Raw genomic sequence first — 57671 nt, 5'->3', positions numbered from 1 at the left:
ACATCCGCTCGCGCTTCCACTGAGCCACACCTTTTCCCGCACGACAAGGACCGTCGCATGCGCTTGCTGACCCTTCTCCCCGCACTGCTGCTGTCGGCCGCGTTGCCTGCTGCCGCCGACGCGCTGCAGTGTGGCGAATACCGCAGCACCGATGGCGGCATGGCGCTGGTGTTCGAATCATCCACCACCGGCTATCGGGCTCTGGACGGTCAGGAACGCGCACCTCTGCGCATCGATCGCAGCGCCGGCGATCTGCACCTGGTGTTTCTCGACGACGGTGCATCCACCGCCATCAGCGTGGCTGCTGACGGGGCGCATATCAACGACGGTATGAACGACTTCGAGCTGCATCGACCCCAGGCTTGCCAGCGCGCCCCCGCGCCCGGCGCCTGCCTGGGCCAACCTGCGCTGTGCATTGCGCGGCTCGCGGATGCGCCACCGCAACAGGCGCAACGCGCGTGCGAGGAAGGCGTCGGCGCTGGATGCTCGGCGCTGCTGCGCCACTTTCTCGCTGCACCGGCCGCCGCGGCCGGTCAGCAGGACGCACCATTGCCTGCCGCGCAGCGCACCACGCTGCAGCGGCTCTGCCTGCACCAGCGCGGTGGGCGCTTCTGCACCGAGGTGGCCGAACAGCAGTTGATCGCGCTGGAACCTGCGCTGGCGGTGCAGGCGCTGCAGGTGGTCTGTGATGCTGGACGCGTCAGTGCCTGCGAACGCACCGCGCCGTTGCGCGGACTCGGCGCCGATCTGCGCCTGGTGCCATTGCAGAAGGTGCCATGTGGTCGTTACCAGGCCGATGCTGACGTGATCGACTTCGGTGCGGGCACGCAGGCCCGCCTGCACGAGGGTGCTGTCCACCTGCAGCAGAACGGTGAAACGCTTGTGCTGCGACAACTGGGCAACGGCGATCTGCTCGGCATGGACACGCAGACCGGCTACCAGCGATATCGGCCCCTTCCCAACGCACGCTGCCGGGCCGCGCTCGGCCATGATCACTGACCTTTACGCTGCCGTTCTGCCAGGAGTTACCGGATGCCTTCCGCCACCGACATCCGCCACCGCCTGTCACGGGGGTGGGGTGGGGTGCTGCGCTTCTGTTGCTGCTGAGTCCGGTCGTGTCCGCACAGGCGCTGCTGTGCGGCACCTTCAAGGACGCCGACAGCGGTACCCGCCTGCAGGTGGAAAGCCCTGTGCAGGGCCGCCTGCTCGCGCCTGGCGTGGCGCCGGAACCGTACAACCTGGAGCGACTGGGCGAGTTGCTGGTGATGGCCAGCCTGGTCACCGGCAACGTCAGCGCACTGAAAATCGCCAGCGCCGGCCGCGTCCTGGCCGGCGATGACCACCGCTACAGCTTGGAGAGCGCGACCGAGTGCCGCGCAGCACCGGCGTTTGCGGCCGGGAGTTGCCGCGCGGACATCGCGCAGTGCATCGATGACATGGCACTCGCCGGTCCCGAACGCTGGCGACAATGGTGCCGCGAGGATGTTCCCGTCGCCTGCAATCTGCTGATCGAGGACTACCGCAGCGATGCCCGCAACGACCTGCTGGTGGAAATGGCCCTTGCCAGCGATCGCGAAGAGCCGGCCACGCCAGCGTCCTGTGAACAGGGCACCGCGAGCTACGACCGGGACGCGTGCGAGCAAGCCGAGACAGCCAGCCGTGCACGCGATATCGGTTGGGCGTTCTCACTGGCGGGCAGCACACCGCACCAGGTGTCACTGCCTGCTGAGCAGCTGGACGAGGTCAGCACGCTGTGCCGCGAACATCCCAGCGCCAGCTTCTGCCATGCGACCGCCGTTGCGTTGTGGGCTTCCAAGCGCCTGCTGCCTGCACGCGATGCGCTGCAGCTGGCGTGCAGGGTCGGCGAGGATCCACAGGCCTGCAGCACGGCCACGCCGCTGGCGTCGCTGTCACCGGCGGATCTGGCCATAGCGCCTCTGGACGCACTGCCCTGTGGCCGCTACCAGGCGCAGGCCGGCGACCTGGTGTTCGGCGAGGATGGCCAGGTCCGGATGGCAGGGCTGGAGGCGCAACCTGCCGTGCTGCGCGAGGGAGCCGTCCACGTGCGCAGCGGGAGAGGCGAGGACCGGGTGTTCTGGCAGCTGGCCAATGGCGACCTGGTGGCGAACGACCGCGACAACCGCTTCACCCGCTACCAGCGCGATGGGTCGGCCCCCCGCTGCGTCGCGCGCGCGGGTACCGGCACAGGCCCTGCGGTAAAGTAGGCGCCATGAACGAATTCGAGCGCGTTCGCGCCTACCTCACCGACCTGCAGGACCGCATCTGTGCAGCGATCGAGGCCGCCGATGGCCAGGCCCGCTTCCAGGAAGACCTGTGGCAGCGGGCCGAGGGCGGTGGCGGGCGTACCCGCGTGCTGCGGGACGGCGCGGTGTTCGAGCAGGCCGGCATCGGCTTCTCCGACGTGGCCGGCAGCCGCCTGCCGCCGTCGGCCTCGGCCAACCGCCCGGAACTGGCCGGCGCTTCCTGGCGCGCCACTGGCGTGTCGCTGGTGTTCCACCCGCTCAATCCCTACGTGCCGACCACCCATGCCAACGTGCGCTTCTTCCAGGCCCAGCGCGACGGTGAGGTGGTGGCCAGCTGGTTCGGTGGCGGCTTCGACCTGACCCCGTTCTATCCGTTCGACGAGGACGTGCAGCACTGGCACCGGGTCGCACGCGATCTGTGCGCGCCGTTCGGCGACGAACGCTACAGCGCGCACAAGCGCTGGTGCGATGAATACTTCTTCCTGCGCCACCGCAACGAGACGCGCGGCATCGGCGGTTTGTTCTTCGACGACCTGCACGGCGACTTCGAGCGCGATTTCGACTACCTGCGCGCGGTGGGCGATGGCTTCCTCGACGCTTACCTGCCGATCGTGCAGCAGCGAAAAGACACCGCCCATGGCGAACGCGAGCGCGAATTCCAGCTGTACCGCCGCGGCCGTTACGTGGAATTCAACCTGGTCTATGACCGCGGCACCCTGTTCGGGCTGCAGAGCGGCGGCCGCAGCGAGAGCATCCTGATGAGCCTGCCGCCGCGGGTGCGTTGGGAGTACGGCTTCAGTCCGGAAGCGGGCAGCGCCGAAGCGCGCCTGGCCGACTACCTGGTGCCGCGCGACTGGCTCTGAAGTTCCGGTGCCACGGCTGAGCGTGGTGCCTTCGTTACCTGCGGTGCGCGACGCACCGGACAGGACCTGTTCCATCTCCTTCAAGGACGAACCGATGTCTGCTGCTGTTTCCCTTCGCCCGCGCGTTGCGGGCTGGCGCTCCCTGCTGTTGCTCGCGCTGGCCTCGGCCAGCCTGCCGGCTGCCGCGCAATCGATGGCCTGCGGCACCTACAAGGACAGCGGCGGCAACACCACGCTGACCCTGGAGAGCGAAGGACACGGCTTCCTGTCCGGCCCCTACCAGGCCACCGAGGAACTGCGCGTTGCCCGCCAGGAAGACGTGCTCGGTACCGGCAACCTGTCCACCGGCCAGCTGGAAAACTGGTACTTCTCGGACAACGACCGCACGATCAGCACGCCCTATCGCGAGTTCACCCGTGAGCACGCCGCCGCCTGCAAGACGATGCCGGAACCCATCGAGGGCGGTTGCGTGATGAACACCTCCGACTGCCTGGAAGCGCTGCCGGAGGCCGCTCCCCAGAAGCTTCATGCATGGTGCGTTGAAGGCGTGGGCGCAGCCTGCATGCGTCTGCTGGAGACCTACCAGCAGCAGGCCAAGGACGCCGCGCCCAAAACGGAGGAACCGCCGATTCCCGAGATCTGCAGGAAGGAGCTGCCGTCGTTCGACGCCGAGGGTTGCATGACGGCAGCCAAGGAGATTGCCTCGGAAATGATGGGCAAGGCCCTGCTCGGCCTGCAGCATTCCGTGGATGCGCCCCTGCCGCCCGCGCAGCTTGATGAACTGATCGACCTTTGCCGCGTGCAGCAGGGCGAAACGTTCTGCGCCGACACCGCTGAAACCTTGTGGAGCAGTGGCCGCCTGCAGCAGGCCCGCGATGCGCTGCAGCGATCCTGTGCCCAGCGCGCCGATGCCCCGGCCTGCGGTCCGGCCAAGGACCTTGCCGTTCTCGCCAGCGCCTCCACCTCCGCGCTCACGCCGGTGCCGGCCACCGCACTGCCCTGTGGCAGCTTTGAAGCCGAGCGCAGCGTGTTGTCGCAGCTGCGCTTCCTCGAGGGGGGTGTAGTTGAGGCCGGTGGCCGCGAACAGCCACTGCGGGCGAGCCTGCGCGACGGCCGCATCCTCATCCATCGCGATATCGGCAGCGACTTCGTGCTGCAGCTGCTGCAGAACGGCAACCTGGTCGGCATCGACAGCGGCAACCGTTTCGCCTACTACGAGCGCAAACCGGCGGCCGGCACTACCCGCTGCACACCATGAATGATGCCGTGCAGCGCCGAGCCCATGCTCGGCGCTACACGATCAGGTGCTCTTCCGCGGAATGATGGTGATGTGTCCGGTCGTCTCCAGCAGGGCGATCTGCACGTCTTCGATCTGCAGCCCGCCCTGCTGGCGCAGCGCGGCGTCGAAATCAGCGCGACTGATCAGTTCGCGGCGGAGAACACCCTCCAAAAGCCGGCCATCGCGCGCGATCACGGTGGGTTCTCCTTCGATCATCCGCTCCATCCGGCGATTCCGGGTGGTCAGCCAGCCCACCCCGTAATTGAGCAGGATGAGGGTGGCGGCCAGCAGCAGGCCTCCACCCAGCGAAGTGTCCGTGCCCAGCAGCGCGTTCTGCACCGCATTGCCCAGCAGCACGATCAACAGCACGTCGAACGGCGTGATCTGGCCCAGCGCGCGTTTTCCGCCGAGGCGGACCATGCCCAGCACCACGACATAGACCACCACCGCGCGCAGGATGAATTCCCACCAGGGCATTGCCAGTGCGAACAGGTCGGGCATGGTCTTCCCCTGTGGAACGGTCGCCCAGCCTAGCATCTGGGGTCCGAAGTGCCGGCGGCGCAAATAAAAAGCCCCGCTGACCAGGGGGAGGTCAACGGGGCCGGGGAACGGGCACTTGGGGAGGAGTCCCCGTTCCGAGATCTGCTCCAGGGGATGGGAGAGATCCACAACAGGCATTGCGCCTGTCGAGAGTTATAGAAGCACTCCGAACACTAACGGTTCGTGAAGGGGCCCAATTTAATGAACATCGATCGGGGAAACATTCATGATCGAGTCAGAAACCTCTGACGAATGAACGAATTCACGTCGTTTTCCGCCTGAAACACCTTCAGTGCGCTTCGTCCCAGTTGTTGCCGATGCCGGTATCGACCACCAGCGGCACCCGCAACTTGGCCGCTTGCGACATGCGCTCCACCACCTGCAAACGCAAGTCTTCGACGAAACTGCTTTCGGTTTCGAACACCAGTTCATCGTGCACCTGCAGGATCATCCGTGCCGGTGCGCCGCTGTCACGCAGCCACTGGTCCACGTCCACCATCGCGCGTTTGATGATGTCGGCGGCGGTGCCCTGCATCGGCGCGTTGATCGCCGCGCGTTCGGCACCGGCGCGCAGGCCTTGGTTACGTGCATGAATGTCGTTCAGGTACAGGCGACGACCAAACAGGGTTTCCACATAGCCCTGGTCGCGGGCCTGCTGGCGCATCCGCTCCATGAAGTCGCGCACGCCCGGGTAGCGGCTGAAGTACAGCGCCACGTAATCCTGCGCCTGGCCACGGTCGATGCCCAGGTTGCGGGCCAGGCCGAAGGCGCTCATGCCGTACATCAGGCCGAAGTTGATCGCCTTGGCAGCGCGGCGCTCGTTCGGGGTCACTTCCTCCAGCGTACGCCCGAACACCTCGGCAGCGGTGGCACGGTGCACGTCGGCGCCCTGCTCGAAGGCACGCACCAGGCCCGGGTCCTCGGACAGGTGAGCCATGATCCGCAACTCGATCTGCGAGTAGTCGGCCGCCAGCAGCTGGAAGCCCTCCGGAGCGATGAATGCGCGTCGGATGCGGCGGCCATCCTCGGTGCGGATCGGGATGTTCTGCAGGTTCGGGTCCGATGAGGACAGGCGGCCGGTAGCGGCACCGGACTGGTGGTAGCTGGTATGCACGCGGCCGGTATCCGGGTTGACCATCTCCGGCAGCTTGTCGGTGTAGGTGCTGCGCAGCTTGGCCAGCCCGCGATACTCCAGGATCACCCGCGGCAGCTCGTGCTGGTCGGCAATCGCCTCCAGTGCCTCTTCGTTGGTGCTGGGCTGGCCTTTCGGGGTCTTCACCACCGCCGGCAGCTTCAGCTCGTCGAACAGTACCGCCTGCAACTGCTTGGGCGAATCCAGGTTGAAGCTGCGTCCGGCCAGTTCGGTGGCCTTCTGCTGCGCCGCCAACATGCGTGAGGACAGGTCCTGGCTCTGCCGGCGCAGTTCGTCGGTGTCGATCCGCACGCCGTTGGCTTCGATGCTGGTCAGCACCGGCACCAGCGGCATCTCGATGTCGCGGTACACGCTGTCCAACGCCCGTTCAGCCAACAGTTGCGGCTGCAGCGCACGGTGCAGCCGCAGGGTGATGTCGGCGTCCTCGGCCGCATAGCGGCTGGCTTCATCGATGCCCACCTGCGAGAACGGAATCTGCTTGGCACCCTTGCCGGCCACGTCCTCGAACTTGATGGTGCTGTAGCCCAGGTAACGCAGCGCCAGCGAATCCATGTCGTGGCGGGTGGCAGTGGAGTTGAGCACGAAGCTCTCGAGCATGGTGTCGTCGTGGTAACCCTGCACCTCCACGCCGTGACGGCGCAGCACATGCAGGTCGTACTTGCCGTGCTGGCCCAGTTTCTTCTTCGCAGGGTCCTGCAGCACCGGGCGCAGTGCATCCAGCACCTGCTGCATCGGCAGCTGGGCCGGCGCACCCGGGTAATCATGGCCAACCGGAATGTAGGCGGCCTTGCCCGGCTCGACCGCCAGGCTGATACCCACCAGGCGCGCACGCATCGCGTCCAGCGCATCGGTTTCGGTATCGAAGCTGATCAGGTCGGCCTGCTGCAGGCGTTCGACCCAGGCCTGCAGCTGCTCGGCGGTCAGCACGGTCTCGTATTCACCCGGCGCCGCCAGCGCCGGATCCAGCGTACCCGCGGCCGGTGCCTCGGCGCTGCCGCGGGCAAAGCCGGCGGCGGTGCCGCGCAGGCTTGGGGTGGCCTCACTGGCAGCGGCGGGCGCCGGCAGCGGTGCCCCCAGCTCCTTCAGCGCCTGGGTGAAGCCATAGCGCGCATACAGCTCGGTCAGCTCCGGCACGTCCTGCTCGCGCAGGGCAAGCGTGGTCGGGCGGGCGTCCAGCTCGACGTCGGTGCGGATGGTCACCAGTTCGCGGTTCAGCGGCAGGCGCTCCAGCGCCGCGCGCAGGTTCTCGCCGATCTTGCCCTTCATGGTCGGGGCGGCCGCCATCACCCCATCCAGGTGCTGGTACTCGGCCAGCCACTTGGCGGCGGTCTTCGGCCCGCACTTCTCCACGCCCGGCACGTTGTCGACGGTGTCGCCCATCAACGCCAGCAGGTCGACGATCTGGTCGGCGCGCACGCCGAACTTCTCCATCACCGCGGCATCGGAATCCATGCGGCTGCCGGTCATGGTGTTGACCAGTTCGATGCCTGGCCGCACCAGCTGGGCGAAGTCCTTGTCGCCGCTGGAAATGGTCACCTTCAGGTCCTGCGCCACGCCCTGCAGGGCCAGCGTGCCGATCACATCGTCGGCTTCCACGCCGGGGATGCGCAGAATGCTGATGCCCAGCGCTTCAACGATGCGGCACATCGGCTCGACCTGGCTGCGCAGCTCATCGGGCATCGGTGGGCGGTTGGCCTTGTACTGGTCGTACAGGTCGTCGCGGAAGGTCTTGCCCGGCGCATCGACCACGAACGCCACGTAAGCCGGGCGCTCCTTCAGTGTCGAGCGCAGCATGTTGACCACGCCGAACAGCGCGCCGGTGGGTTCGCCCTGTGCATTGGACAGGGGCGGCAGCGCGTGGAACGCGCGGTACAGGTAACTGGACCCGTCGATCAGGACTAATCTGCTCATGGGTCGATTCTACGCGCCCGTGCCTGCATCGCGGCGACACGGCAGGCGCCCGGCGATGGGGCATAATCAAGGCTCATTCCAGGCAAAGGCCCCCGCCGATGAAGACCCTGATGCTGGCTTCCCTGCTCCTGCTCGCTGGCTGCGCCAGCATGGGTGGCGCGGGCGCTCCCCCGGTGGACGTCAAGGGCGCGGATGTGTCCAGGCGCACCATGGACAACGGCGATGTCATCGAGGAATACCGCGTGTCCGGACAGCTGCGCATGGTCAAGGTGACCCCGTCGCGCGGTGCGCCGTTCTACATGTACGACAAGAACGGCGACGGCCGTTTCGACAACGACAAGGATGGCGTGTCGCCGGTGTACTGGAAGCTGTACAGCTGGTGATGTAGCCGGGGTCGGATCCCTGCAATTCAGTAGATCCACGCCATGCGTGGATACGCCCTGCCGGCCCCACAAGAAAAACAACGCCGGCGCGCATCCTGCGGCCGGCGTCGGGTCCCCTCCCCGGGAACGCTTGAATCAGCGGATGACCAGCACCGGCAGCGTGCTGCGTGCCAGCACCTCGGCGGTCTGGCTGCCCAGCAGCACACGGGTCACGCCACGGCGGCCGTGCGAGGTCATCACGATCAGGTCACTGTTGCGCTCGCCCGCCGTCTCGATGATGCCGTCGGCCGCATAGCGGTCCAGCACATGCACCGGATTGGCGGTGATGCCCTGCTCGGCGGCCTTGGCCAGCGCCGGCTGCAGCACTTTCTGCGCGCCTTCCTCGCGGTCGGCCTTGTACTCAGGGCTGTTCATGTAGCCCACGCTCCAGCCCATGGCGTCGTACATGCCGACGGCCCACGGCTCGGAAACGGTCACGATATCGACCTCGGCATTGAGGTCCTTGGCCAGCTCCAGGCCCTTGGCCAGGCCCTTGTCGGCCAGCTCGGAACCGTCGGTGGCAATCAGGATGCGCTTGTACATGGTGGGGCTCCGTGGCGGTCTGCCAGATGGGAACGACACCATTGCACACCGGATGTGGAGGCCGCGCCTTGAGCAGGATCAATCCGGCGCCGCGCATTGGCGTGTGCGCATCGTCCGCTTGCCCGCCCCCTTGCCGCAGCGCATGCTGGACCAGCGGCACCGCGCCGCCCCGCGAGAACGCACATGCAGGACAGCAAGCCAACACCACGAAGCCCCCTCAGGATCATCCTTTGGAGCCTCATTGCCGCCTTCGTGCTGTTCTACGGCGGCTATCATCTGGGCAAGGATCTTGCCCAGCGCGACAACGCCCGGCAGTCAGCCGGCCGATAACCTGCTGCCGTAGAGTCGAGCTTGCTCGACTGCTTCTGCTCATAAAAGGCAGTCGAGCAAGCTCGACTCTACAGCGCCCCCACCTTCAGGCGATCTGCACCACGCGTGCGTTCTGGCACAGCGGATAACTGGCCACGAATCCGGCAATCGCATCACGCATCGCCTCGAACGATTCGCCGTACATGTACAGCGCGGTCTCGGTCGGGCCCTGCCACCAGCTGCAGATCTCGCCCAGGCCGTCGATGTTCTCCGACAGCTGTTCGAACACGTGGTTGGAATCGCACTGTTCGTAGACTTCGTCCGGCAGATTCAGGCCATCCAGGTAGATGCCCAGGCCTTCGGTCACGCCGAAGCTGCGGTCGGCTTCACCCGCGCCCTGCAGCTGCGAACCCTTCGGAGCACCCAGCTGTTCCAGCAGGTCGATCAGCTTCGGCACGCCGGCCGCATCGACCAGGGCAACTTCGATATCACCGTATTCGACCTCGCCGAGATCGGACATCGCGGTGCCGCCGCCAGTCAGCTCGCCCACCTGGGCCGCCTGCAGCAGCGCGTCGAGCGGATCCTCGAACAGTTCGTGGCGATGCTCCGGCTGCAGCCGGGCGTTCAACTTCACGGTGACGTGCAGCGTGGGTTCGGTCATGGGGGCGGTCCTGGAAGAAGTGCCGCCTATTGTAGAGCCGAGCCCATGCTCGGCTGCTTCTGGCGCGAAAAGCAGCCGAGCATGGGCTCGGCTCTACAACACCGCGGTCAACGCAGGAACGGTGCCACCTTGCGCTTCAGCAGCTCCACCAGCAGCGGGTCCATGTAATCGTAGTCATCCGGAATATCCAGGCAGATCACCCGCTTGCCGTTCAACCAGGCCTTGTAGCGGCTGGAGAGCCGGTTACGATGCGCCCGCTCCATCACGAACACCAGGTCCGCCCACTGCAGCAGCTCGGGGCTGAGCACTTCCTCGGCGTCGGCCAGCAGCCCGGCCGAGGCAGTCTCTATGCCCGGCCAATCGGCGAATACCTGCTCGGCCGTAGGGCTGCGCAGGCGGTTCTGGCTGCAGAGGAAGAGCACGTTACGGGTCATGGGTACTCGCCTTTGTAGAGCCGAGCCCATGCTCGGCTGCTCTTTCCCGCCAGAAGCAGCCGAGCATGGCTCGGCTCTACCGGAATTCCCGCCCCCTGACGGTGATCAGATCACCGTCAGGTTGGCGTACGCCATCACCAGCCACTTGCTGCCGGCATCGGCAAACTCGACCTGCACGCGGGCGTGGGCGCCGCTGCCTTCGTAGTCGGTCACCATGCCCTCGCCGAACTTGGGATGGGTGACCAGCGCGCCGAGCTTGACCGGCGGCGCCTCGATCGAGGCATGGCCCATTACTCGGCTGGCACCCATTGAGGCCGGCCGCGAGACCTGTACCTTCGGGCGCACTTCGTGCAGCAGCTCGCGCGGAATCTCGCGCAGGAAGCGCGACGGCAGGCTGTAGTTGTCCTGCCCATGGATGCGGCGCGATTCGGCGTAGCTCAGCACCAGCTTCTGGCGCGCGCGGGTGATGCCGACGTAGGCCAGGCGGCGCTCTTCTTCCAGCCGCCCGCTTTCTTCCAGCGAACGTGCGCTGGGGAACAGGCCGTCTTCCATGCCCGCCAGGAACACCAGCGGGAATTCCAGGCCCTTGGCCGAGTGCAGGGTCATCAGCTGCACGCCGTCCTCGCCGGCCTGCGCCTGGCCCTCACCGGCCTCCAGCGCGGCGTAGGCCAGGAACGCGACCAGCTCGTCCATGTCCTCGCCCACTTCCTCGATGTCGTCGGCGCGGCGCACGAAGCGCGAGGCGACCGAGACCAGTTCGTCGAGGTTGTCCGTGCGCGATTCTGAATCCAGCGAATTGCGGCTTTCCTTGCTCCAGTGCTCGCGCAGCTGCGAGCGGGCCAGCACGTGGTCCACGCGCTCGGCCAGGGTCATGTGCACGGTCTGCGCCTGCAGCTCGTTGACCAGCCCCAGGAAGCCGGCCAGCGCATTGCGCGCGCGTGCGGCCAGCGCGTTGCCCTGGGTGACCAGCATCGTTGCCTCCCACAGCGAGATACCCTGCGCGCGCGCCTCGCGGCGCACTTCGTCCAGCGTGCGGTCGCCGATGCCACGGGTGGGCGTGTTGACCGCGCGCTCGAACGCGGCGTCATCGTTGCGGTTGGACAGCAGGCGCAGGTAGGCCAGCGCGTCCTTGATTTCGGCACGCTCGAAGAAGCGCATGCCGCCATACACGCGGTACGGCACCTGCTCGCTCAGCAGCGCTTCTTCCAGCGCGCGCGACTGCGCGTTGCTGCGGTAGAGCACGGCCACTTCGGTGTAGCTTCCACCGTCGCGCACCCACTGGCGGGCACGCTCGACGATGTAGCGCGCCTCGTCCATCTCGTTGTACGCGGCGTACAGGTCGATCGGCTCGCCGTCGCCACTGTCGGTCCACAGTTCCTTGCCGATGCGGTCCGGGTTGTGCGCGATCACCGCGTTGGCGGCGCCTAGGATGTTGGCGGTGGAGCGGTAGTTCTGTTCCAGGCGGATGGTCTGCGCGCCTGGGAAATCGCGCAGGAAGCCCTGCACGTTCTCGACCTTGGCACCGCGCCAGCCGTAGATGGCCTGGTCATCGTCGCCGACCACGAACACGTGGCCGGAATCGCCGGCCAGCACGCGCACGAAGGCGTACTGGATGGCGTTGGTGTCCTGGAACTCGTCCACCAGGATCTCGCGGAAGCGCGCGCGGTAGTGCGACAGCAACGCCGGGTTGTCACGCAGCAGTTCGTGCGCGCGCAGCAGTAGTTCGGCGAAGTCGACCAGGCCGGCGCGGTCGCAACGCGCCTGGTACTCGATGTAGGCCTGACGCATGGTTTCCAGCCATGCATCGTGCGGTTCCGGCTGGATGTGCTGTGGGCGGCGGCCTTCGTCCTTCTGCGCGTTGATCCACCACGCGATCTGCTTGGCCGGGTACTTGCCGTCATCCAGTTCCAGCGCCTGCACCACGCGCTTGACCAGCCGCAGCTGGTCGTCCGAATCCATCACCTGGAAGCCTTCCGGCAGCTTCGCGTCCTGCCAGTGCAGGCGCAGCAGGCGGTTGGCCAGGCCGTGGAAGGTGCCGATCCACATGCCGCGGCTGCCGTTGGGCAACTGTGCGTCGATGCGGTGGCGCATTTCGCCGGCCGCCTTGTTGGTGAAGGTCACCGCGAAAATGCCGTGGGTCGGCACGCCATCGACTTCATGCAGCCAGGCGATGCGGTGGGTAAGTACGCGGGTCTTGCCGGAACCGGCACCGGCCAGCACCAGGTGGTGGCCGGGGGGAGCGGAGACGGCTTCGCGCTGGGCCGGGTTCAGGCCATCAAGCAGGTGGGAGACATCCATGCCCCCATTTTACGGCATCGCCGTCGCGGCTCCTGCGACCACCTGGGTGGCCAGTGCCTGCGCCTGCTGACGCAGTTCAGGCACCGCCAGGCTTTCCCACAGGCTGCCGATGCGCAGGCTGCCGAGCACGCCCAGCCGTGCCTGCGGCTGGCCCCCGGCAGCACGCAGGCGGTCGCCCGGCACCGTGCTGTCCAGGCCCAACCCATGCGGGCCGGGGCGGGCCAGCCCATCGGCCTGCAGCTGCTGCAGCAGCGGATTGCGCAACGCGCTGGCGCGGGTTTCCACGCCAGTGGCGTTGATCACCCCGCCAATCGTCCACCGCTGTTCATTGCCGGTGGCATCGCGACCAGAGAGCCGCAGGGCATCGCCTTCGCGGCCGATGCGTTGCAGGCGGGACCGGTGAATACGCAGTTGGCCGCTTTCGATCAGCGCCTGCAGCTGTGCGTCGGCCTCTTCGGCGATGCGGTGGCGATGCACATCCCAGTAGCGCACCACATGGCGCAGGAAGCGGCGCTGGTCGGCCGCGTCGAGGCTGCACCACAGCGCCTGCCCGTGCGGACGGATACGGTCCATCACGCCCTGCCACGGCAGGCCGTCGGCCTGCGCCTGACGAGCGAACCCGCGCAATGCGCGCAGGCGCTGGCGCAGGTTCATCGGCAGCAGCGTGGCCGGGTCGAACGTGGGCAGGCCGCCATGCGCATGCGGCAACGGCAGCAGGCCATGGCGCGAGATCACATGCAGCGGGCCGGTGTGACCAGCGGCAACCAGGGCCAGCACGGTATCGGCCATGCTCAGGCCGGAACCGACGATGGCCACGGCCCGCTCACCGGCCAGAGTACGTACACCGTCGTAGTCCCAGGCCTCGATCACGTCATCGGCGGGCAGTGCCTCGGCACCGGCCACCGGCAGCGGCCGCATGCTGTTGCCGGTGGCGAGCACCGCCTGCGCGGCGTGCAGCGTGCTGCCATCGCCGAGTGTCAGCTGGTAGCCGTGGTCATCCGGCTGCAGGCCCAGCACCGGCTGCGCGATCACCTGCAGCTGCGCCGGGCTGGCCGCAGCGGCCTCCTGCAGGCGCTGCTGCAGGTAGGCCGCAAAGTGGTGGCGGCATACATAGCGCTCGCCCAGCACCTCGCGCGCCTCGCCCGGGTAGGCGTTGGCGGCCATCAGGTAGTCGAGGAAATCGCCGGGCTGATCGGCAAACGCACTCATCTTCGCCGCCGGCACGTTCAGCAGGTGCTCCGGCCACGGCGTGGCGTAGGCGATGCCCTGGGCCAGCTGCGAGGCGGGTTCAAAAATGGCCAGCGCCAGCGGCGCCTGGGCCTGGCGCAACACCTGGATCGCCACCAGCACCCCGGCCGCACCACCGCCGATGATTGCCAGGTCCAGTTCGCCATTACGCGGTGAATCAGTCATGTGCCGATTGTAGGCCATCGGCGATGACGGGAATGACGGGGTAGAGTCGACTGTCAGTCGACTGCTCTTGCAGAAAATCCCGCGCTGCGCGCGATAGTCGACTAACAGTCGACTCTACCCCTCCGGTTGCACCCATCCCGCCGGTTGTGCGCGCCACTCACATCAACGCATCGGCCAGCCGTGCGATGCCCTCGCGGCTGCGCCGCCACGTGGGGCGGCTGCGCCATTGCTGCAGATCCAGCTGCCGCGCTTCACGCAGGTAGCCATCCTCGATCGCGCACAGTTGCTCCACCAGCGCGCGGTCGTAGCAGATCAGGCCGATCTCGGCATTCAGCGCGAACGAGCGGATATCCATGTTGATCGAGCCGAGCACGGCGATGTCCTCGTCCACGCTCATGTGCTTGGCGTGCAGGAACTGCGGTTCGTACAGGGCAATGCGCACGCCACAGCGCAGCAGCTCGTCGTAGTACGCCTCCTGCGCCCACGAGGTCAGCCGCTGGTTGTTGCTGGCCGACAGGATCAGCTGCACCTGCACGCCGGACAACGCCGCAATGCGCAAGGCGCTGAGCGTGGCTTCGTCCGGCACGAAGTACGGGGTGACCATCACCAGGCGGCGTCGCGCCAGATGAATCAACGCCGCAACCGCATCACGCGCGTTGCTGTACGGGTAGGCCGGGCCACTGGGCAGCAGCTGGGTGGCGATGTCGTCGCTGCACTCGGGCACATCGGCGATGACGTCCAGCCGCTGGCCGGTTTCCATGTACCAGTCGCTGGCGAACACCGCTTCCAGATGTGCCACTGCCGGGCCGCGCACGCGCGCCACCAGCTCGCGGTTCGGGTGGCCGGGCACGAACTGCGGACCCGCCAGGTTCTGTGAACCGACATAGGCCACTTCATTATCGATCACCGCGATCTTGCGGTGGTTGCGCAGGTCCATGCGGCCGCTGCGGCGCCAACGCAGGCCGCCGGGCAGCATCGCGCGTACTTCAACGTCACGTGACCGCAGTCGCTTGCTGTACGCGCGCAGTCCCCGTTTGGCGCCCACCGCGTCAAGCAGCACGCGGCACTGCACGCCACGTGCGGCGGCACGCTGCAGTGCTTCGACAACGGCCTCGCCGACCGCGTCATCGAACATCAGGTAGTACAGCAGGTGCACGCGGTCTTCGGCCTGATCGATGTCGGCAATCAGCGTGTGCAGCGATTCGTCGTAGTCGGTCAGCAGGTCGACCGCGTTGCCGTGCACCGGCATGAAATCGCCCTGGCGCTGCACCAGCGGCACGATCTCAGCGCTGGCGGTGTCCGGCTGCGGGGTCCAGCGCAGGCGATGCTGCAGCGCCTGTTCCTCGCGGATGACCTGGGAGGCCTCGGCCTGGCGGCGGATGCGCTCGCGCGACAGCCATGGGTGGCCGAACAGCAGGTACAGCGGAGGCCCAGCAGCGGCACGAAGCCGACCAGCAGCAGCCAGCTGCGCGCCGCACCCGGCGTGGTGCGGGTGGGAATCCAGCACAGCGCGACCAGCCGGATCAGCCAGTCGATCAGCAGCAGGTACGAACCCAGCAACCACTCGAACAGCATCGCGTCGCCCGTCGGGAGGTGATGGGCCATTCTGCCCAGCAGGGTGTGTAGAGTCGAGCCGCGCTCGACTGCGTTGAACCAGCGTGTCGACCAAGGTCGACACCTACCGGGGGCGGGACAAGTGTGCCAACCAAGGTTGGCACCTACCGGGTGTGGAGGGAGTGTGCCGACCAACGGTCGGCACCCACAGGCACCCACCGGCCCCACCGTCGGGCATGAAAAAACCCGCCACGAGGGCGGGTTTCTTCGGAAGCGACCAGCAATCCTTGCGGATTACTTGATCTTGCCTTCCTTGTACGGGACGTGCTTGCGCACGACCGGATCGTACTTGGAGAATTCCATCTTCCCCGGGGTGTTCTTCTTGTTCTTGTCGGTCGTGTAGAAGTGACCGGTACCAGCGGTCGAAATCATACGGACCTTATCGCGCTTGCCTGCCATGATCGTCTACTCCTCAGACCTTTTCGCCGCGCGCACGCAGCTCAGCCAGAACGGAATCGATACCGTTCTTGTCGATGGTGCGCAGTGCATGCGCGGAAACACGAAGCTTCACCCAGCGGTTTTCGCTGGCAACCCAGAAGCGGCGCTCGTGCAGATTCGGCAGGAAACGACGACGGGTCTTGTTGTTGGCGTGCGAGACGTTGTTACCCGTCTGCACTCGCTTGCCGGAAACCTGGCATACGCGGGACATTGCGCACCTCGATAGTAAGTTGTGTCAGCCCGTAGCCCGGGAGACGGCGGCCTCGATGGTTGCCCACCACACGTCAAGAGAATCAAAGGGTTACGCTGGCGTTGGGCGGCCGGGGACGTGCTCCCGGGGGCGCCGCCCGATAGAAAACCGGACACAGCGAGCCGCGCATTATGCACGGGTTCAAGCACTTGCGCAAGTTACCCACAGGCTGAGGCTGAATGCGACGGCCGCCTTCCTGTAGAGCCGAGCCCATGCTCGGCTGCTTCGGCCCGTAAGACCGAGCCGAGCATGGGCTCGGCTCTACAGCTACCAGGCCAGCTCAGCGCAGGTAAGGAATCACCTGAGCCAGCAGATGGGCATCCTTCAACGCGCCATGCAGACCACGGTTGCCCGGGATGCGCAGGCGCTGCAGCACATCGTCCAGCTTGTTGCCCTGGCCGGGCCAGCGCCCCCGCGCCAGCTTCAGGCTGCAGGTGATGCGGCAATGCTGGGCCAGCGTGCCGGGGATGCCGCACAGACGCAGCTCGTTGTCCAGGAAGCCCACATCGAAGGTGGCGTTGTGCGCGACCATCTCGCTGCCGCGCAGGAAGTCGAGCAGTTCGGCGGCCTTGCTGGAGAACAGCGGCTTGCCCACCAGCATTGCATCGCTGATGCCATGCACGCGCTGTGCGCCCCAATCGACCCTGCGCTGCGGCTGCAGGTAGGTGTGGAACTGGCGACCGGTGAGCTGGCCATCGATCAGCTCGACGGCACCGATTTCGATCACCCGGTGCCCCAGGCGGTGGGAGATGCCGGTGGTTTCGGTATCCAGTGCAACGATGCGGCTCATCAGGGTGTGCGTTCTCCAGTACGTGCACGCCGATTTTCGCACGCGACCGGTGCACTCACCCCAACGCTTCCACCACCCAATCGATGAACACGCGCAACCGCTGGCTCATGTGCCGGTTCGGCGGGAACATCACGTGCATCGGCATCGACGGCAGTTGCCAGTCCTCCAGTACCGGCAGCAACTCGCCACGCGCCACGTGCGGTTCGGCCATGTAGCTGGGCAGCGCCACCACGCCCAGCCCCGCAAGCGCAGCCGCCAGATAGGCGTTACCGTCGTCGAAGCCGACCGTATAGCGGCCCTGCACCTCAACGCGCTCATCGCCGCGCTGGGCGCTGAACACCCGCGCCCGGCCACTACGAGGACTGAGGAAGCCGACCATGTGGTGATCGGGCCCTTCCAGCGCGCGTGGGTCTGTCGGCAGGCCGAAGCGCTGCGCATAGCCGGGGCTGGCGTGGAAACCGATCGGCAGCGCTGCCAGCGGCCGCGCCACCAGTGCCGGGTCGGCCGGGGTGCCACCACGGATCACGCAGTCGACGTTGTCGGCGATGACATCGACCTCGCGGTCGCTGACGCCGATGTCCAGCTGGATCTCCGGGTAACGCGCCTGGAAATCCGGCAGCGCCGGTACCAGCTGCAACCGCGCGTAGGGCCCGGGCACATCCACGCGCAGACGCCCGCGCGGCTGGGTAGCGGCGTCGCCCAGCCCGCCTTCCACCTCTTCCAGCTCGGCCAGCAGGCGGGCGATGCGCGGGTAGTAGGCCGCGCCATCGGCGGTGACGCTGACCCGGCGCGTGGTGCGGTTGAGCAGGCGCAGCCGCAGGTGCGCCTCCAGCTGCTGCACCAGCTGGGTCACCGTGGTGCGGCTGATCTGCAGGGTCTGCGCGGCGCGGGTGAAGCTGCCGGTTTCCACCACGCGGGCAAAGGCCCGCATCGCCTCGAAACGGTCCATGGTGGGCCATGATTGTTTGGAATTAACAATCAATCTAGGCCGATCATCGCGGTTTATCCAGACAGCACTGGCGCGGAGGATGGCGTTCTCTCCCACGGGATCTTCCCCATGTCTCAGCGTGATGTCGTTTTTCTCGCCGGTCGCCAGGCCCTGTACGAGCGCAACCGCTACTCGCCGGCGATCCGTTCCAACGGCTTCCTGTTCGTCTCCGGCCAGGTCGGCAGCCGCGAGGACGGTTCGCCCGAGCCGGACTTCGAAGCGCAGGTGCGCCGTGCCTTCGAGAATCTCAATGCGGTGCTGGCCGCTGCCGGCTGCACCTTCGATGACGTGGTCGACGTGACGGTGTTCCTGGTCGATCCGGAAACGAACTTCGAGAAGGCTTGGGCGATCGTGCCCGAGTACTGGGGCGAGGCGCCGCACCCGACCCTGACCGGCATCGGCGTGACCTGGCTGTATGGGTTCCAGTTCGAGATCAAGGTGATCGCGAAGCTGCCGTGACACGGGTAGTGCCGGCCGCTGGCCGGCAATGTGTCGGGGGTCGAAAAGCGTGTCGACCAAGGTCGACACCTACCAAGGCAGGAGGTCCGCACCAGGCAGGAGGTCGACACCTACCAAAGCAGGCGGCGCCGCCCACCTGAACGGGAGGTTCCGACGAATTCCCGAGGTGACCATTGATATTGTATCCGGCGAAAACCGCTTGCTAGCCTCCCTTCCATGCGCCGGATCACCCGCCAACTGCGTACGTACCTGATGATGCTGCTGATGGCGGCATTCGTGGTCGTTCCGGTGGCCGACGCACTGGTGTGTGCGGTGGAACCGCATGCCAGCAGCGCCCATGTCGAGTCCCTTGCGGACGATGCAGGCGGTGACAGCGACAGCAAGCACACGGGTGCCTGCACGCATAACCACTGCCATCACTCCACGCTGAGCCTGCCAGCGAACGATTTCGCCGCCTTCGGTACGCCACTGCCGGCGCGCTGGATGAATGCCGGCGACGTGGCGACCTATGCGGTCGCCCAGGATGAATTGACGCGTCCCCCCCGGGCGTGAGTTGAGCGCGTCCCGCAATCGCGGGCTCCCGTTTCACTCACAACCGGAATCCCCCTATGTCGATCCTGACACCTCGGTCGCCGCGCGCGGCCGGGCTGGTCGTCGCCGTGTTGCTGGGCCTGGCCCCGGCGGCATCGGTGATGGCGCAAGCCGCCCCCTCCTACGACACCCTGCTTGAACGCCTGGACCAGCTGCCCGGTACCCGCGTGGGTACGGCACTGGCCGAGGCCGCCGACGCGCGCGCCGACCAGGCGCGTGCGTTGCCCAACCCTTCCCTTTCCTACTCCGCCGAAAACGCCTGGGGCACCGGCTCCTATGGCGGCATGGGCAAGGCCGATACCGTGCTCACCCTGTCCCAGCCGCTGGAGGTCTGGGGCCAACGTGGCGCGCGTGTCCGTGCCGCCCGCGCCGAGGCACAGGCGGCCAACCTGCGTGGCGCGCAGAGTCGCAGCGATGTGGCCAGCCAGCTCGCGGTGGTCTACGCACAGGCGGAAAGTGCACTGCGCCGCTACACCCTGGCCGAAGAAGCGCTGAGCCTCACCCGCGATGATGCCAACGCCGTCAACGCGATGGTCAAGCAGGGCCGCGAACCGCAGCTGCGTGCGGTGCAGGCGCAGAGCGAAGTGGCCAACGCCAGCGCCTCGCTGGATGAGGCGCAGGCCTTCCGCGATGCCGCGCTGGCCCGCCTGGCCGGTACCGCGCTGCTGGATGCGCCGGTGCAGTCGATCGACGACAGCCTGCTCGACCGCGCGCCGCCGCCGCCGCGCGGCGCCACCGACGTGGCGCTGGCGGTGCGCATCGCCGAAGCCGAAGCCGATGCGGCGGGCAAGCTGGTCGACGTGGAGCGCAAGCGCGCCCTGCCCGACCTCAGCGTCACCGCCGCGCAGACCCGCTTCCGCGAAGGCGGCGAGCGCGCCTACAACCTCGGGGTCAGCCTCAGCATCCCGCTGTTCGACCGCAACCGCGGTGGCATCCGCGCCGCCAATGCCGACCAGCGCGCGGCCGAAGCACGCCTGGACCAGCAACGCCGCGACAGCGAGGCCGCACGTCTCTCCGCCGTGGCCGGACTGAAGGCGGCCGGCAGCCGTACCCGCGCCGCCGATGAAAGCGTGGTCGCCGCTGAAGAGGCATATCGCCTGGCCCGCGTCGGCTTCGAGGCTGGACGCATCTCGCAGCTGGAACTGCGCAGCACGCGCAGCGCCCTCATCGCCGCCCGCGGCACCGCCGTGGATGCGCGCCTGTCGCGCGTCGGTGCGGAAATCGATCTTGCCCGCCTTGAAGGGCGCGCACCTTTTGTGGAGGCCCCATGACTCTCTCCCGTACTTTCCCGCTGATCGGCGGCGTGCTGCTGGCCGTGCTGCTGGCTGGCTGCGCTGGCAATGCGCAGACGCCTGCAAATGAAGACCCGGCTGCGGCCAAGGCCGGCACCGACGACGGCCATGGCCACGCGTCCGACAGCAAGGAAGCCAAGGCCGAATCCGCAAAGGCGCCCGCCGATGCGGATGAGGGTGTCGTGCAGTTGACCCCTGAGCAGATCAAGGCGTCCGGTATCGAAGTGGTCGCGATCGGTCGCGGTGGCGGTGGCTCCACGCGCCTGTCCGGCCGGGTCGAACCGTCGGTGGGTGCACGCGCCTCGGTGGCTTCGACCGTCACCGGCCGCGTCGAGCGCGTGCTGGTCGCGCCGGGCACGGCGGTGAAGCAGAACCAGGCGCTGGCCATCGTGGTCAGTGGCGAGGCGGCAGTGTTCCGCGCCAATGCGCTGGCCGCATCGGCCGAAGCCGAGGCCGCACGCCTGGCCTACGGCCGCGACAAGGCGCTGGTCGACCAGGGTGTGGTTGCGCGCCAGGAGCTGGAAGCCTCACGCGCGCGTTCGCTGGCGGCACAGGCCCAGGCGGCCGCCGCGCAGGCCCAGGCCGCCGCCAACGGTGCGCCCGATGCCAGTGGCCGCGTGCGCATCACCAGCCCGGTGGCCGGCATCGTCGGCAACGTGCAGGTCACCCCGGGCGGCGTGGTCGCCGCCGGTAGTGCGGTGGCCGACGTCGCCGATCCGAGCATGAACGAACTGGTGTTCACCGCGCCGCCGGCGCTGGCCGCGCAGGTCACGCCCGGCATGAAGCTGGAAGTGAGCGTGCCGGGTGGCAGCTTCACCGCCACCGTTACCGGTTCGGCCGCCGATGTCCGCCAGCAGGGCGGCGTCGCGGTGATCCGTGCCACGCCGGTGGACGCCTCCTTGCCGCCGGCCGGTTCACCGGTATCCGCCGTGGTGGTCACCGAAGGCCAGGATGGTTCGCTCAGCGTGCCGGCCGATGCGGTGCAGAACGTCGATGGCAGCAGTGCGGTGTTCATCGCCGTCGAAGGCGGCTTCAAGGCGCAGCCGGTCCTGGCCGGACGCCGTGCCGGTGACCGCATCGAGATCCTCGGTGGGCTGACCGGCAGCGAGCGCATCGTTGGCAGCAACGCCTTCCTGCTCAAGGCCGAACTGGCCAAGGGCGAAGCCGAGCACGGCCACTGAGGAGGCGACCATGTTCAAGCTGATCATTGAAACAGCGGTTCGGCACCGCTGGCTGGTGGTGTTCATGGCGGCACTGATCGCCGCGGTGGGCCTGTTCCAGCTGGGCAAGCTGCCGATCGACGCGGTGCCGGACATCACCAACCGCCAGGTGCAGATCAACACGGTGGCACCGGCGCTGACGCCCGAACAGATTGAGCGGCAGGTGACCTATCCGCTGGAAACCGCGCTGGCCGGCATTCCTGGCCTCACCACCACGCGTTCGCTGTCGCGTAATGGCTTCTCGCAAGTCACCGCCATCTTCACCGATGCGACCGACATCTACTTCGCCCGCCAGCAGGTGGCCGAACGGATGCGCGAGGCATCGGAAGACCTCCCCGATGGCGCGTCGCCGATGCTGTCGCCGGTCACCACCGGCCTCGGCGAAGTGCTGATGTGGACCGTGGATTTCACCGCGTTCGATCCGGCCAAGCTGGCCAAGCCAGGTGAAGCCGGCTGGCAGGCCGGTGAGGTCTACCGCACGCCCGAAGGCAACCTGCTGCGCACGCCGGAAGAACGTGCGACCTACCTGCGCACCGTGCAGGACTGGATCATCGCGCCGCAGATGCGCTCCAGCCCCGGTCTGGCCGGCGTCGATACAGTCGGCGGCTACGTCAAGGAATACGGCGTACATCCGGACAGTGCAAGGCTGGCCGCGCACGGGCTCGGCCTGGCCGACCTGGTCACTGCCCTGCAACGTTCCAACGTGCAGGCCGGTGCCGGTTTCGTACAGCGTGCCGGCGAAGGCCTGGTGGTACGTGCCGATGGCCTGGCGCTGACCACCGACGATCTGGCGCAGGCCCCGGTGGCCACCCGCAATGGCGTGGTGGTGCGCGTGACCGATGTGGCCGACGTTGACCTGAGCCGCGCACCGCGCCTGGGTGCGGCCAGCCGCAACGGCCACGAAGCCGTGCTCGGCACCGCGCTGATGATCGCCGGCGGCAACAGCCGCACCGTGGCGCAGGCAGCTGCGGCGCGCCTGGAACAGGTCAACAAGTCGCTGCCGGCGGACATCGTGGCAGCACCGGTGCTGGACCGCAGCGTGCTGGTCAATTCCACCATCAAGACCGTGGCCAAGAACCTCACCGAGGGTGCGCTGCTGGTGGTGGTGGTGCTGTTCCTGCTGCTGGGCAACCTGCGTGCAGCGACGATCACCGCGCTGGTGATTCCGCTGTCGTTCCTGTTTGCAGTGATCGGCATGAACCGCTTCGGCATCAGTGGCAACCTGATGAGCCTGGGTGCGCTGGACTTCGGCATCCTGGTGGATGGTGCGGTGATCGTGATCGAATCGACGCTGCTGATGCTGGGCCAGCGCCGCGCCGAACTGGGCCGTGCATTGACCGCGATGGAACGCCTGCGCGTGGCCGCTGATTCGGCGCGCAAGATGGCACGCCCGGCGGCCTTCGGCCAGCTGATCATCCTGCTGGTGTTCGCGCCGATCCTTACCCTGGAAGGCGTGGAGGGCAAGACGTTCCACCCGATGGCGGCCACTTTCATGCTGGCCCTGATCGGTGCTTTCATCTTCTCCTTCACCTTCGTGCCGGCGATGGCCGCACTGCTGGTGCGCGAGCCGAAGGTGAAGGACGGCGATGCGCATGCCGATGATGGCGAGCACGAGACCAAGCTGATCCGCGTGCTGCGCGCGCGCATCGAACCGGTGATCCGCAAGGCCGTGGACCATCCGCGCACGGTGGTGGTAGGCGCGGTGATGATGGTGGTGGTGGGCATCGGTTCGTTCTCGCTGCTGGGCCGCGAGTTCATGCCGACGCTGGACGAAGGCAACGTGGCGATGCAGGCCCTGCGCGTGCCGTCGACGTCGCTGGAGCAGTCGCTGGCGATGCAACTGGCGCTGGAAAAGGCGATTGCCAAGCAGCCGGAAGTGGAAACCGTGTTCTCGCGCACCGGTACCGCCGAGGCGGCGATCGATCCGATGCCGACCAACATCTCCGACAGCGTGATCGTGCTCAAGCCACGCAAGGACTGGCCGGATCCGAAGCTGGGCAAGGATGCACTGGTGGCACGCTTCGAAAAGCTGGCCGGGCAGCAACTGGGCAACAGCTTCGAGTTCAGCCAGCCGATCGAGCTGCGCTTCAACGAGCTGATCTCCGGCGTGCGTACCGACCTGGCGGTGATGATCTTCGGCGATGATTTCAGCCAGCTGCAGAAGGTGGCCGACCAGGTGGCGCTGAAGCTGCGTGCGGTGAACGGCGCGGCCGACGTGCGGGTGGAACAGATCTCCGGCCTGCCCACGCTCAACGTGGCCATCGACCACGTGGCGGCGGCGCAGTACGGCCTGACCGCGGCCGATGTGAGTGACGCGCTGGCCACCGGCATCGGTGGTACCGCCGCCGGCAAGATCTTCGAAGGCGATCGTCGTTTCAACGTGGTGGTGCGCCTGGACGATGCCTCGCGCAACGATCCAGACCAGCTGGCCTCGCTGCCGATCGCCACGCCCGCGGGGCTGGTGATTCCGCTGTCGTCGGTCGCGCGCATCACAGTCAGCGAAGGACCCAACCAGATCAGCCGCAACAACGGTAGCCGCCGCGTGGTGGTGCAGGCCAACGTGCGTGGGCGTGACCTCGGCGGCTTCGTCGGCGAGGCGCAGGCAGCAGTGGCCGACGTGGCGCTGCCACCGGGTGCCTACCTGACCTGGGGTGGCCAGTTCGAGAACCTGCAGCGCGCGGAGAAGCGGCTGGCAACGGTGGTGCCGGTGGTGTTCCTGCTGATCGGCAGCCTGCTGTTCATGGCCCTGCGCAGCGGCAAGGAAGCCGTGCTGGTGTTCAGCTGCGTACCGTTGGCGCTGGTCGGCGGCATTCTCGCGCTGCTGCTGCGAGGCATGCCGTTCTCGGTGTCAGCGGCGGTCGGCTTCATCGCCGTCTCCGGCGTGGCCACGTTGAACGGCCTGGTGCTGATGCAGGCGATCCGCGAGCGCCTGGACGCCGGTGACCTGCCGCTGCAGGCGGCGATCAACGGTGCCTCCAGCCGCATCCGCGCAGTGCTGACCACGGCGCTGGTGGCGATCGTCGGTTTCATTCCGATGGCGATTGCCAGCGGTTCGGGTGCGGAGGTGCAGAAGCCGCTGGCGACGGTGGTGATCGGTGGCCTGATCACCGCCACCGTGCTGACCCTGCTGGTGCTGCCGACCTTCGCAGCGCGGGTGGCCAAGCCACGAGCGGTGGGGTGAAACATGACGGGGTCGGATCCTGCGATCCGACCCCGTTTCCGATCCCTGGTAGTGCGGTCAGGCCTTCTTGCGCTCGGCGATGTAGGCCTGGATCTGCTGTTCCAGCACCGGCAATGGCACCGAGCCCTGCTTGAGCAGGGTGTCGTGGAAGCCCTTGATGTCGAACTTGTCGCCCAGCTCCTTCTCGGCCTGCGCACGCAGGCGCACGATGGCGATCTCGCCCAGCTTGTAGCTCAGCGCCTGGCCCGGCCAGGATATGTAGCGGTCCACTTCGGTGGTCACTTCATGCTCGCTCAGCGCGGTGTGGTCACGCAGGTAGGCCAGCGCCTGCTCGCGGGTCCAGCCCTTGCTGTGCACGCCGGTGTCGATCACCAGGCGCGCGGCGCGCCACATCTCGTAGGTCAGGCGGCCGAAATCCTCGTACGGGGTCTCGTAGATGCCCATCTCCACGCCCAGCTTCTCGCAGTACAGCGCCCAGCCTTCGCCATAGGCGGAGATGTAGGCGTTGCGGCGGAACTCGGGAAGGTTCTTCTGCTCGGCGGCGATGGCGCCCTGCAGCGCGTGGCCCGGATCCGACTCATGCAGCGTCAGTGCCGGCAGGTTGTACAGCGGGCGCGACGGCAGGTTGTAGGTGTTGAGCCAGTAGGTGCCCATGCCACCGCGGCCAGCGGTCCAGAACGGCGCGATATCCGGCGGCACCGGCACGATGGTGAAGCGCGCACGCGGCAATGTCATGTACTTGCCGAGCTGGCCATCGGCCCGCTTGGAAATCCACGCCGCGCGCGAAAGCAGCTCCTGCGGCGTCTTTGCATAGAACTGCGGATCGGTACGCAGGAAGGTCAGGAACTCGGCGAAGCTGCCCTTGAACTTCACCTGCTTGATGATGTCGTTCATTTCCTTCTGGATGCGTGCGACTTCATCCAGGCCGATGCGATGGATCTCGTCCGGCGACAGGTCCAGCGTGGTGTATTCGTGGATCTGCTGCTTGTAGTACGCCTTGCCGTCCGGCATCGCTTCGGCGGCCAGGGTGGTACGCGCCTGCGGCACGTATTCGTTGACGAAGAAGGTCCGCAGCTGCTGGAACGCCGGCACCACCTTGCCGTTGATCGCTTCACGCGCCTGCGCCTGCAGCCTGGCCTGTTCGGCGGCCGGGATGCTGTTGGGAAGCTTCTTGAATGGCGCGTACAGTGGCGACTCGGTCGGGTCCTTCAACTCGGCGACGGTGGCGATGGACACCTCGCGGCCATCGAGCACCGCGCGCGGCACGCTGAAGCCACGCTTCAGGCCGGCGCGCATGTTCTCTGTCTGCTGCCCGAAATAGCGCGGCACATCGTTCAGCCGTGCGATGTAGTTCTGGTAGTCCTGCACGGTCTTCATCTCGCGCCGGGCCATGAAGGAGAGGTTGGACCAGAACGAGGAGTCGGCGTTGAACGGCATCTCGTAGCCGCGCAGGCGCACCTCTTCGGCGAGGTTGAACACCTGGTCGCGGTAGATCGCGTAGTTGACCTGGTTGTCGGGCGACAGGGTCTTCGGGTCGATCTTCTTCAGCGCGGCGAGAGTCTCGTCCCACACCTTCAAGCGCGCCTGCTGCGCGGCCGGGCCGACGTCGGGCATGCGGGTGGCGTTGGCGGGCGCGTCTTCATCCTCGCTGGCCTCGCCGCCGCCATCCTGGCGCCACTTCCATTCCTTCTCGTACACCGCACGGAAGGCGGCGTCGGCGGGCGATTCGGTGGCCACGCTGGCCGGCGCGGCGGTGGCGGGCGGTGCAGCCAGGGCCACAGCGGGGGCGGACAGGGCGATCAACAGGGCAACGGCAAGACGGGTTTTCACGAGCACAGGTTCCCGGGAAGGCAGACCCCGATCATGGCACCGCTCACCGCCCATGGCATGGGACGAAGGTCCTGCCTGAGCCGTGTCCTGGTAGCTGCCAACCTTGGTTGGCAGACGGGGAGACCCAGCGCCGAAGGCGCGTGGTAGCGCGGGGCCATGCCCCGCGAGCGCGCAGCGCGGCCGACGGATACAGCCGCCGGGCATGGCCCGGCGCTACCGATGCACGGCCGCTCTGGTAGCTGCCAACCTTGGTTGGCACCCGGAGAATCCCAGCGCCAACCAAGGTTGGCATCTACCGAAGACCTAGTGGCTGGCCCTGTCCCGCTTCCAGCCCCGGTGCTTGATGTCCAGCTGCAGGCTGTACAGCGCGGTGAATGCCGGGAACAGGTTCTGCAGCACGCCCACCGAGTCCTGCTTGGCCGAGAACAGGAAGTAGCTCAGCGTCATCAGACTGCCGACCACGCTCATGTACCAGAACAGGCGCGGGATCACCGGCTTGCCCGCACGCTTGGAGGCGACGAACTGGACCAGCCAGCGGCCGCCGAACATCAGCGCGCCGGTATAGCCGATCAGCTTCCAGCCGGTCACGTGCAGGCCGGTCCAGTACAGCCAGGTCAGCGGCTGGTCGAGCCAGTGCAGTTCCAGGCCCATCACCGCTCTTCCACCGCGGTGCGCTTGCTGCGGGTGATCAGCCAGGCCACGCCGCGCAGGTCACGGATGCCGACCAGCGCACGGCCCAGGTTGTTGTACTTGGAGACGCCGGCGGTACGGTGGCGGTGGTTGACCGGCACGCTGGTGGTCTTCCAGCCGGCGCGCTGCATCAGCGCCGGCAGGTACCGGTGCATGTGGTCGAAGTACGGCAGGTCGAGGAACGCACTGCGTTCGAACAGCTTGATGCCGCAGCCGGTATCGGGCGTATCGTCGCGCAGCATGCGTGCACGGATGGCGTTGGCCCAGCGGCTGGCCCAGCGCTTGCTGCCACTGTCCTGGCGGTTGACGCGCCAGCCGGCGAACAGCTTCACCTGCGCCTCGGCAGCGTCGCGCGCGGCGAGCAGCTTGGGAATGTCGGCCGGATCGTTCTGGCCATCGCCATCCAGGGTGGCGATCCACGGCGCCCGCGCATGCTTGACACCGGTGCGCACGGCGGTGCTCTGCCCGCTCTGGTTCACGTGGTGCAGCACCCGCAGTTCCGGTGTGGTCGCCTTCAGGCCCTGCAGCACCGCCAGGGTGTCATCGCGCGAGTGATCATCGATGTAGACGATCTCGAACGGCAGCCGGCCACGCAGCGCAGCGGTGATTTCGGCAACCAGCGGGGCGACGTTGTCGCGCTCGTTGAACACCGGGACGACAACGGAAAGCTCGGGTTGGCTCATAAGGCACTCGGCCAAGGGGGGACAAAGACCGCGCATTCTCCGAAACCGAGGTTATCCGAAGATGAACCCGGTGGCGTGAGGATCCGTCCTCAGGCGCGGTCGCCAAAGTACTCGCGGCACCACTGCACGACAGGCGGCAGCCCTTCTTCGATCGGGGTCACCGCGTCGAAGCCGAATGCGTCATGGGCGCGCCGGGTATCGGCCATCGTGCGCACCATGTCACCGGGCTGCATGGGCTTGTAGACCTTCTGCGCGGGGCGGCCGGCAGCCTGCTCGATCACGCTGATGAAGCGCTCCAGCTCGACCGGCGTATGGTTGCCGAGGTTGAACACCCGGTGCGGCACCGGACCGTCGGCCGGATGCGCGAGCGCGCCGAGGATACCCGACACGATGTCGGAAACATGTGTGAAGTCGCGCTGCATGCGGCCTTCGTTGAACACGTCGATCGGCCGCCCGGCCAGCACCGCGCGCGAGAACAGCAGTGGTGCCATGTCCGGCCGGCCCCACGGGCCATACACGGTGAAGAAACGCAGGCCGGTGGCATGCAGTCCGTACAGCTGTGCGTAGGTGTAGGCCATCAGCTCGTTGGCCGCCTTGGTCGCTGCATACAGCGAACGCGGCTGGTCCACGCGCTGGTCCTCGGAGAACGGCGGCGTGGCCGAATCACCGTAGACCGAGCTGCTGGAGGCATACACCAGGTGCTGCACGCCGCGGTGACGGCACAGTTCGAGCATGTTGACGAAGCCGACCAGGTTGCTGTCGACGTAGGCGTGCGGGTTTTCCAGCGAATAGCGCACGCCGGCCTGCGCGGCCAGGTGGATCACCGCAGTCGGCTGCACTTCATCGAACAGCGCGGCCAGGCCCTCGCGGTCGGTCAGGTCCAATACGCGCAGGTCCAGCGTCGGGCACAGCGCGGCCACGCGGTCGCGCTTGATCTGCGGGTCGTAGTAATCGTTGAAGTTGTCCAGGCCGACCACCGGCTGGCCCGCCTCCAGCAGCGCGCGGGCGGTGTAGGCACCGATGAAGCCGGCAGCGCCGGTTAGCAGGATGGTCATTGCAGTGGCCTGGAAATCAATGAGTACAGGTGCAGAGGATACGCTGCGGGCTCAGAAGAGCCCGAAACGCTTCTTGGCCACATTGGTGCGGCCGGGTTCGATTACATCCTTGATCTTCTTCGCATCGAAGCGGTCGAGCAGCGCCTCGGCGCCCTTCTTCAGCTTCAGGTCCATCTCTTCCGGATACAGCGGGACCAGGGTCATGAAGCTGATGGTCTTGCCGTCGTCCAGTTCCAGCGTGGCGAAGTCCTCCGGGGTAGTCACCGGCGGCAGCACGATGGCACCGTCGAAGCCCACGCCCGGCGCGTAGGGCTCGCTGGGATGGCCGTTGGGAATGGTGTGGCCGAAGCCCAGCCAGGTGTCGTACTCGTGCGGCAGCCGCGCCATGCCCTTCAGCAGACGCACCGGCCAGTAATTGCGTTCGTCCTCGAAGGCATCCTGCGAAATCGGCCAGTCAGCCGGCAGGGTCACCATCAGTTCCATGTAGCGGGGCGCGTCCGCGTCCACCTCGGCGGGCACGGTCATCGGCAGGTCGCTCATGCCGGAGGTCACCAGCCGCAGGTACGGGAACTGGTCATTGGCCGGCACCACGTGCACGTCGATGTGCACCAGGTCGGAGATGATCTCGTGGAAGACGCCGGACACAGGACCCAGATGGCGCTCGATGTGCGCGCCGATCGCCTCGATGTGTTCTTCGCCCTGCGGCGGGGTGAAGTCCTTCTGGCGGCTGTGCACCATGATCGGGCTGCCGCCCGGGCTGACGTCGTCGAATGTGTTGCTCATGTCCTGCTCCCTGGATGAGGCCACGGACCGGAGAGCAGTGCATCCCCCGGCGCGCGCGGCGGTGCGTTCCCTGTCATCTACAGGACGCGGCAGGAACAGGCCGCATCCCCTGGCGCTGCGCCGGGCTCAGCCCTGGCGCGTGCGCAGTTTTTCCAGCACGCCGTCCAGGGTATCCAGATCGGTGTAGTGGATGATCAGCTTGCCCTTGCCGCCCCGGCCGTGGCTGATCGCCACCTTGGCACCCAGCGCTTCGGACAGCTCGGTCTCCAGCGAGGCGATGTCGGCCTGCTGCACCTTCGGCGTGGCCGCCGGGCGGTTGCTCGGCACCTTGCCGGCCGCGAAGGCCTGCGCACGGCGCTCGACCTCGCGCACCGACCAGCCTTCATCGGCTGCTTCCTGGGCCAGCTTGCCGGCCAGCTCGGGAGCCAGGGTCAGCAGCGCGCGGGCGTGACCCATTTCCAGGCGGCGGGTTTCCAGCAGCAGGCGGATCGCCACCGGCAGCTCCAGCAGGCGCAGCAGGTTGGACACCGCCGCGCGCGAGCGGCCCACGGCCTCGGCGGCCTCGGCATGGGTCAGGGTGAACTCGCTGATCAGGCGCTGCAGCGCCTCGGCTTCTTCCAGCGGGTTGAGGTCTTCGCGCTGGATGTTCTCGATCAGCGCCATCGCGATGACGGTGCGGTCTTCCAGCTCGCGCACCACCACCGGCACTTCGTCCAGGCCGGCCAGCTGCGATGCGCGCCAGCGCCGTTCACCGGCGACGATTTCGTAGTTGCCCGCCGGCAGCTGGCGCACCAGGATCGGCTGGATCACGCCCTGCGACTTGATCGAGTCGGCCAGCTCGGACAGCTTGCCCTCGTCCATTTCACGGCGCGGCTGGTACTTGCCCGGCTGCAGCTGACCCACGGCCAGCTTGCGCAGCACTTCACCCGGCAGCGGCTCGATCACCGCGGTGGTGGCCTGCACCTGGCTGACCGCCCCCTTGGGACCCAGCAGCGCATCCAGGCCACGGCCGAGGCCTCGCTTCTTGGCTGCCGGCTTGCTGCTGGTCATCAGACGATCTCCACGGCCTTGGCGGCCTTGTTGCGTTCGTTGTTGCGGCGGATGATCTCGCCGGCCAGGCCCAGGTAGGCGACGCCACCGCGCGAGGCGCGGTCGTAGCCGACGATGCTCTGGCCATGGCTGGGCGCCTCGGCCAGGCGCACGTTGCGCGGCACGATGGTGCGGAACACGCGGTCGCCGAAGTGCTCGGTGAGCTCGGCCGAGACCGCGTTGGCCAGGTTGTTGCGCACATCGAACATGGTGCGCAGCACGCCTTCGATCTCCAGCGCCGGGTTGAGGTTGGCACGCAGCGCCTCGATGGTTTCCACCAGCGCGCTCAGGCCTTCCAGTGCGTAGTACTCGCACTGCATCGGCACGATCACCGAGTCGGCGGCGGCCAGCGCGTTGAGCGTCAGCAGCGACAGCGCCGGCGGGCAGTCGATCAGGATGTAGTCGTACTCGTCGCGGATTGGCGCCAGCGCACGCTTCAGCCGTTGCTCGCGCTCGCTCTGCGCCATCAGCTGGATCTCGGCGGCGGTCAGGTCGATGTTGCCGGGCAGCAGGTCGTAGCCTTCGGCGGTCTGCACGCGCACATCGGCGGCGCTGGACTCGCCCAGCAGCAGATCGTAGGTGGAGGAGACCAGCTCACGCTTGTCCACGCCACTGCCCATGGTCGCGTTGCCCTGCGAATCCAGGTCGACCAACAGCACGCGCTTGGGTGCGTTGGCCAGGGAAGCGGCCAGGTTGACGGCGGTCGTGGTCTTGCCGACGCCACCCTTCTGGTTGGCGATGGCGATGATGCGGGCCATGCGGGTGTGCCTCGTCGACGTGTGCTGGGACCGGTCATTATGCGTACAACCGGCCCCTTGCGGAAATCGTGGATCGCCAACCCGTTGTTCCACAAGGGGCTGGCGGCGGGAATCAGGGGCCTGTAACAGTGACCAGGTGGCGTTCGCCGGCCAGGCCGGGCACGCTCAACGGGGTCACCTCGCGCACCTGCCAACCGGCCGGCAGCGCTGCGATCTCTTCATGTGGGTAGACGCCTTTCATGGCCAGCAACACGCCGCCGGGGCGCAGCAGGTGGCCACCAACGCGGACGATGCCGGCCAGGGTGTCCATCGCGCGCGCGGTCAGCTGGTCGTAGCGGCCGGCCTCGTCCAGCGCCTCGGCGCGCGATTCGGCCACGCGGGCATTGTCCAGACCCAGCTGGCGCACGGCCTCGCGCATGAAGCGCGCCTTCTTGCCGTTGCTCTCGACCAGGGTGACCTGCAGGCCCGGGCAGGCGATCGCCAGCGGGATGCCGGGCAGCCCGGGGCCGGTGCCGAGGTCGGCCAGGCTGCCATCGGCCACGAACGGCTGCATCGCCAGCGAGTCGAGCAAATGACGGGTGACCATCTCCTGCGGGTCGCGGATGGCGGTGAGGTTGTAGGTGCCGTTCCAGCGGTGCAGCAGGGCCAGGTAGCGCAGCAGCGGCGGCGCCAGCGCGGCGTCCAGGCCCATGCTGGCCAGGCCCTGTTCCAGCGTGGCAGCCACGCTGGCGGGAAGTGGGTGTTCGCTCATGCCGACATTATCGCCGGTTTTGCGCGCTGATTCCCCGCTTCAGTGCGGATACCAGGCCAACGCCGCACGGAACTGGCCGGTGGCCTGCCATTCGTGCAGGTGCCACCGCGCGGCCTCGCCCAGTTCCGGGTCGCACCAGCGCAGATGCAGGGCACCATCGGCCCCCGGCGCCAGCTGCAGCCGGTGCAGGCCGAACGAGATGCCCTGCCCGTGCGCCTTAAGGATGGCTTCCTTGACGCACCACACGCGGAAGAACCAGTGCTCGCGCCCGGCCTCATCCAGGCTCTGCAGCCAGGCCACCTCCTCGGCATGGAAGAAGCGCTGCACGATCTCCAGCAGGCGCGGCCGCGGCCGCAGCAGCTCCAGGTCCACGCCCAGCCGCACGCCTTCGCCCAGCGCCACCAGCAGCACCTCGCCGCTGTGGCTCCAGCCGGTGCCGTAATGGGCCAGCGCGCCGCTCAGTTCCGGCCGACCCTTGTCGTCGCGGACCAGCGGCAGCGTCTCCGGGTCGGCGCCCAATGCCTGCGCCAGCACCTGCCGTGCCTGCGGTTCACCGCGGTGGCCCGGCACGTGCGGGCGGCGCCAGACCGTCACCGGACCGAAGCGCCACGGGCCGTCGAGGGTGGCTGGCAGGCTCATCCGCACGCGCCCATCACGCAATTGCACGACGGGTTCACGGCCATGCGCGTCAACTGGTCACAGTTCCCCACCGGAGGTTCGATCATGGGCATCATCATCTGGCTGATCGTCGGCGGCATCGTAGGCTGGCTGGCCAGCATCATCATGAAGCGCGATGCCCAGCAGGGCATCATCCTCAACATCGTGGTGGGCATCGTCGGCGCGCTGATTTCCGGCTGGCTGTTCGGCGGCGGCATCAACGAAGCGATCACCATCCGCACGTTCCTGTTCTCGCTGATCGGTGCGGTGATCCTGCTGGCGATCGTCAACCTGTTCACCCGCAAGAGCATACGGTGATCTGAGGGTAGTGCCGGCCACGGGCCGGCAGATGTTCCAGAACGGGCCCGGCAATTGTCGGGCCCCGTTCTGTAGAGTCGAGCTTGCTCGACTGCATGGGAGATCAGTCGAGCAAGCTCGACTCTACTTCCACCCACGCCGGCGCATGGTCGCTCGGGCGTTCCCAGGTGCGCGGCTCGCGGTCGATGCCCGAGGCCACCGCACTGCCCTTCAGCGCGTCGGAAACCAGGGTCAGGTCGATGCGCAGGCCCAGGTTGCGGCGGAAGCCCGCCGCACGGTAATCCCACCAGCTGAAGGTGCCCGCCTCGTCGTTATGCAGGCGGAAGCCATCGTGCAGCCCCAGCTGCAACAGCTTGTTCAATGCGCCACGCTCGGCGGTGGAGGTCAGGATGTGGTTGTCGTTCCAGACCTCCGGGTCGTGCACATCGCGCGCGTCCGGGGCGATGTTGAAGTCACCCATCACGATCAGCTTCGGGTGCCGCTGCAGTTCTTCGGCGATCCAGGCATGCACCGCTTCCAGCCAGCGCAGCTTGTATTCGTACTTGTCGGTGCCGATGTCCTGGCCGTTGACCACGTACAGGTTGATCACACGCAGGTCGCCGAAGGTACCGGCGATGACACGCTTCTGTTCGTCCTCGAAGCCGGGAATGCCGATCTGCACGTCCTGCGCAGGCTCACGCGACAGCAGCGCCACGCCGTTGTAGGTCTTCTGGCCGGCGAACACGCTGCGGTAACCCGCGGCGATCAGCGCCGAATCGGGGAACTTGTGGTCCTCCAGCTTGGTTTCCTGGATACCGACGATGTCCGGGCCGAACTCCTTGAGCCACTGCTCCAGGTGCGGCAGACGGACATTGAGCGAATTGACGTTCCACGAGGCGATCTTCATGCGGGCATTCTACCCGGATGGGCCTTGATGGGCGCCCTTATACCCCGGTAGACGCCAACCTTGGTTGGCGCCGGCAATCACCCTGTGCCAACCAAGGTTGGCACCTACCGGAACCCGATCACCGCACCAGCAGCTTCAACAACCCCGCAATCTTCGAGTACGGCGGACGCAGCCGGTCGCTGGCGGCCCAGCGCGACTGCCACAGCACCGGCAGCCGCTTGCTCATTGCATCGAACCCGGCCCGGCCGTGGTACGCGCCCATGCCGCTGGCCCCCACCCCACCAAACGGCAGGCCATCGGCGGCGAAGTGCAGCAGCGTGTCATTCACCGTCACCCCGCCGGCCACCACCTGGCCCAGGATGCGCTCCACCGTCGCCGTGTCGTGGCTGAAGGGATACAGCGCCAGCGGCCGGTCGCGGGACAGCACGTCGGCCAGCGCCGCCTCCAGGTCCGGGTAGGCCCGCACCGGCAGGATCGGCCCGAAGATCTCCTCGCGCATCAGGTCCAGGTCGTCCGGCGGGTCCAGCACCACGGTCGGCACCAGCAGGCGCTCGCGGTCGGCGCGCGCCTCATCCACCTGCGCCAGCGGAATCACCGGCACGCCGCGTTCGCGCGCCTGCGTCAGATAGCCCTGCAGGCGCCGGTACTGGCCTTCGTTGATGATGCGCGTGTAGTCGTCGGCGCTGCTGAAATCACCGTAGCGCTGCTGCACCTGCTGCTGGAGTGCCTGCACGAACTCGCGCTGGCGGACGCTATCGATCAGCACATAATCCGGCGCGATGCAGGTCTGGCCCGCGTTGAACCACTTGCCGGTGGCCAGCCGCGCGGCGGCTTTGTCCAGCGGGAAATCGCGGCAGACAATCGCCGGCGACTTGCCGCCCAGCTCCAGTGTGACCGGTACCAGATGCTCAGCCGCGGCGGCCATCACCTTGCGGCCAACCGCCGTCGAGCCGGTGAACAGCAGATGGTCCAGCGGCAGCGAGGACACCGCTGCGGCCACGTCCGCCCCACCCTGCACCACCGCCACCCGATCGGGCGGGAACACACTGTCCAGCAGATCGGCCAGGAACGCGCTGGTGCGCGGCGTGTGCTCCGAAGGCTTCAGCAGCACGTGGTTGCCGGCGGCGATGGCGGTGGCCAGCGGCACCAATGCCAGCGTGACCGGGTAGTTCCAGGGCGAGATCACCCCGACCACGCCCAGCGGCGTCGGCCGCAGCTGCGCACGCGCCGGCCACAGTCGCCAACCGGCACCGACCCGCTGCGGCTTCGACCAGCGTCGCAGATGGCGGCGCAGGTGGTCGATGGCCGACAGCACGCTCATGCCATCGGCCAGTTTCGATTCGACGTGGGCACGGTGGCCGAAGTCTTCGGCGATGGCCTGGGCCATCTCGTCCAGACGCGGCTTCAGCGCTTCACGCAGGCGGCGCAGGTCGGCTTCGCGCTGGTCGAGCGTGGGGCGCTGCGACTGCCAGGCGCTACGCAGGGTGTGCAGGATGTCGGCTGGGGCGGTGGTGGTCATGGGCCGACTATACGGGGTGCTGCACGTCTCGATGGGGTCAGATACGGGCTGTGGCTTCGGATGCCTGTCAACCGCGATTACGGCATTGAGTGCTGTCTGTTCGCGTCTGCGGAATTTTGTGCCGCGCGTTGCGCGGTCGCCGAGCATGGCTCGGCGCTACAGGGAAACGAAAAGGCCGTGGTCTGCACCACGGCCTCTCCTTCATCCGATGAATATCATTCTTACTTGGTGATATCCACGTCCTTGGTCTCGCGCAGGAACAGACCACCGATCACCACCGACATCAGCGCGATGATGATGGGGTACCACAGGCCGTAGTAGAGGTTGCCGGTACCGGCCACCAGCGCGAACGAGATCGCCGGCAGGAAGCCACCGAACCAGCCGTTGCCGATGTGGTACGGCAGCGACATCGAGGTGTAGCGGATGCGGGTCGGGAACAGTTCGACCAGGTAAGCGGCGATCGGGCCGTAGACCATGGTCACATACAGCACCAGCAGCCACAGCATGAAGATGGTGCCGGCGATGTTGATGCGGGCGCCATCAGCCTTGGCCGGATACCCGGCAGTGGTCAGGGCGGTCTTCAGTTCCGCACCGAACGCATCGGCCTTGGCCTTGCCGTCTTCCTTGGTCAGGCCGGCGGCCTCATACGAGGTGACGCTGGCGCTGCCCACGTTCACCATCGCCAGCGAACCGGCGGCGGCGGGCTGCACGTCGTACGGCACACCGGCCTTGGTCAGCGCGGCGGTGGCCACGTCACAGGAGCTGGTGAACTTGCGCAGGCCCACCGGATCGAACTGGAACGAGCAGGTGTTCGGATCGGCCACGACCAGGGCCGGCGAGCTGCTGCGAGCTTCTTCGATGGCCGGGTTGGCGAAGTGGGTCAGGCCCTTGAAGATCGGGATGTAGGTAACAGCCGCCAGCAGGCAGCCAGCCAGGATGATCTTCTTGCGGCCGATACGGTCGGACAGCCAGCCGAAGAAGATGAAGAACGGCACGCCCAACGCCAGCGCCGCCGCGATCAGCAGGTAGGAGGTGGTGGCATCGACCTTCAGCATGCTGCTGAGGAAGAACAACGCGTAGAACTGGCCGCCGTACCAGACCACGGCCTGGCCGGCTGCAGCGCCGAGCAGGACCAGCAGCATCAGCTTCAGGTTGCCGCCCTTCAGGCTGTCACGGAACGGCGTCTTGGAGCCCTTGCCCTCGGACTTCATCTGCTGGAACAACGGCGATTCGCTCAGCTGCAGGCGGATCCACACGGACACGCCCAGCAGCAGGATCGAGACCAGGAACGGGATACGCCAGCCCCAGGCTTCGAAGGCTTCATTGCCCAGGAAGTAGCGGCAGGCCAGGATGATCAGCAGCGACATGAACAGGCCGAGCGTGGCGGTGCACTGGATGAAGCTGGTGTACAGGCCACGCTTGTCGTCCGGCGCATGCTCGGCCACGTAGGTGGCAGCACCGCCGTACTCGCCGCCCATCGCCAGGCCCTGGGCCAGGCGCAGGATGATCAGGATCACCGGCGCGGCGAAACCGATTGAAGCGTAGTTGGGCAGTACGCCGACCAGGAAGGTCGAGATGCCCATGATCAGGATGGTGACCAGGAAGGTGTACTTGCGGCCGATGCGGTCGCCGAGGCTGCCGAAGAAGGCCGCGCCGAACGGACGCACGAAGAAGCCGGCGGCGAACGCCAGCAGGGCGAAGATCATGCCCGTGGTTTCATTGACACCGCTGAAGAACTGCTTGGCGATGATGGCGGCTAGCGAGCCGTACAGGAAGAAGTCATACCACTCGAAGACCGTACCGAGGCTCGAGGCGAAGATGACCTTCTTGTGGCCCTGGGTCAGGGTGCCCGCTTTGTGTGCGGTGCTGGGTGTACTGGACATGGGACGCTTCCCCTCCGAAGCAATCGTTGTTGGTGAGTGCCGACCGTTGGTCGGCACACAATCTCTGTAGGTGCCGACCTTGGTCGGCACTCCTTTAGAAGCTGTACTTGGTGGTGAACTGCAATCGGGTGATGTCACCCTTGTTGCCGTTCTCCACTTCGCGACGGCCGTACATCAGCTCGGCACCGATATCGACCTTGGGCAGCGGCGAGTAGAAGATGTTGCCGCGGATGCTCTGCACGCTCTTGGTCACCAGCGGGCCGAGGATGCTGTCGTTGTCGTAGTCGCTGCGCGCGTAGATCAGGTTGGTGCGCAGCTTCGGCGAGAACGCATGCCGCCAGCCCACGTAGCCAGCAAGCACGCCGGTCGGGTTGAGCTCGTCGCGGGCCACGTCGTAGGCGCTGTCGGCAGTGATGCCCAGGCCGATGTAGCGGGCGATGCCTTCGCCGCCGGTCAGCTGGTAGTGCAGCGAATCGCTGTCACCCATCACCCACTTGCCGCCCAGTGTCAGGCCGCCAGCCACCTTGTCGGCCTTGGCGCCGGTGGCCTGGTTGTCGACCTTCAGCTGACGGACGATGCCGCCGACACCGAAGGTGCCCCAGTTGCCCTTCCAGCCATAGCGCAGGGTCAGGTCGGGCAGGCTGCCACGGTCGGAGTTGGCACTGGCGTTGGTCCAGGCCCCGGTGACCGGATTGCGGGTTCCGGTGAGGGTGGTGGTTTCCGGGTTTTCCAGTGCGACGCTGAAGCCGCCCTGGGTGTAGCGCACCTGGGCCTGTCGCACGAAGATCACGCCATCGGTGGGGCCGACGAAGTCGACCGCTTCCGGCAGCGACGCCGCATCCATGAAGTTGGACCAGGTCTGGCCGGCCATCCAGTTGTTCCAGTACATGTAGGCGTGGCGCAGGGTCACACCGTAGGTATTGGTGGCGGTCTGGTTGCCCAGCGAGTTGCCGAAGAAGTCCATCTCGAAGAACGCACCGGCCTTGTTGCCCGATTCGCTCACGTTGTCGATGCCCAGGTTGAAGCGCGAGAACTTGGCGTGGGCGTTGAAATCGGTGCCCGAACGCTTGCCGCTGCCGCCGGCGCCTTCCACCGGGGTCTGGCCCGGCAGGTACAGCGAGCGGCCGGTGGCGTCGTCGGCCAGCTGGCCATCGCTGGTCTGGGTGGCCAGGAAGTCGGCCTTGATGAAGCCACCGATCTTGACCGTGGTGCCCGGCGCCGCGCCCGGGGTGATGGTGGTGACCTGGATCGGCTGCTTGCCCGCCGGCACCGAAGCGACCGGCTTCTGCTCGGCCTGCACCGTGCGGACTTCGGTCACCGCCTGCTGGGTCTGGCTGATCTGGGTCTGTTGTTGTTGCTGCGAAGACAGCAGCAGCTGGACCTGGCGTTCCAGTTCGGCAACGCGTGCTTCCAGCGCTTTCTCTTTGGCGGTCTCTGCGAACGCCATGCCCGGTGCGACCAGGGCGACCAACAGGCAGGCCGCCAAAGGTGTGCGCACGGCTTTCAACGTACGGTGGCTCATGTTGCCCTCTCTCCCAAGTGGCAAGGTGATGCCGCGCGTGGGGCACGGTCGAGCCGAGACTGCGGGGCGTTCACGCACAGCGGCTATTGGCCATTGGTCGAACCCGGCCCTGCAGGACGCTCACTTTCGACCATGGTCTAACCAAGGTGGTGACGCGGCCGGGGGTGGATGGGGCAAACTGAGGGGGATCGGTCGTTGCGATGCTGCGACCGCACATACAAAGTCAACGTGCAAGTGAGGGTGCCATGGCTGATATCTACCCCGTCGATCCGCAGTTCGCCGCCAAGGCACGCATCGACAAGACGTCGTACGAACAGCAGTACCAGGCGTCGGTGACCGACCCGGATGGTTTCTGGGGCAAGGCCGCCGAGCGCCTGCAATGGATGCGCAAGCCGACCAAGATCAAGAACGTCAGCTACGACCTGTCCGACTTCCACATCAAGTGGTTCGAAGATGGCGAGCTCAATGCCAGCGTGAACTGCCTGGACCGCCAGCTGGAAACGCGCGGCGACAAGACCGCCCTGCTGTTCGAGCCGGACGGCCCGGATGCACCGGCCCAGCACGTGACCTATCGCGAGCTGTACGAGCGCACCTGCCGCCTCGGCAACGCGCTGCGCAACCTCGGGGTCAAGAAGGGCGACCGCGTCACCATCTACCTGCCGATGATCGTCGACGCCGCGGTGGCCATGCTGGCCTGCGCGCGCATCGGTGCGATCCACTCGGTGGTGTTCGGTGGCTTCGCACCGAACTCGATCGCCGACCGCGTCAGCGACTGCCAGAGCAAGCTGATCATCACCGCCGACGAGGGCCTGCGTGGTGGTCGAAAGATTCCGCTGAAGGCCAACGTCGATGCCGCGCTGAAACTGCCGGGCACGAACACGGTGGAAACCGTGCTGGTGGTGCGCCACACCGGCGGCGCGGTGGACATGCAGGCCCCGCGCGACCGCTGGTTCCACGATGTGGTGGACAGCCAGCCGTCCACCTGCGAACCGGAACGCATGAACGCGGAAGACCCGCTGTTCATCCTCTACACCTCCGGTTCCACCGGCAAGCCGAAGGGCGTGCTGCACACCACCGGCGGTTACCTGCTGTACGCGGCCTACACCCATGAAGCGGTGTTCGACCTGCGCGAGGACGACATCTACTGGTGCACCGCCGACGTCGGCTGGGTTACCGGCCACAGCTACATCGTGTACGGGCCGCTGGCCAACGGCGCGACCTCGCTGATGTTCGAAGGCGTACCGAACTACCCGGACACCTCGCGTTTCTGGAACGTCATCGACAAGCACAAGGTGACGATCTTCTACACCGCCCCGACCGCCATCCGCGCATTGATGCGCGAAGGCGAGGAGCCGGTGAAGAAGACCTCGCGCGCGACGCTGCGCCTGCTCGGCAGCGTCGGCGAGCCGATCAATCCGGAAGCCTGGCGCTGGTACTACGAGGTGGTCGGCGACAGCCGCTGCCCTATCGTCGATACCTGGTGGCAGACCGAGACCGGCGGTATCCTCATCTCGCCGCTGGCCGGCGCGATGGACCTCAAGCCGGGGTCGGCCACCCTGCCCTTCTTCGGCGTGCAGCCGGCGCTGGTCAATGCCGATGGCGAGATCCAGGACGGCCCGACCGAGGGCAACCTGATCATCCGTGATTCCTGGCCGGGCCAGATGCGCACGGTGTACGGCGACCACCAGCGCTTCATCGATACCTATTTCCGCACCTACCCGGGCAGCTACTTCACCGGCGACGGTTGCCGCCGCGACGAAGACGGCTACTACTGGATCACCGGCCGCGTCGACGATGTGATCAACGTGTCCGGCCACCGCATCGGCACCGCCGAAGTGGAAAGCGCGCTGGTCTCGCACCCGAAGGTGGCCGAAGCGGCCGTGGTCGGCTTCCCGCATGACGTGAAGGGCCAGGGCATCTACGCCTACGTCACCTTGGTGGCCGAAGAGACCCCCAACGACGAACTGCAGAAGGAACTGGTCGCCTGGGTGCGCAAGGAGATCGGCCCGATCGCCACGCCGGACCACCTGCAGTGGGCACCGGGCCTGCCGAAGACCCGCTCGGGCAAGATCATGCGCCGCATCCTGCGCAAGATCGCCGAGAACGCGCCGGACCAGCTCGGCGACACCTCGACCCTGGCCGATCCGTCGGTGGTGGCGTCGCTGGTGGACGAGCGCAAGGTGCGCTGATGGCGTGACTGCAGGCGCAGGACGCGCCAGGGACGTGGCCGGGAGGAGGGACCCGGCCGTGTCCGACCCGTCCTGTACCTGCCATCACGTCGCTCTTTCTCCTGATCGATAAGCTCGACCCATGACCACCCTCCTGATTGCCGATGACCACCCGCTGTTCCGCGAAGCCCTGCGTGGGGCCGTGCAGCGGGTCATCCCCGGCGTGCAGCTGTTCGAGGCCGACAGCGTGGAAGCGCTGTACGCGCTGGCCGACCAGCACAACGACGCCGACCTGGTCCTGATGGATCTCAACATGCCCGGTGCGCAGGGTTTCAACGCACTGGTGCACATGCGCTCGCTGCATCCGCACCTGCCGGTGGTGGTGGTGTCCGCGCGCGAAGAGGCGACGGTGATGCGCCGCGCGCTCGACCACGGCGCGCTGGGCTTCATTCCGAAGTCTGCGGATTCGGACACCATCGGTCATGCACTGGGCACCATCCTCGATGGCGAGACCTGGGCACCGCCGGAAGCGCACAACGTGCCGCCCACCGGCAGCGAAGAGCGCGAAGTCGGCCAGCGCCTGCGCGAGCTGACCCCGCAGCAGTTCCGCGTACTGCAGATGCTGGGCGCAGGTCGCTTGAACAAGCAGATCGCCTACGACCTCAACGTCTCCGAAGCAACGATCAAGGCCCACGTCACCGCCATCCTGCGCAAGCTGGGCGTGACCAACCGTACCCAGGCCGTGCTGATGGCGGGCAAGCTGGCGATCGACGACGACGCCATCGTGCTGCCGCCGGAAGAAGACTGAGACCTCCGCTGTAGAGCCGAGCCCATGCTCGGCTGCTGTTCGCCTGAAGCCCGCGCTACGCGCGTGAGCCGAGCGCAGGCTCGGCTCTACAGGACCCCACAGCACCTGCCTTTGTAGAGCCGAGCCTGCCCATGCTCGTTTGCTCTTCGCCAGGTTCCAGATCACGCTTCAAGCGGCCATCGACTCCACACATAGGGGTATTCCCCGATGCGCGTGGCCAGCCCAGCACGCACGGGATTGGCCGCGATGTACATCGCCTGCGTGCGCAGGCACTCATCGCTGCGCAGCGCATGATCGTAGTATCCCGGCTGCCAGATCGGCGCGTTGGCATCAGCGCGCCTGCCGATGGAACGCCCGCTCCGTGATTTGAGGATCTGCATGCAGCCGGCAAGCGTGCCGGTACGGAGTTCGAACAGCCAATGTAGATGATCCGGCATCACCACCCAGGCGAGGGAGGAGGTCCGCCCCGTTCGCTCTACGGTGCGCAGCGCTTCGATCAGCAGATCGACGTTGGCCTTGTCGTCGAACCAAGGACGGCGTGCGCGTGTCACAGCCGTGATCGCGTAGACATTGCCGGTCTGCGACCAGCGACCAAGGCGGAGTGCGGGACTGGCCATGCGAAGAGGCTATGGCACGCATGACAGCCCTTCCATCAGTTCAACACCGCAATGCTTGTCAGCCAATACCCTGAGGTAGAGCCGAGCCCATGCTCGGCTGCCGCTCGAAGCAGCCGAGCATGGGCTCGGCTCTACAGGGGCAGGTGTTACCCCACGCCGTGCAGGTGCTCGTACAGGATCGTCGCACCGATGATCACCAGGATCACGCCACCGATGATCTCGGCACGCTTGCCGACCATGCTGCCCAGCACGCGGCCGAGCATGATACCGGCGGTGACCATGGTCAGCGTGCACAGGCCGATGACCGCGGCCATCACGCCGATATGCACGTCCATGAAGGCCAGGCCGATGCCTACCGCCATCGCGTCGATGCTGGTGGCAAAACCGGTCAACGCCAGCTTCCAGAAGCCATGGTGCTGGGAGGGGTCTTCGTTCTCGTCGGCACTTTCCGGGCGCAGGCCGTTGTAGATCATGTGGATGCCCAGTGCGCCGAGCAGGCCGAAGGCGATCCAGTGGTCGAAGGCTTCGACGTACTGCAGCGCGGCGCGGCCGAGCAGCCAGCCGATGATGGGCGTGATCGCCTCGATGACGCCGAAGATGATGCCGGCCCGCAGTGCATCGCGGAACACCGGCTTGCGCATGGCCGCACCCTTGCCGATCGCCGCAGCGAAGGCATCGGTGGACATGGCAAAGCCGATCAGGAGGATCGAAATGGGGGACATGGGCAGCTGCTGAGGTCGGGCTAGGACGGACGCACGGCCTGCGCTCGCGCCCAACCTGACGTTGCGCGCGCGGGCCGCTGGTCTCGCCAACCATCATGGTTGTCCACGCCACGGCGCACCGGCCGAGTATGTTGACGTGGACGATTCCTGCGAAGGAATCCGGCTACTCCCCAAGGGGACGCGAAGCTTAGCATCGCGATTCGCGCGTGGCGCATTTCCAGCGAAACACGCAGGCAGGGCTGGTTTGTATAGCGATGGCTATATCAGCACCGTGCAGCGCGCGGAAGCCGAGCATGGGCTCGGCGCTACAGAGGGCCCGCGCAACTGGATTTCTGTAGAGCCGAGCCAATGCTCGGCTGCTGTTCGACCGAACCACGGAACACCATGCCTCGCGCAGGAGCCGAGCGTTGGATCGGCTCTACACTTGCTATCAGGCATCGCTGTTGCCTGCATCGCGCAACGCGCCCAGGAAGGCGCGCAGCGAAGCCGGTTTGATCGGCTTGGTCAGCACGCGGTAGCCACGCTCGCGTGCCATCCGCTTCAGCTCATCGCGGCCATCGGCGGTCAACAACGCACCCGGCAGCGGGTAACCGGCAGCTTCACGCAGCGCCACCAACGCATCCAGGCCGTCCATGCGGTCGTGCAGGTGGTAGTCCACCAGCATCACCTGCGGCCGCTCGGCCACTTTCTCCAGCGCCTGATCCACCGTCGATGCCGTAATCACCTGCACCTGCCAGCGGCCGAGCAACGCGCGCATGCCGTCGAGGATCTCTTCGTCGTTGTCCACGCACAGCACGCGCAGGCCGGCCAGCGAATCGCTCCGCACCGGCGCGGCGACGGGCTGTACCGGCGCGGCCAGTTCGGTGTAGCCCGGTAGCGGCGCCACCCGCGGCAGGATGATCGAGAACATCGACCCTTTGCCGACCCGGCTGCGCGCATTGAGGCGATGATCGAGCAGGCGCGAGATGCGCTGGCAGATCGACAGGCCCAGGCCCAAGCCCTGCTCGCCCCAGTCGAAGGGCTGCTGGTAGCGGTGGAACTCGTCGAAGATCTGCCGCATGTGGTGCTCGGGAATACCGGGACCGGTATCCCACACCTGCAGCTCCACTTCGTCGCCGCGCTGGCGTACCGCCAGCACGATGCGCCCCTGCCGTGTGTAGCGCAGCGCGTTGGCCAGGAAGTTCTGCAGCACGCGGCGCAGCAGGCGGCGGTCACTGCGCACCCATGCCGGGCGTGCGAACAGGTCCAGGCGCAGGCCACGGCCGGCGGCGACCGGGGTGTACTGCGCGGCCAGTTCGCGCATCAACGCACTCACGTCGAACTCGCCGATCACCGGGTGCAGGCCACCGGCATCCAGCCGCGACACGTCCAGCAGGCCATCAAGCAGTTCTTCGGCCGCACGCAGCGACGCATCCACGCGTTCGGCCAGATGCTTCTGCTCGTCGCTCACGTGATCACTGTCGCGCAGCGCGGAAGCAAACAGCCGCGCTGCGTTCAGCGGCTGCAGCACGTCATGGCTGATCGCCGCCAGGAAACGGGTCTTCGACTGCTGCGCGACCTCAGCCTCATGCGAGCGCTCGGCCACGCGCTGTTCCAGCGTCTCGTTGGCCTCCAGCAGTGCTTTTTCCGCGTGCTTGTAATCGGTGATGTCGTTGTAGCTGGTTACGTAGCCGCCACCGGGCAGCGCCTGGCCACGCATCTCGATCACCTTGCCATCGCTGCGGGTGCGCTCGAACACATGTGGTGACCCCGCGCGCATGTAACCGATGCGGCGATTGATCTGCACCTCGATATCGCCTTCGCCCAGCTCGCCGCGTTCGGCGTTGTAGCGGATCAGGTCGGCCACCGGGCGGCCCACGTAGAGCATGCCGTCGGGGTAGCCGAACATGTCCTGGTAGCGGCGGTTCCATGCGGTCAGGCGCATGTCCGGATCAACCACGCTGACGCCGGCGCTGATGTTCTCCAGCGTGGTCGACAGGATCTCGCGGTTGAAACGCAGTTCCTGCCCGGCTTCGTCCAGCACCGCCACCACTTCGCCCAGGTCCATGCCCGAACCACGCAACAGGCTGGTCAGCAGCAGGCGCGCCGAGGCCGCACCGATCGAGGCCGCCAACAGGCGCTCGGTGAACTGTACCCAGGGGCGGTCCGCAGGCGCCGAAGATTGCAGCTCACGGCCCAGCGACTGTGCCTGCTCGAAGAACGAACGCCGCGCGTGGCGCTCGCCGACCACGCGCGAAGCCAGCGCCAGCAGATCACCCACATGCACGTGGCCCGGCCAGCCACCCGCCACCGACGGACGTTCGGCATACGGATCGAGGAAGGGTACGGCACGCAGTCGCTCGTCGACGCCGGGCCGCCAGCGCGCGGACACCAGCATCATCGTCGCCGCATTGACCAGCAGTGACCAGAACGTGCCATGGGTCAGCGGATCCCAACCGGTCATGCCGAACAGCTGTTGCGGGCGCAGCCACTCGATGCCGAACGGGCCGTGCTGCACCCAGCCAGCATCGACCCAGCCGGCCATGGTCATCGCCGGAAGCAGCAGGGTGTACAGCCAGGTGGTAAAGCCCAGCAGCATGCCCACCTCGACGCCGCGCCGGCTGGCGCCGCGCCAGTACAGGCCGCCGATCAGGCCGGGCGCGAACTGCGCCACCGCTGCGAACGCCATCAGGCCGTACGAGGCCAGCGTGCTGTCGTTGCTGCTGGTGCGGTAGTAGCTGTAGGCCATCAGCGCCAGCAGCAGGATTGCCAGGCGGCGGATCCACAGCACGCGCGAAGCGACGTCGGCCGCTTCCTGGTGGTCACCGCTCCGACGCAGCAGCACCGGCATCACCAGGTCGTTGCTGACCATGGTGGCCAGCGCGATCGAAGACACAATGACCATGCCGGTGGCCGCCGAGAAGCCGCCCACATAGGCGATCAGCGCCAGCGCATTGCGGCCTTCGGCCAGCGGCAGGGCCAGCACCATCGAATCGTCGGCGACGCTGCCACCGGTGCCGAACAGGGTCACGCCGGCGGTGGCGATCGGCAACACCATGCCCGAGATCAGCACCAGGTAGCCACCGAACATCCAGCGCGCGCGGCGCACGTCACGCACGTCACCGCATTCGACCACGGCCACGTGGAACTGGCGCGGCAGGCAGATGATCGCGAGGAAACTGAGCAGGGTCTGCGAGATGAATCCCACCGGCGGCAGGCCGGTGAACAGCGTGTGCACCGACTCGACCACCGCGTCGCTGCGGTTGCTCAGCCACAGGTAGGCAAACACGCCCACGGCCAGCATCGCCAGCAACTTGATCACCGATTCGAAGGCGATCGCCAGCATCATGCCGTGGTGGTGCTCGGTGGCATCAACCTGGCGGGTACCGAACAGGGTGGCGAACAACGCCATCAGCAGCGCCACGTACAGCGCCGGATCAGTGAAGAAGCCGGTCGGGCCGGTGTTGCCGGTCAACACCTGCAGGCTCATCGCCACCGCTTTGTACTGCAGGGCCAGGTACGGAATGATGCCGATCAGCGCGATGATCGCCACCAGCGCCGCCAGCCGCCGCGAGCGGCCGAAGCGCGAGGAGATGAAATCGGCGATGGAGACTACGTTCTGGCTGCGTGCGATCAGCGCCAGGCGCTCGATGATGCGCCAGCCGAACAACAGCAGCAGCAGCGGGCCGATGTAGATGGGCAGGTAGCCCACGCCGTTGCGCACGGCGGTGCCGACCGCGCCGTAGAAGGTCCACGACGAGCAGTACACGGCCAGCGCCAGGCTGTAGACCACCGGCCGCAGCCACGGCCGGTCGGGATACATCGGCCGACGGTCACCCCACCACGCCACGCCGAACAGCAGCGCGGCATAGGCAACCGAGACCAGCAGCAGGATCCAGCTGGAGACCACGCGCGCGTTTCCATCGGAAGAACCCGCAGTGTAGGCCAGGCGTGGCCAGGGGTGCGGGCGCGTTGGGGGCAACCACCCCCACCAAGGTGGGGGCCTACGCGGTGCGGGCCACGACCGTGGGTCGTGGCCGGCGTCTTACTGGGCCGGCACGCCCATTTCCTTCAGCAGCTCGGGCGCCGGGTAGACCTTGGCCAGCAGCCAGCGCAGGTAGCGCATGTCCACGTGCACGGCGCGCTTGTAGCGCGGGTCGAACCACCAGCTGGCGCTGACCGACTCCCAGTTGCTGTCGAAGTTCAGGCCGATCAGTTCGCCCTTGGCATTGAGCACCGGCGAGCCGGAGTTGCCGCCGGTGGTATCCAGGTTGGTCAGGAAGTTGACCGTCTGGGTCTTCAGGGCCGGGTCGGCGGTGCTGCCGAAGTCACCCTTGGCGATCGCTGCCAGCAGCGGCTTGGGTGCATCGAACGGATAGGCGTTGGTGTGCTTCTCGACGATACCGGCCACAGTGGTCACCGGCGAGTAGGTCACGCCATCGCGCGGGTGCAGCGCCTCGACCTTGCCGTAGCTGATGCGCAGGGTGCGGTTGGCATCCGGATACACCGCGCGGCCCTGCTTGGCACGCCAGGCGAACAGCGCCTGCATGTACGCCGGACGCAGGCGCAGCTGCTCGCCTTCGCGGGTCTTGCTCTCGTTCTCGATGCGCAGCTGCGCGGCCACCAGCGGGCCGGCCACGGCGATCAGCGGATCGGCGGCCAGGGCCTTGCCTTCGCGTGCGGCGGCGAAGCGCGACAGGCGCTGCGCCTCGTCACCCAGCTGGGTGCCGGCATACAGGGTATCCAGCGCCGTGGCCAGCTGCTGCGGGGTACGGCCGAAGGCCGCGTCGAACTCGGCCACGCGCTGCGCGTCCGGCAGCTGCTGGTAGCGGGTCAGCAGGGTGGTCAGCAGCGCCTTCTCGACCTCCGGCGCGTAGCGGCGCTGGACCTGCTTGAGCACGCCTTCGATCATCGCCTGGTCGCGTTGCTGGAAACCGCTCTCACGCTGCGCGTCCGGCTTGGCCGATTCGATACGCAGGCGTTCCAGCAGCAATGCCGAGCGCAGAAGCTGGCTCTGCGCGGCCATCTGGTCCAGCAGCAGGTCGCGCTCGCCCACCGCCGCGCCCTGCGACAGGTTGGCCAGCAGCGCCTTGATATCGCCCTGGTACTTGCGGTCGGTGGCAGCCAGCATCGCCGTTTCGTCGGCGGCACGCTGGGCCTTGGCGTCGCTGCGCAGCAAGCCTTCCAGCTCACCGGCGGCGCGCTTGCGGTTGTTCTTCAGCGACTGCAGCTGCGAGGCGTAGCGGGTGCGCGCCTGCGCGTCCTTGGCACTGGCGGCCTCGATGGTGTCGATCATCTGCTGGAACACCGACACGCGGCGCGGCAGCACGGTATCGATCTGACCGGCGAACTCGGCCGCGGTGCGGTGGCGGTAGGTGATGCCCGGGTAACCGGCCAGCATCGCGTAGTCGCCCTCCTTCGGGCCTTCCACCGACATCTGCAGGTGTGCCGGCGCCTGGTAGGGCACGTTGTCCTTGCTGTAGGCGGCCGGCTTGCCGTCCTTGCCCACGTAGGCGCGCAGCAAAGTGAAGTCGCCGGTGTGGCGCGGCCACATGAAGTTGTCGATCTCATCGCCGTAGTTGCCGATCGCACGCGGCGGCGCATACACCAGGCGCACGTCGCTCAGCTCCAGCTGGGCGATGCGGTAGAAGTCGGTGCCGTAGTACATGTTGGCCACCGAGCAGCGCACGCTGCCGTCCTTCTCGCACTCGGCCACGATCTGCTTGCTGGCCGCATCGACGGCATCGAAGTAGGCACGGCCGGTCTTGCCACGGGCCTGTGCCAGCACCTGGTCGGTCACCTTGTCGAAGCCGACGGTGACCAGCACGCGGAAGTCCGGGTTGGCCGGGCGCTCGTCGGCACGGTCCCTGGCGATGAAGCCGCCATTGATCAGGTCGTGCTCGGGCGAGCTGTTGTACTGGATCACGCCCATCGCCACGTGGTGGTTGGTCAGCAGCAGGCCGTCGGCAGACACGAACGAGCCGGTGCCACCACCGGCACGGACCACCGCGCTCAGCGGCGGCGCGGTGACATTGGCCAGGTCGGCCGGATTGCCCTTGAAGCCAGCGGCCTGCAGCGGCTTGGCCAGGTCCGGCAGCTGGGTCGGCATCCACATGCCTTCATCGGCGTGGGCACCGGCGGCCAGGGTCAGGCCCAGGGCCAGGGCGGTGGGAAGGGCTTTGCGGGCAGACATCGGCGTTTCCGGCAATACAGAACAGCCGGGGACCATAGCCGCTGGGGGCCGATGGGGCAACGGCCGATGGTTGGGGGCACCGATGCTGGCTAGAATCAGGCACGGATACCAGGGAAGGACCGATGATCGCAGGAATCGATCTGGGCACCACGCATTCGACAGGGCCATCTGCCGCCGAGGCGCTTGCCGACCGCATCGTCCGCAACGGTCAGCAACGCGATCCGGCAGACTTCGCAGCCTGGCTGCAGCAGTCCCCGGAACTGCAGCCCCCTGCGGATGCTGGCGCGGTGAACCTGGCAATCTGGCAACGGCTGATGAAGGGCACTACGCCGTTCCCTCAAGCGAACTTCGAGCAGCTGGCCGACCGCTTCCAGTGGTATGACCGGGACAGTATCCGCGAGTGCTACGACATGGCCGCCCTCGGCCACAGCATGCACCTGTGCTGGTTGCTGGTGCCAGGCAACGAGACCGCGCTCGCCCGTTACATGCATCTCGAGAATGCGCCGGTTTCGGTGGTGCAGGCCCGCACCCGTGTCGCCCGGCTCAGTGGCCCCTGGCACCCACTGCGCGCGCGCATCCAGGCGCTGTCCGCGCGCACGCGACAAGAAATGCGTGAAACGCTGCATTACCTTGTCGGCGTGCCTGTGATGGCGCACGTGGCGCTCCCACCGCCATTGCAGCGCAGGCAGGTCATGTTCTGGGCGGCCGCATGCGACGCCCTGCACCATTCCGTGCCGTCACGCAGACGCTTCACGCGGCGAACGGTCGCTTTGGCACTGCTTCTGACGTGCGCCCTGCTGGCCACCATCGCAATCCTCCGCGGGGCATTTTCCAGCTCCCCCGGCAATGCAGACAGTGATCGTTCAAGCCTGCAGCCCCCACACGAGGCAAACCCATGAGCAACTGGATGGACCTGCTGGAGCGCGCCAAATCCACCGACCCGCAGCCTTTCGCGGTGTACCTGCAGGGCCTGCGCAGCCAGTGGTCCCTGGACGAGCGCGCTGAAGCCAGTGCCAGGGTGCTGCAGGCGCTGCGCGCGCGGCAGGCGCCCATGAACCTGTCCGAAGCCGCGGCGCTTTACCAGGCCTTCGGCTGGGACGACGCGGGCTGCGGCCTGGCACCAGGCGAACTGCGCGAGCTGGCCGAACACGCCTGGCAGGACTGGCTGCAACTGCCCGCGCAGACCGATCTGCTGGCCCAGCAGATGGAGGCGCGTGGCGGACGCTGGACCAGCCACGATGACGCTGCCAGCCGCCTTCAGCAGCTGCGCGAACCGCGTTCGCACCTGCGCAACCTGATGTCCGCGCTGCCGCTGCGCGTGCCGCGCCAGGCCGCAGCGTTGATGGACGTACTGGGCTGCCAGGAGGACCGTCCTCTACCGCCCGGCATCGATGCGGGCCAAGCCCGCTTCTGGGCCGGCGCCAGCGATGTCACCCGCCTCACCGCGGCACAGTTGTCATTGCTGCGTGCACTGCTGGCAAGCGTGGCGCTGACGTTGATGGCCTTCATCGCGTTGGCCACCACCCAGATCGCCAACACGCTGCTGCCCTACCAGTCGGAAGAGCAGCGCAGGGCGATCGTGCTGGGCACGGCAGCGCTGGCGCCACTGCTCGGCACGCTGCTGGCCATTGGCCTGCGTCATCTGTTCGTCTGGCAGAGCGCCCCTGAAGACCCGTCCGTGCCGCCTTCCCGGCTGCGTTGGCTGACCCTGCCGGTCGCCTGCGCAGCCATCGCAGCGGTCGGTACCGCCGTCTACCTGTGGGTGCCCTCGCCTTCGCTGTGGTTGGCACCGCTGTGCTGGCTGCTGGCCTGGACCGTGCTGGCCACGGCATGGATCCGCTACCAGCTGCGCCGGGGCAAGCCCGTCCGCATGGAATTGCCAGTGTCATTCCTGGTGATGCTGTCCGTGCTCAGCGTGCTGCCGGCGCTGCTGGGTGCGCTGCTGCTGTGGAGCATGGACCTGTCCGGGCACCGCCAGCGGCTGCGCCGCAGCTGAAGAAGCCGGGGGTCGGACCCTCTCAACGAAAGGGCACCGCCCCCGACCCGGTCATTTCTCCCGCCGCCAGTTGATCGACCCACGGTTTTCCACCGTGCTCGACTCCACTTCCACGTCGAAGCCACGACGCAGCAGGTACTTCAGCGTAATCACCGAACCGGCACCGACCAGCGACACGCCGTAGCCGACGTACAGCTTGGGCGAGATGTACTTGCCGACACCGATCACCGAGCCGCCCAGCGCGCGCGACTGGCTTACGCCGGCATCGTCCAGGCCCAGCTTGGCACCCAGCTGCGAGGCCAGCAGCCCGCTGCCCGCCGACAACGCAGCCGACGCCGCGTTCACCTGCTGTGCCTGGTCGCTGCTGGCGCCGGTCAGGCTGCGGCCCAGCACCAGGTAGGCCAGTGCTTCGGACTGCGACATCGCCGGATCGGACCACACGTCCGCACGCGGTTGCTGCGCACGCCCGGTCACGTCGATGCCGGCGGTGACATCACCGATCCGGCGCTCGGCGCGGATGTTGACGCGCGGGTCGGACACCGCGTTGTAGTTCCAGGTGAGGTTGCCACGGGTGATGGTCAGGTCCTGCCCGTACGCCTTGTAGCGACCACTTACTTCCAGGCCACCATTGGCGGTCATTTCGCGGCCAGGCTTGGCCCAGACCTGCATCTTGCCGGTCAGCGCGCCCTTCAGGCCGAAACCGGTCATCTTCACCTTGTCACCAAGGCTGACCACCAGGTCCATATCCAGCGGCGAAGTGCGCGACTCTTCCGGATCGGCCGGGTCCAGCACCACCACGTCTTCGGACACCGAGGTGCCGCGGTCAAGCCGCTCGATGTCGATGTCCGCTTCGGGCACGTGCACGGTGCCACGCAGCTCCATCGCCGCCTTGGCCAGGGTGAAGTCGAGGTTGGGATTGGCGACGATGCGCAGCTCGCTGGTGTTGGACAGCAGCACGTTCTCGCCATGGATCTTCAGCTGCAGCGGCTGTGCATCACCGAACCACGACAGGCCACCGTCGACATAGAGCGTGCCCTGACCCGAGTTGGCCTGCGCAGTGATCTTGGCCGAACCATCGGGCTGGGCGACGAAGCTGCCCTTGCCCTGGTCAAAGGTCAGGCCCAGCGCCGGGAACTCGCCCTTGAAGTTGCTCAGCTGCGCATCACCGCCCAGCGACGGCTGGCCGCGCGTGCCGCGCAGGCTGACGTGGCCTTCGATCAGGCCGGTCGGGCGCACGATGTCCGGCGAGAACAGCTCCAGCCAGTACAGCCGTGACATGTTGAGGTAGAGCTCGCCGTTCAGCGGCGCACTCGCTTCCCAGCCGGTCTGCATCTTCGCGTCGACGAAGCCGTTGCCCTGGAAGCCCATGCCCAGATAGCCCTTGATGCTCGCCGGGGTCATGTCGAGCTTCAGCGAGAACTGGTCATAGCGTACCAGTTCGCCACGGGTGGTATCGCCCACGGTGTTGCGGTTCTCGCCCAGGCGCACGCCGCCTTCCTTCGAGCGCACTTCCACATGGCCTTCCCAGGCATTGCCGCGCGGGCGGATCTGGGCGTCCAGGCTGACATCGCCACGCAGATAGATGCGACGGCCGGACTGCGGCGGCAACCACGGCTGCACCAGCGCCAGCGGCAGCGCATCACTGCGCACCACCAAGCCCTCGCGTGGCCAGTTGGCCTGTGCACACAGCGCACCGCTGCTGGCGGCGGCCAGGCAGGCTTCGGACAGCGTGTAAGTGCTGCCGTTGATCGCGAACGCCGCCGGTGCACGCAGCGACCAGGCATCGCCCTTCACCGGTGCGATGCGCAGCGCAGCCAGCTCGCCGCGCCACTGCGCGCCCTGCTGGCGGACGCTGCCCTGCAGCTCGATCGCGCCCATCTCGTTGCGGGTCTGCGCCGCCAGGCGCAGGTTGGACACACTGCCCTGCGCATCCACGTTCAAGCGTTCCAGCAGCATGCCGGCGTTGACCTGCTGGCCCTGGATCGCCAGCGTGCCACTGTCGCCGCGCCACGGCAGGTGGCCCTTGATGCTCACGCTCTCGGCGCCGTAGCCGTCCCAGTTGAGGTTGCTGCCGACCAGGTCGGCGGTGATGTCCGGCGCATCGCGCGGTCCCTTCACCTGTACCTGGCCACGCAGGCCGCCATCGGCGCCCGGCAGCAGATCGCTCAGCTGCAGCGGCTCGAAACGCGCATCGATGTCGAGGCGATCACCGACCTTGCCCGAAGCGGTCACCCGGCTGCTGCCCAGCGACAGTTTCAGATTGCCCTCGCCCTGCGCGCCCTGCAGTGCGAACTTGCCCTGCGCGTCGAGATTGCGCTGGCGCAGCACACCCTTCAGCGACGGCAGATCGACGGTGGCTTCCAGCGTGCCGGCGGTACCCGGCGGCGCGTTTGCCGGCGGCGGCAGCTGGCGTCCCTTGGAGGCCAGGTTGCCGGACAGACGACCGTTCCAGCCCGGCACGAAATAGCCGGGGTCGAAATCTTTCAGCGTGGCCTTGGCATCCCAGTCCAGCTGCGGTGCCCAGGCCACCTGGCCTTCCACCTGCAGCTGGCCACCCGGCGTCTGCGCCTGCAGCTGGTGAATCGACGCGGCCTGATCGTTGCCGCGCACGTCGAAGTGCAGCTGCGCCTTCTGTGCGTCGCGCTCGACCTCGGCGCGGCCGATCGCCGCCCAGGCCTTCAGGGTACCGGCCAGACCGAAGCGTGCTTCCTTCAGGGTGACCGGCACCGGCGCGCTGCCGGCGGTGTTCGGATCAGGTGCCGGTACGTAGGTCAGATCATGGGCGACCACCGAGAAGTTGAGCTTCTGCTGGTCTTCCTGACTGAAATCGGCGGTGCCCTCCAGCCGGGCTTCGCCACCAAGGCCCTTCACCAGCAGCGGCGAGACCTTCAGTACCTGGTCCTGCAACGACACCACCGACGGTGCCAGCTCCAGTTCCTGATCGCCCTGCTTCACTTTGCCTCGCAGGTTGGCGTTGCCGCCCTTGCCGGCAGCGGTGAAGTCCAGCGCCAGCGGCGCGATCGCCGAGCTGGCCAATGCCGGCGACAACAGCGAAAGATCCAGTTCGTCACTGCGGATGCTGGCATTCCAGCTCGGATCGGTGCGGCCGTCGAACACCAGCATGGCATGCAGCGGCTTCGGCGCACGCCCGGCCACCGCCACTTCCATGTGCGACAGGTCACCGCGCGCGACCAGACCCAGAGTGGCGGCGGTACGCCCACGTGGAGCAGGCAGCACCGCGGTGACGGTCACATCGGTGTCGTAGTCCTTGGCCGGGATGTAGCGGCCCTGGGCGGTGAAGTTGCCCATGTCGCTGTCCACCACCAGCTTGTGCGCCTGGAACTCACCATTGGCGATCTCGATGCCACCACGCACGCGGCTGATGTCGATCACAGGCTCGTTGGCCTGGCTGATGCGGAAGCCATCAATGGCGATGACGTCGGCCTGGATGGCCAACGGCATCTCGATCTGCGGCAGCGAATCGGGCCACGACGGCAGCTTGAACGGCTCGTCACTCTTGGCCAGGTTCAGCGTCGCGTTGGTCAGCTCCAGCTTGTCCAGCAGCAGCTTGCGACCCAGCAGCGGGCGCAGGTCCGGCTCCAGGTGCGCGCGCTCGGCGTGGAAATGGATGTCGTCGTAGCGGAAGTCGACGTTGTACAGGGTCAGCGGGCCGGCCACCGGGCCGTCCACCTTGTCCCAGGTGAAGCTGGCGCCCACCGGCAGCCGTGCGACCACCTGTGCCAGCAGCACATCACGGCCGGCCACGGTCTGCAGTAGCCAGTAGACCGCCAGCAGGGCCAGCAGTACCAAGCCGATCACGCCGATGCCGGACCATGCCCAGAAGCGGCGGCGGCGATAGAAACGCACGCGCGGTGGCGGCGCGTTCGGGGTCGGTGCGGGCGTGCTCACAGGTCCGCTCCGATGTTGAGGTACAGCTGGAACTGCGAATCGGGGTTGTTCAAGCCATGCGCGATATCCACGCGCACCGGGCCCACCGGCGATTTCCAGCGCACGCCGAAGCCGACGCCGGTGTGCAGATCAATGGTGTTGTCGAAGGCGCTGCCGGTATCGACGAACACCGCCGCACCCCAGGGGCCGCCATTGAAATAATGCTCGTACTCGGCCGAGCCGATCACCAGGTTCTTGGCACCGAGCGCGTACTTGTCTGGCGCCGGGGTCCGCGGCCCCACCTCGCGGTAGGCATAGCCGCGGATGCTGCGGTCACCACCGGCGAAGTAGCGCAGGCTGGGCGGCATCGCCACCAGATCGCTGGTCCAGGTGGTGCCCCCTTCGCCGCGCAGGATCAGGCGGTTGCTTTCACCCACCGGGATGTACCAGCGCAGCACGGCGTTGGCCTGCACGAAGCTGGTGTCCGAGCCGGCACCTTCAACGCCGGCACGCATCGTCGCCGTACCGCTGATGCCCTTGCGCGGGAACATCTCGTCATCGACGTTGACGTAGTCGGCAACCATCTGCGGGTAGACCAGCGTCGAGGTGTTGTACACCGCACTGGTGAACTCGGTGCCGGAGGCGTAGCGCCAGCGCTCGCGCAGCGCGTTGATGGAGGCGATCGCGGTCCAGTGCTCGTTGATCTCGCCGCTGCGGCTGGCAATCAGCTTGAAGTTGCGCAGGTCGATGTAGTCGGTCTGCTCGTCATAGGCGCTGGCAGCAAAGGTGTACCAGCCATCGAGCCAGTTGAACGCAGGAATGCGGTAGCTGGTGACCAGGCTCTTGCGCTTCTGCGCGTAGTCCAGCTGCGTGTTCATCTTGTGGCCGCGGTTGTTCAGGAACCGCCGCTCGATGCCGCCACGCACACCCGGGCCGCTCTCACTGCCGTAGCTCAGACCGGCGGTGTAGATGGTGCGTTTGGCGCGGGTCAGCTTCACGTCCACCGGCACGTCGCCGTTTTCGTCGGCCTGGTCCGGACGCGGCTGGATATCGATCACGCTGAAATAGTCCAGCTTGGTCAGCGACTGCCGCAGGCGATCCAGCTTGCCCTCGTGGTAGTAGCTGCCCTGGTCCCAGTACACCAGCGGATCGAACAGCTTGTCGACGAAGTAATCCTGCTCGAAGCGCACCGGGCCCATGTTGTAGCGGCGGCCACTGTCCCAGGTCAGGTCGATGTCGGCCGCATTGTCGGCGCGGGTGATCTGCACCTGGCGCTGGGTGTAGTCGGCGTCGAAGTAACCACGCTCGGCCAGGCGACGGGTGATGGTGATCTTGCTGGCTTCGTACTGGGTATGCACGAAGCGCTGGCCCTTGCGCGGCTTGAACGCGGCCAGGTCGTCCTGCAGGTACTGGTCATACATCGCCGGGCCGGTGATATCGATGTGCTCGCGGCGCACGGTGACCGGGGTGCCCTTGTCAACGTGGATCAGCACGCGCACGTGCTCGTCCTCGCGCGGCGCCTCGACCTTGATCACCGGGTTGTAGTACCCGAACGGTTCCAGTGCCTGGCGGGTCTGCCGCTCGGCCTGTGACAGCAGGTATTCCAGGCGGGATTCGCCCTGTTCCTTGCCGATCGTGTCGTACAGCGACAGCGATTCCTGGATGTTCTCGATGATTGCGGCGTCGTCGCCCTTGTCCAATCCCTTGATGTCCACCTTGTCGATGGTGCCGCGCGCGTGGGCCACGGTGGTGGCGGCCAGCGACAGGACCATCAGCGGCAGGGCGTATTTCTTTGGCTGCATGCGGCACAGCATACCGACCGAAGGTGACGATGCGAAATGCATCACGTCATTGGGGATCGGTTGTTAAGTGGCGGTCAAAATACGCGCCGTTGTGGCGATCATCGTGATCGCAGCCGAGGATGCCGGCATCGTGCGCGATGCCGGCAATGACCCCGATGGAC

The 57671-nt window shown here is 67.0% G+C and carries 47 protein-coding genes, 1 pseudogene and 1 riboswitch (1 of these 49 running past the window's edge); of the genes and pseudogenes, 17 read left to right on the top strand and 31 right to left on the bottom strand.

What is annotated here, in order from left to right:
* The 5 genes from N5J73_RS11895 to N5J73_RS11875 form a co-directional block, all read left to right on the top strand.
* Window positions 1-23 carry the end of a hypothetical protein gene (locus N5J73_RS11895; protein WP_057500891.1) on the top strand. The gene continues 538 nt to the left of window position 1, outside the view, so only the last 23 of its 561 coding nucleotides appear in the window; the start codon falls outside the window, past its left edge; the stop codon is at window positions 21-23.
* A gap of 34 nt (window positions 24-57) precedes the next feature.
* The gene (locus N5J73_RS11890; RefSeq protein ID WP_088480118.1) at window positions 58-999 is read left to right on the top strand and encodes a hypothetical protein; all 942 of its coding nucleotides are present in this window, start codon (window positions 58-60) and stop codon (window positions 997-999) included.
* Window positions 1000-1115: 116 nt separating this feature from the next.
* Window positions 1116-2225 carry a hypothetical protein gene (locus N5J73_RS11885; protein ID WP_279940976.1) on the top strand — a complete coding sequence of 370 codons (1110 nt, stop codon included), beginning with the start codon at window positions 1116-1118 and terminating at the stop codon, window positions 2223-2225.
* A gap of 5 nt (window positions 2226-2230) precedes the next feature.
* Complete coding sequence (gene hemF / locus N5J73_RS11880; RefSeq protein ID WP_088480116.1) at window positions 2231-3127, top strand: oxygen-dependent coproporphyrinogen oxidase; 897 nt, start codon at window positions 2231-2233, stop codon at window positions 3125-3127.
* A 94-nt stretch (window positions 3128-3221) separates the two neighbouring features.
* Complete coding sequence (locus N5J73_RS11875; protein WP_154349868.1) at window positions 3222-4385, top strand: hypothetical protein; 1164 nt, start codon at window positions 3222-3224, stop codon at window positions 4383-4385.
* Between the two features lie 42 nt (window positions 4386-4427).
* On the opposite strand, the gene N5J73_RS11870 is transcribed toward N5J73_RS11875, so the two are convergent.
* Both N5J73_RS11870 and polA read right to left on the bottom strand, forming a co-directional pair.
* Window positions 4428-4907, bottom strand: a complete 480-nt coding sequence (locus tag N5J73_RS11870) for a YetF domain-containing protein (RefSeq protein WP_049443778.1) — start codon at window positions 4905-4907, stop codon at window positions 4428-4430.
* Window positions 4908-5235: 328 nt separating this feature from the next.
* Window positions 5236-8010, bottom strand: coding sequence for a DNA polymerase I (polA, locus tag N5J73_RS11865; RefSeq protein ID WP_164078604.1), 2775 nt, complete (start codon window positions 8008-8010; stop codon window positions 5236-5238).
* A 98-nt stretch (window positions 8011-8108) separates the two neighbouring features.
* Between polA and N5J73_RS11860 the strand changes: the two genes are divergently transcribed.
* On the top strand, window positions 8109-8393 hold the full coding sequence (locus N5J73_RS11860) for a DUF2782 domain-containing protein (RefSeq protein WP_049443782.1): 285 nt from the start codon (window positions 8109-8111) through the stop codon (window positions 8391-8393).
* A gap of 135 nt (window positions 8394-8528) precedes the next feature.
* Here the strand turns inward: N5J73_RS11860 and N5J73_RS11855 are convergent, their stop codons facing one another.
* Window positions 8529-8975 (bottom strand): universal stress protein, encoded by a 447-nt coding sequence (locus N5J73_RS11855; protein ID WP_005411629.1) that lies wholly within the window; start codon window positions 8973-8975, stop codon window positions 8529-8531.
* Between the two features lie 183 nt (window positions 8976-9158).
* On the opposite strand from N5J73_RS11855, the gene N5J73_RS11850 reads away from it, so the two are divergent.
* Window positions 9159-9305 (top strand): hypothetical protein, encoded by a 147-nt coding sequence (locus N5J73_RS11850; protein WP_180839159.1) that lies wholly within the window; start codon window positions 9159-9161, stop codon window positions 9303-9305.
* 85 nt (window positions 9306-9390) lie between these two features.
* On the opposite strand, the gene N5J73_RS11845 is transcribed toward N5J73_RS11850, so the two are convergent.
* From N5J73_RS11845 to N5J73_RS11805, 9 genes and pseudogenes are all read right to left on the bottom strand, one after another.
* On the bottom strand, window positions 9391-9945 hold the full coding sequence (locus tag N5J73_RS11845) for a hypothetical protein (protein WP_057500898.1): 555 nt from the start codon (window positions 9943-9945) through the stop codon (window positions 9391-9393).
* A 107-nt stretch (window positions 9946-10052) separates the two neighbouring features.
* Window positions 10053-10379 carry a low molecular weight protein tyrosine phosphatase family protein gene (locus N5J73_RS11840; RefSeq protein WP_049443786.1) on the bottom strand — a complete coding sequence of 109 codons (327 nt, stop codon included), beginning with the start codon at window positions 10377-10379 and terminating at the stop codon, window positions 10053-10055.
* A gap of 105 nt (window positions 10380-10484) precedes the next feature.
* Window positions 10485-12677, bottom strand: coding sequence for a DNA helicase II (gene uvrD / locus N5J73_RS11835; protein ID WP_164078603.1), 2193 nt, complete (start codon window positions 12675-12677; stop codon window positions 10485-10487).
* A 9-nt stretch (window positions 12678-12686) separates the two neighbouring features.
* Window positions 12687-14108, bottom strand: a complete 1422-nt coding sequence (locus N5J73_RS11830; protein WP_049443789.1) for an FAD/NAD(P)-binding protein — start codon at window positions 14106-14108, stop codon at window positions 12687-12689.
* Between the two features lie 139 nt (window positions 14109-14247).
* A pseudogene (cls, locus tag N5J73_RS11825) lies at window positions 14248-15665 on the bottom strand (cardiolipin synthase).
* Window positions 15666-15938: 273 nt separating this feature from the next.
* The gene (gene rpmG, locus N5J73_RS11820) at window positions 15939-16106 is read right to left on the bottom strand and encodes a 50S ribosomal protein L33 (RefSeq protein ID WP_170272460.1); all 168 of its coding nucleotides are present in this window, start codon (window positions 16104-16106) and stop codon (window positions 15939-15941) included.
* A gap of 10 nt (window positions 16107-16116) precedes the next feature.
* Complete coding sequence (gene rpmB / locus N5J73_RS11815) at window positions 16117-16353, bottom strand: 50S ribosomal protein L28 (protein WP_005411638.1); 237 nt, start codon at window positions 16351-16353, stop codon at window positions 16117-16119.
* Between the two features lie 319 nt (window positions 16354-16672).
* On the bottom strand, window positions 16673-17182 hold the full coding sequence (dnaQ, locus tag N5J73_RS11810) for a DNA polymerase III subunit epsilon (RefSeq protein WP_049443793.1): 510 nt from the start codon (window positions 17180-17182) through the stop codon (window positions 16673-16675).
* Between the two features lie 55 nt (window positions 17183-17237).
* Window positions 17238-18131, bottom strand: coding sequence for a LysR family transcriptional regulator (locus tag N5J73_RS11805; RefSeq protein WP_049443795.1), 894 nt, complete (start codon window positions 18129-18131; stop codon window positions 17238-17240).
* A 108-nt stretch (window positions 18132-18239) separates the two neighbouring features.
* Between N5J73_RS11805 and N5J73_RS11800 the strand changes: the two genes are divergently transcribed.
* The 5 genes from N5J73_RS11800 (at window position 18240) to N5J73_RS11780 (ending at window position 24913) form a co-directional block, all read left to right on the top strand.
* Window positions 18240-18629 carry a RidA family protein gene (locus N5J73_RS11800; protein ID WP_049443796.1) on the top strand — a complete coding sequence of 130 codons (390 nt, stop codon included), beginning with the start codon at window positions 18240-18242 and terminating at the stop codon, window positions 18627-18629.
* Window positions 18630-18845: 216 nt separating this feature from the next.
* Window positions 18846-19181, top strand: coding sequence for a hypothetical protein (locus tag N5J73_RS11795; protein WP_006402574.1), 336 nt, complete (start codon window positions 18846-18848; stop codon window positions 19179-19181).
* Between the two features lie 56 nt (window positions 19182-19237).
* The gene (locus tag N5J73_RS11790) at window positions 19238-20491 is read left to right on the top strand and encodes a TolC family protein (protein ID WP_164078602.1); all 1254 of its coding nucleotides are present in this window, start codon (window positions 19238-19240) and stop codon (window positions 20489-20491) included.
* Window positions 20488-21693 (top strand): efflux RND transporter periplasmic adaptor subunit, encoded by a 1206-nt coding sequence (locus N5J73_RS11785; protein ID WP_049443801.1) that lies wholly within the window; start codon window positions 20488-20490, stop codon window positions 21691-21693. Before N5J73_RS11790 ends, N5J73_RS11785 begins: the two co-directional genes overlap by 4 nt.
* Before the next feature lie 10 nt (window positions 21694-21703).
* The gene (locus tag N5J73_RS11780) at window positions 21704-24913 is read left to right on the top strand and encodes a CusA/CzcA family heavy metal efflux RND transporter (RefSeq protein ID WP_164078601.1); all 3210 of its coding nucleotides are present in this window, start codon (window positions 21704-21706) and stop codon (window positions 24911-24913) included.
* Window positions 24914-24970: 57 nt separating this feature from the next.
* Here the strand turns inward: N5J73_RS11780 and N5J73_RS11775 are convergent, their stop codons facing one another.
* The 9 genes from N5J73_RS11775 to N5J73_RS11735 all read right to left on the bottom strand — a co-directional run bounded on the left by N5J73_RS11775 (window position 24971) and on the right by N5J73_RS11735 (window position 33191).
* On the bottom strand, window positions 24971-26743 hold the full coding sequence (locus N5J73_RS11775; protein ID WP_049443804.1) for a DUF885 family protein: 1773 nt from the start codon (window positions 26741-26743) through the stop codon (window positions 24971-24973).
* Window positions 26744-27046: 303 nt separating this feature from the next.
* Window positions 27047-27394, bottom strand: coding sequence for a lipid-A-disaccharide synthase N-terminal domain-containing protein (locus N5J73_RS11770; RefSeq protein WP_010482376.1), 348 nt, complete (start codon window positions 27392-27394; stop codon window positions 27047-27049).
* On the bottom strand, window positions 27394-28116 hold the full coding sequence (locus tag N5J73_RS11765; RefSeq protein WP_049443806.1) for a glycosyltransferase family 2 protein: 723 nt from the start codon (window positions 28114-28116) through the stop codon (window positions 27394-27396). The genes N5J73_RS11770 and N5J73_RS11765 overlap by 1 nt, the downstream gene beginning before the upstream one ends.
* A gap of 89 nt (window positions 28117-28205) precedes the next feature.
* Window positions 28206-29171: an NAD-dependent epimerase/dehydratase family protein gene (locus tag N5J73_RS11760; protein ID WP_049443808.1), complete on the bottom strand. Its 966-nt coding sequence runs from the start codon at window positions 29169-29171 to the stop codon at window positions 28206-28208.
* Between the two features lie 51 nt (window positions 29172-29222).
* Window positions 29223-29954: a suppressor of fused domain protein gene (locus N5J73_RS11755; protein ID WP_049443809.1), complete on the bottom strand. Its 732-nt coding sequence runs from the start codon at window positions 29952-29954 to the stop codon at window positions 29223-29225.
* A gap of 126 nt (window positions 29955-30080) precedes the next feature.
* Window positions 30081-31004, bottom strand: coding sequence for a ParB/RepB/Spo0J family partition protein (locus N5J73_RS11750; protein ID WP_049443811.1), 924 nt, complete (start codon window positions 31002-31004; stop codon window positions 30081-30083).
* Window positions 31004-31801 (bottom strand): ParA family protein, encoded by a 798-nt coding sequence (locus tag N5J73_RS11745; RefSeq protein ID WP_006402850.1) that lies wholly within the window; start codon window positions 31799-31801, stop codon window positions 31004-31006. The genes N5J73_RS11750 and N5J73_RS11745 overlap by 1 nt, the downstream gene beginning before the upstream one ends.
* A 112-nt stretch (window positions 31802-31913) precedes the next feature.
* Window positions 31914-32552 carry a 16S rRNA (guanine(527)-N(7))-methyltransferase RsmG gene (gene rsmG / locus N5J73_RS11740; RefSeq protein WP_164078600.1) on the bottom strand — a complete coding sequence of 213 codons (639 nt, stop codon included), beginning with the start codon at window positions 32550-32552 and terminating at the stop codon, window positions 31914-31916.
* A 39-nt stretch (window positions 32553-32591) separates the two neighbouring features.
* Window positions 32592-33191, bottom strand: a complete 600-nt coding sequence (locus N5J73_RS11735) for a 4'-phosphopantetheinyl transferase superfamily protein (RefSeq protein ID WP_049443814.1) — start codon at window positions 33189-33191, stop codon at window positions 32592-32594.
* Between the two features lie 84 nt (window positions 33192-33275).
* Here N5J73_RS11735 and N5J73_RS11730 point away from each other — a divergent pair, with 84 nt between their 5' ends.
* The gene (locus tag N5J73_RS11730) at window positions 33276-33527 is read left to right on the top strand and encodes a GlsB/YeaQ/YmgE family stress response membrane protein (protein ID WP_005411656.1); all 252 of its coding nucleotides are present in this window, start codon (window positions 33276-33278) and stop codon (window positions 33525-33527) included.
* 103 nt (window positions 33528-33630) lie between these two features.
* Here N5J73_RS11730 and xth read toward each other — a convergent pair whose 3' ends face one another.
* The 4 genes from xth to N5J73_RS11710 form a co-directional block, all read right to left on the bottom strand.
* Window positions 33631-34413, bottom strand: coding sequence for an exodeoxyribonuclease III (gene xth, locus N5J73_RS11725; protein ID WP_049443816.1), 783 nt, complete (start codon window positions 34411-34413; stop codon window positions 33631-33633).
* A gap of 118 nt (window positions 34414-34531) precedes the next feature.
* A complete protein-coding gene (locus N5J73_RS11720) occupies window positions 34532-35932 on the bottom strand; it encodes a coniferyl aldehyde dehydrogenase (RefSeq protein WP_164078599.1) in 1401 nt (466 codons plus the stop codon).
* Window positions 35933-36153: 221 nt separating this feature from the next.
* Entirely contained in the window at window positions 36154-37815 is a 1662-nt protein-coding gene (locus N5J73_RS11715; RefSeq protein WP_049436031.1) for an MFS transporter, read from the bottom strand.
* A 94-nt stretch (window positions 37816-37909) separates the two neighbouring features.
* Window positions 37910-39337, bottom strand: coding sequence for a DcaP family trimeric outer membrane transporter (locus N5J73_RS11710; RefSeq protein ID WP_049443822.1), 1428 nt, complete (start codon window positions 39335-39337; stop codon window positions 37910-37912).
* Between the two features lie 245 nt (window positions 39338-39582).
* Here N5J73_RS11710 and acs point away from each other — a divergent pair, with 245 nt between their 5' ends.
* Both acs and N5J73_RS11700 read left to right on the top strand, forming a co-directional pair.
* Window positions 39583-41526, top strand: a complete 1944-nt coding sequence (acs, locus tag N5J73_RS11705) for an acetate--CoA ligase (protein ID WP_088480335.1) — start codon at window positions 39583-39585, stop codon at window positions 41524-41526.
* A 121-nt stretch (window positions 41527-41647) separates the two neighbouring features.
* A complete protein-coding gene (locus tag N5J73_RS11700) occupies window positions 41648-42313 on the top strand; it encodes a response regulator transcription factor (RefSeq protein WP_006477308.1) in 666 nt (221 codons plus the stop codon).
* 161 nt (window positions 42314-42474) lie between these two features.
* On the opposite strand, the gene N5J73_RS11695 is transcribed toward N5J73_RS11700, so the two are convergent.
* The 4 genes from N5J73_RS11695 to N5J73_RS11680 form a co-directional block, all read right to left on the bottom strand.
* Window positions 42475-42930, bottom strand: coding sequence for a transposase (locus N5J73_RS11695; RefSeq protein ID WP_049443827.1), 456 nt, complete (start codon window positions 42928-42930; stop codon window positions 42475-42477).
* A gap of 146 nt (window positions 42931-43076) precedes the next feature.
* Complete coding sequence (locus tag N5J73_RS11690) at window positions 43077-43652, bottom strand: manganese efflux pump MntP family protein (protein ID WP_049443829.1); 576 nt, start codon at window positions 43650-43652, stop codon at window positions 43077-43079.
* A gap of 88 nt (window positions 43653-43740) precedes the next feature.
* Window positions 43741-43830: riboswitch (yybP-ykoY riboswitch) on the bottom strand.
* A 252-nt stretch (window positions 43831-44082) separates the two neighbouring features.
* On the bottom strand, window positions 44083-47541 hold the full coding sequence (locus N5J73_RS11685) for a PAS domain-containing hybrid sensor histidine kinase/response regulator (protein WP_164078598.1): 3459 nt from the start codon (window positions 47539-47541) through the stop codon (window positions 44083-44085).
* Window positions 47542-47676: 135 nt separating this feature from the next.
* Window positions 47677-49824, bottom strand: coding sequence for a S46 family peptidase (locus N5J73_RS11680; protein WP_049443833.1), 2148 nt, complete (start codon window positions 49822-49824; stop codon window positions 47677-47679).
* A 122-nt stretch (window positions 49825-49946) separates the two neighbouring features.
* Between N5J73_RS11680 and N5J73_RS11675 the strand changes: the two genes are divergently transcribed.
* Complete coding sequence (locus N5J73_RS11675; RefSeq protein ID WP_049443836.1) at window positions 49947-50723, top strand: hypothetical protein; 777 nt, start codon at window positions 49947-49949, stop codon at window positions 50721-50723.
* Window positions 50720-51820 (top strand): hypothetical protein, encoded by a 1101-nt coding sequence (locus tag N5J73_RS11670; protein WP_049443839.1) that lies wholly within the window; start codon window positions 50720-50722, stop codon window positions 51818-51820. The genes N5J73_RS11675 and N5J73_RS11670 overlap by 4 nt, the downstream gene beginning before the upstream one ends.
* 51 nt (window positions 51821-51871) lie before the next feature.
* Here the strand turns inward: N5J73_RS11670 and N5J73_RS11665 are convergent, their stop codons facing one another.
* Entirely contained in the window at window positions 51872-55729 is a 3858-nt protein-coding gene (locus N5J73_RS11665; protein ID WP_164078597.1) for a translocation/assembly module TamB domain-containing protein, read from the bottom strand.
* Complete coding sequence (locus N5J73_RS11660; protein WP_080354788.1) at window positions 55726-57522, bottom strand: autotransporter assembly complex family protein; 1797 nt, start codon at window positions 57520-57522, stop codon at window positions 55726-55728. The genes N5J73_RS11665 and N5J73_RS11660 overlap by 4 nt, the downstream gene beginning before the upstream one ends.
* Window positions 57523-57671 lie beyond the last annotated feature (149 nt).

The organism is Stenotrophomonas sp. GD03654 (genome assembly GCF_029845105.1).
GTDB classification, from domain to species: Bacteria; Pseudomonadota; Gammaproteobacteria; order Xanthomonadales; family Xanthomonadaceae; genus Stenotrophomonas; species Stenotrophomonas africana.
The sequence above is the reverse complement of the archived record's forward strand: the minus strand, read 5'-3'. Positions and strand labels throughout refer to the sequence as shown.

Excerpts from the sequence above, each read along its gene's own strand:
- N5J73_RS11785 (WP_049443801.1), top strand. The coding sequence starts at position 20,488 with ATGACTCTCTCCCGTACTTTCCCGCTGATCGGCGGCGTGCTGCTGGCC.
- N5J73_RS11860 (WP_049443782.1), top strand. The coding sequence starts at position 8,109 with ATGAAGACCCTGATGCTGGCTTCCCTGCTCCTGCTCGCTGGCTGCGCC.
- N5J73_RS11830 (WP_049443789.1), bottom strand. The coding sequence starts at position 14,108 with ATGGCCTACAATCGGCACATGACTGATTCACCGCGTAATGGCGAACTG.
- N5J73_RS11730 (WP_005411656.1), top strand. The coding sequence starts at position 33,276 with ATGGGCATCATCATCTGGCTGATCGTCGGCGGCATCGTAGGCTGGCTG.
- N5J73_RS11680 (WP_049443833.1), bottom strand. The coding sequence starts at position 49,824 with ATGTCTGCCCGCAAAGCCCTTCCCACCGCCCTGGCCCTGGGCCTGACC.
- N5J73_RS11760 (WP_049443808.1), bottom strand. The coding sequence starts at position 29,171 with ATGACCATCCTGCTAACCGGCGCTGCCGGCTTCATCGGTGCCTACACC.
- uvrD (WP_164078603.1), bottom strand. The coding sequence starts at position 12,677 with ATGGATGTCTCCCACCTGCTTGATGGCCTGAACCCGGCCCAGCGCGAA.
- N5J73_RS11870 (WP_049443778.1), bottom strand. The coding sequence starts at position 4,907 with ATGCCCGACCTGTTCGCACTGGCAATGCCCTGGTGGGAATTCATCCTG.
- N5J73_RS11690 (WP_049443829.1), bottom strand. The coding sequence starts at position 43,652 with ATGTCCCCCATTTCGATCCTCCTGATCGGCTTTGCCATGTCCACCGAT.
- N5J73_RS11770 (WP_010482376.1), bottom strand. The coding sequence starts at position 27,394 with ATGGGCCTGGAACTGCACTGGCTCGACCAGCCGCTGACCTGGCTGTAC.
- N5J73_RS11750 (WP_049443811.1), bottom strand. The coding sequence starts at position 31,004 with ATGACCAGCAGCAAGCCGGCAGCCAAGAAGCGAGGCCTCGGCCGTGGC.
- N5J73_RS11720 (WP_164078599.1), bottom strand. The coding sequence starts at position 35,932 with ATGACCACCACCGCCCCAGCCGACATCCTGCACACCCTGCGTAGCGCC.
- N5J73_RS11805 (WP_049443795.1), bottom strand. The coding sequence starts at position 18,131 with ATGGACCGTTTCGAGGCGATGCGGGCCTTTGCCCGCGTGGTGGAAACC.
- N5J73_RS11875 (WP_154349868.1), top strand. The coding sequence starts at position 3,222 with ATGTCTGCTGCTGTTTCCCTTCGCCCGCGCGTTGCGGGCTGGCGCTCC.
- N5J73_RS11675 (WP_049443836.1), top strand. The coding sequence starts at position 49,947 with ATGATCGCAGGAATCGATCTGGGCACCACGCATTCGACAGGGCCATCT.
- dnaQ (WP_049443793.1), bottom strand. The coding sequence starts at position 17,182 with ATGAGCCGCATCGTTGCACTGGATACCGAAACCACCGGCATCTCCCAC.
- N5J73_RS11765 (WP_049443806.1), bottom strand. The coding sequence starts at position 28,116 with ATGAGCCAACCCGAGCTTTCCGTTGTCGTCCCGGTGTTCAACGAGCGC.
- rsmG (WP_164078600.1), bottom strand. The coding sequence starts at position 32,552 with ATGAGCGAACACCCACTTCCCGCCAGCGTGGCTGCCACGCTGGAACAG.
- N5J73_RS11890 (WP_088480118.1), top strand. The coding sequence starts at position 58 with ATGCGCTTGCTGACCCTTCTCCCCGCACTGCTGCTGTCGGCCGCGTTG.
- N5J73_RS11710 (WP_049443822.1), bottom strand. The coding sequence starts at position 39,337 with ATGAGCCACCGTACGTTGAAAGCCGTGCGCACACCTTTGGCGGCCTGC.
- N5J73_RS11795 (WP_006402574.1), top strand. The coding sequence starts at position 18,846 with ATGCGCCGGATCACCCGCCAACTGCGTACGTACCTGATGATGCTGCTG.
- xth (WP_049443816.1), bottom strand. The coding sequence starts at position 34,413 with ATGAAGATCGCCTCGTGGAACGTCAATTCGCTCAATGTCCGTCTGCCG.
- N5J73_RS11715 (WP_049436031.1), bottom strand. The coding sequence starts at position 37,815 with ATGTCCAGTACACCCAGCACCGCACACAAAGCGGGCACCCTGACCCAG.
- N5J73_RS11840 (WP_049443786.1), bottom strand. The coding sequence starts at position 10,379 with ATGACCCGTAACGTGCTCTTCCTCTGCAGCCAGAACCGCCTGCGCAGC.
- N5J73_RS11670 (WP_049443839.1), top strand. The coding sequence starts at position 50,720 with ATGAGCAACTGGATGGACCTGCTGGAGCGCGCCAAATCCACCGACCCG.
- N5J73_RS11850 (WP_180839159.1), top strand. The coding sequence starts at position 9,159 with ATGCAGGACAGCAAGCCAACACCACGAAGCCCCCTCAGGATCATCCTT.
- N5J73_RS11735 (WP_049443814.1), bottom strand. The coding sequence starts at position 33,191 with ATGAGCCTGCCAGCCACCCTCGACGGCCCGTGGCGCTTCGGTCCGGTG.
- acs (WP_088480335.1), top strand. The coding sequence starts at position 39,583 with ATGGCTGATATCTACCCCGTCGATCCGCAGTTCGCCGCCAAGGCACGC.
- N5J73_RS11780 (WP_164078601.1), top strand. The coding sequence starts at position 21,704 with ATGTTCAAGCTGATCATTGAAACAGCGGTTCGGCACCGCTGGCTGGTG.
- N5J73_RS11695 (WP_049443827.1), bottom strand. The coding sequence starts at position 42,930 with ATGGCCAGTCCCGCACTCCGCCTTGGTCGCTGGTCGCAGACCGGCAAT.
- N5J73_RS11855 (WP_005411629.1), bottom strand. The coding sequence starts at position 8,975 with ATGTACAAGCGCATCCTGATTGCCACCGACGGTTCCGAGCTGGCCGAC.
- N5J73_RS11700 (WP_006477308.1), top strand. The coding sequence starts at position 41,648 with ATGACCACCCTCCTGATTGCCGATGACCACCCGCTGTTCCGCGAAGCC.
- hemF (WP_088480116.1), top strand. The coding sequence starts at position 2,231 with ATGAACGAATTCGAGCGCGTTCGCGCCTACCTCACCGACCTGCAGGAC.
- rpmB (WP_005411638.1), bottom strand. The coding sequence starts at position 16,353 with ATGTCCCGCGTATGCCAGGTTTCCGGCAAGCGAGTGCAGACGGGTAAC.
- polA (WP_164078604.1), bottom strand. The coding sequence starts at position 8,010 with ATGAGCAGATTAGTCCTGATCGACGGGTCCAGTTACCTGTACCGCGCG.
- N5J73_RS11745 (WP_006402850.1), bottom strand. The coding sequence starts at position 31,801 with ATGGCCCGCATCATCGCCATCGCCAACCAGAAGGGTGGCGTCGGCAAG.
- N5J73_RS11755 (WP_049443809.1), bottom strand. The coding sequence starts at position 29,954 with ATGAGCAACACATTCGACGACGTCAGCCCGGGCGGCAGCCCGATCATG.
- N5J73_RS11790 (WP_164078602.1), top strand. The coding sequence starts at position 19,238 with ATGTCGATCCTGACACCTCGGTCGCCGCGCGCGGCCGGGCTGGTCGTC.
- N5J73_RS11660 (WP_080354788.1), bottom strand. The coding sequence starts at position 57,522 with ATGCTGTGCCGCATGCAGCCAAAGAAATACGCCCTGCCGCTGATGGTC.
- N5J73_RS11845 (WP_057500898.1), bottom strand. The coding sequence starts at position 9,945 with ATGACCGAACCCACGCTGCACGTCACCGTGAAGTTGAACGCCCGGCTG.
- N5J73_RS11800 (WP_049443796.1), top strand. The coding sequence starts at position 18,240 with ATGTCTCAGCGTGATGTCGTTTTTCTCGCCGGTCGCCAGGCCCTGTAC.